Origin of the sequence: Vibrio mediterranei, assembly GCF_900088415.1 — a bacterium.
Taxonomy (GTDB): domain Bacteria; phylum Pseudomonadota; class Gammaproteobacteria; order Enterobacterales; family Vibrionaceae; genus Vibrio; species Vibrio mediterranei.
This window is the reverse complement of the sequence record NZ_FLLQ01000006.1, coordinates 288,357-346,027: the sequence shown is the minus strand read 5'-3', so window position 1 is coordinate 346,027 and position 57,671 is coordinate 288,357. Positions and strand designations below refer to the sequence as shown.

Below are 57,671 nucleotides of genomic sequence, written 5' to 3'. Positions count from 1 at the left end.
ATGTGCTGCATTGCAACAGGGTGCGCTTCTGCTGGGTTAGAACCAATGAACAGCATGGATTTACAGTTATGCATGTCATTGAAAGAGTTCGTCATCGCACCGTAACCCCAAGTGTTTGCAACACCTGATACGGTTGTAGAGTGACAAATACGGGCTTGGTGGTCGACGTTATTCGTACCCCAAAGCGATGCCATCTTTCTGAACATATAGGCTTGTTCATTGTTGTGCTTGGCACTGCCCAACCAATAAACCGAATCAGGGCCCGACTCTTTGCGGATTTCAAGAACCTTGTTACCAATCTGTTCAATAGCTTCGTCCCAAGAGAGCTTTTTCCACTTACCGCCTTCCAATACCATTGGGTATTTTAGACGACGTTCGCCATGTCCGTGCTCACGCAAAGCAGCGCCTTTCGCACAGTGACCGCCGGCGTTAAAAGGGTGATCAAAAGCAGGTTCTTGGCCGGTCCAAACGCCATTTTGAACTTCTGCGTATACACCGCAACCTACCGAGCAGTGAGAACAGATAGTACGTTTTACTTCTGTTTTCGCATCGATTGGCACTTCTTTCGCTTCGGCTTTTTTAATCATTCCTGGTGCAAACGTATAGGCACCTGCCGCTAAACCACCAGCGGCAATGGATGAATTACGCATGAAAGCTCGGCGGCTTAGACCTAACTTGTTTTCATTTTTGCTGACGCTCTCGGAGCGTTTGGTCAATTTCATGAGATGCTCCTAGAGTGTGTCGTAATAGTCTTTGACGTGTTGCGTTTCACGATAACCACTTTTGTCTTGGTCATCCTGCTTAACATCAACAAGTTCAGTATTTGTTGCTGCTTTCGCAGTGCCAGAAATTACGGCTCCGGCTACAGCCGCTGTCGTTAACCCCTTTAAGAGATTTCTGCGACCTTCATTAAGTTGTGGCTGTTCGCCGTTTTGTTTTGCTTTGCTCATATATTGCTCCCTGAGTGGATGCCTATCCGTGAGATGGCATCTCTAGTTCGCGGACATTACTTCGTGGTTATGTTCTTAACGTCTATCTTCATTTTCGTCTGCGTAGAGCTTATGCTTTCAGCATATTTCACCTGCTCCACATCGAAAAACGCTTCCATAAGTGTAGAAACAGCTCGGTAAAACTGCGCACTTTTCGCGCAATCAATCTGTCTACACAAATCTTGATACCAAGGAGAAAGGTGTTTATTGAAAAACGCCTTCGCTTGCTCTTCTTGGTTTTGACTGATCAAATACGCCATCACTTCACTGATTGCTGAGATATGATCTTCCGGCTCTTTGACGGATTCATCTCGCTCCAAACCCAGTTGATTTAGGTCGTGTCTAATTAGTGATAAAGGCTTCTCCATCAAAGAACCTGTCAGGTGCCAAGAAGCGAAAGGGACAACTTCACCTCTTCCTACTCCTATAAACAAATCTTGATATTCATCTTCTAAAGCACTGACTTCAGCTTTTTGAGCTGCTTTAGAAAGCAGTTCCCAAGCCGCCGTCATTTGATTGATCCCAACTTCGATCTCTAAGGACGATAGAAAATCGATCGTTTCACGTTCTGGTGCTCCACGACAAAGCGTTGAGATAAGCAAATAAATGTCACTTCTAAGCTCGTTGTATTCGTTATCCATTGACATTTCTTCCTAGTATTTCAGTTGCTCAGATGGGTTTTCTGCCATGCTTTCAAACACATCCACCACTCGACAGTCTTCACACATAGCGATACGTCTTAGTGACTCTTCATTATCAAAATGCGAGTGACCGCGTAACTTATCTTGTAGCATGGTTATCATGGATTGAGGAGCAAATGGTTTACCGCAGCGCAGGCATTCGGCCGCTTTTTCTTCATGAAGCGCCACGGCTGAGCGGCGGGATTCACTGTCCCAATTGATACGTTGGGTTAACGACAAAGCAGATTCAGGACAGGCTTTTTCACACATGCCACACTGAATACAATCTTGTTCTATAAAGTCTAAGGCTGGTCGATCACCATCGTTGTGTAATGCTTTGGTTGGGCACACGGCCACACAAGCCATACATAACGTACATTTGTCTGTGACACACTCTACTGTGCCGTATGGTGCGGTCGTTGGTAGTGGCAAGATGCTCTGTTCAACTTGGCGCTGTTCTACTAAGGCATCAAGAGCGTGGTACAAACGCGCCCTTTTATCACCTTGAATATCACCGAGTCTAAGACCAAGGTCTTCCTCAGTAAGAGTCGGAAGCCCTTCTCTTAAAGACTCAAGATAAAGAATGTCGATGGTTTCACGGGCCAAACCTAAACTATCAAGCAGTTGCTGAGCCATACCCACTTCGCGATTTAACACCGTTTGAATCGTTTCCGGCATATGCTTACTAGCAGCAAACAGCACTTGTGTTGCACCATTTACCAAGGCTACAAACCAAGTATCTATACCCACAGAAGGTAATTCTTCGACAACAACGGGAATTACATTGTCAGGAAGGACATTCAAGGCCATAACGTTGTAAGATTCGTGGCGAGAGCTGCAGATAAGGACAATCGCTTTCTCCCCACCTTGGTTATGGTAGTTAGCGAGTGTTCGTTCGATAAACTTCTGCGTCTCCTGAGGGGTTGGCAGCGCATAGTGAATGGCTTCGGTTGGACAAGCGGTTGCACAAGTTCCAACGCCTTGGCATAGGTAAGGGTTAATTTCGATCTTATGGCCGATCTTATCATTACCTTCACTACTTAATGCACCTGCTGGACATGCATCCACGCAACGCTCGCAGCCTTTAACGCCTCGAGAGCTATGCGCGCACAAATCCGTATTAAGTCGAAAGAACTTTGGCTTATCGAACGTACCCATTAGCCCTGGTATTTCCTCCAGAGCATCAGCAAGTTTAGGATACCCGCGCCCCACTGGATAATAACCCGGGACAGGCACTTCTTCCGACATACAGCCATTCAGAGATAAGTCCAGAACCACATCAAACACATCACGGCCAATGGAGACTTCAGCAAGATTAACCGCTGATTGATTATTTTGAATGTGGACACTGAAGGTTCCGAGAAACCCGGAAATTTCGATACTATCGGCGTAATAGAGATTACCGTTGTCCGATGGTTCTCCATCTGTCGATAACAAAGTGACTGAATGCATAGTAGACAGCTGCTCAGCGGTACTTGTTATGATGGCAGTAGGACCAACGATTAATGTATCACCGTGACTTTCATAACTCACAGTGGGTGGTATGAGATTCGACAATTCAACGGTATTTTCAAACGCGAAACTTCTGGCGCGCCCATTTTGAGTCGTCGATTGTTGTAATAGTTGTTTTATCATTGCTTGCTTCCAGTGCAGGAGTCTTGACGCTCCATAGCTATTGGTTTTATATGAACCATATATCACTGCCTGCAATATCTGTTCCAACTCATACAAAAGCCAAATTTACTGATTTATTAGTAAATTAGCTTAAATACCATTGGGAAAATTAGGGAGAAATGTCGCGTGAGACAAAATGTCTCATTTGGTGAGAAAATATTATGAGACAAAATGTACCTATATTTTGTGTGGTAAATTTTGTCTCATAATCAATTGATTACGAAGTCTTGTCATTTGGTTCGTGGTCATCAAAACCTTGGTTGTCGAAATAATCTGCATCCGCCTCAGACTTCTCTATATCATCCTGCCCTTCAGTTTCTGTGTGTAGAGTTTCGATGTCTTTGTGGTCTTGTTCAGGTTGAGCTGAAGCAACTGGTTCTTGAGGCTCTGTCTCATCCGCCACATTTTTTATCCAGCCACGCAATGTTTCAGCCACATCAGACGCCAACGGTTTTACCGCTGAATAATCATGGTCATAATCGTTGAGTCCATCTACAACATTATATTCAGGACTCATGAACATCTTACGCAGTGCTGCCTTTTTGACAGCTTTATCTACCTCTGGATTAGCCAGTAATTGAGAAACTGAAAGCTCTTCGGGTTTCTCAGGAACCTCAGAATCGAGCGACTTTTCACCTTCCGAACTGCACTCTTCATGTTCTGCTTGCTCTCGCTCAACTTCTGACTCTGCGTTACCCTCAGCGACCGCATCAGCTTTATTGCTTTCTGGCAATGCGTCGAGCTCTAATTCGTCTTTATTCTCGTCGAGCTTGCGCTGCGACCAACGTGATAGAAAACTACTGGCCACTTGAACGCCCCGCTCCTTTGCGCTTTTTACGTCTCACTTCCAATAACTCTCCATGACGACCAATGAAAGCTTCCATCCAAGCTTGAATGGGTAATGGTATTGGTTTTGACAACACAAGATAGTCACCGTCCATAAATGAGCCAGCAACTGCCTGTGAAGCCGTAACCATAATTGGCGTTAAACTGGTTTCCTCATGTGAATCCAAAACAACGAACAACATCGGATTTTGCGAGCTCAAGTTAAAGCGGTAGTCAGTGCGCTCGTCGCGATAAAGTTCCAAAGTGGCATGAGGCTTGCTGATATTTGTGACTTCTAATTGAAATCCATCGAGTTCTCGCTGTGTTGTCGTCCAGCGACCCACTTGTTTTTCAACGATGGAAAGTTCGATTTGTAGCGGCCATTGATGCTCGTTTTTCTCGACAATCAGACCGTCTACCAAAGAATCTTGGTTAGGAATGGATTCGGGTGATTCTGGATGCATTTCATGTCCCTAATTTTAGCGTTTGGTATTTGCTTACTTAATCAATCTTAGCAATAATCAAGCCAATAGCCTCATGCTAGCGACCAACAAAAAGGATAAACGCGTGGTTAAACCCAACATTATTAGAACAAGCGAAAATCCCCTACAGACCATTGAAGTCGATGTCTATGACGAATATGGAGAAAAGCTAACCAAACAGATTGCCTGTGAACGACCTCTCACAGTCATGTTGAACTGGAAAGAGATCGTCACGCTTATGACTCTTGGCTCAAGACCAGATTCATTAGTTCTGGGGTATCTGAAAAACCAAGGTTTCTTGTCTGACCCTGATGCCATTGAATCATTGATCATCGACTGGGAAACTCACTCTGCTGCCGTCATTACTAAAGAAAACACCGACTTCCTCGATGAAGCGTTGAAGAAAAAAACCGTCACTTCAGGTTGCGGTCAAGGCACCATGTACGGCAATGTGATGAAACAGCTCGAAGGTTATCAAGTTCCGCAAACGCCTCTAAAGCAGTCGCAAATCTACGCGACTCTTGAAGCACTTACACACTACAACGACACCTACAAAAAAGCGGGGGCCGTTCACGGGTGTGCTATCTGTCAACAAGATAAAGTACTGTCTTTCGTTGAAGATGTTGGTCGACACAATGCCGTAGACACACTCGCTGGTGAAATGTGGATTAATCAAGAAACTGGTGAGGATAAGATTTTCTACACCACAGGACGTTTGACCTCAGAGATGGTTATCAAAGTGGCACAGATGGGTATTCCAGTACTGTTATCTCGCTCTGGCGTAACTCAAATGGGCTTAGACCTTGCTAAACAATTTGGTATTACCACCATTGCTCGAGCTAAGGGATTACGCTTCCAAGTGTTTACTGGAGCGGAGAAGATTGAGTTTGATGTAAAAGGTGAGCAAGCATAATAGTTGCTTGAGGTATTAAAAAAGGAGTCCTAGGACTCCTTTTTGTTTGGTTCGAATGTCGCTATAAAAGGTTCCTGTTTTACTTAGGAATAGCGACTCTGAGGTCAGTACTCTAGATGATTAAACACCGCGAGCTTTCAAGAACTCTTCGTATGTGCCTTTGAAATCCGAGATCTTGTTGTCTTTGATTTCGAGAATACGTGTCGCGATTGACGATACAAACTGACGGTCATGTGATACGAAAAACAGCGTACCTTTATAGTTTTCTAATGCTAAGTTCAATGACTCGATAGACTCCATATCCATATGGTTAGTTGGTTCATCCATCAGAAGCATGTTTGGCTTATGCATCATAAGTTTACCGAGTAACATACGACCTTGCTCACCACCAGACAGCACTTTTACTGACTTTTTAATATCATCTTGGCCAAACAACATACGTCCTAAGAAACTACGTACCACTTGTTCATCATCGCCTTCTTGGCGCCACTGCCCCATCCAATCAGTCAGGTTCATGTCTTCTTCAAAATCATGAGCATGGTCTTGGGCGTAGTAACCGATATTGGCATTTTCTGACCATTTAAACTCACCCGTTTTCGGTTCAAGTTCACCGGCTAATGTATTAAGTAGCGTTGTTTTACCTACACCATTCTCACCGATGATTGCAACACGCTCGCCAACTTCAAAGATAGCGTTAAAGTCAGACCACAATACCTCTTCAAAACCATTAGATAGGTTTTCCACGTTCAAAGCATTTCTGAACAGCTCTTTCTCTTGGTCAAAGCGGATAAATGGGTTTTGACGGCTTGACGCTTTCACTTCTTCTAACTGAATCTTATCGATTTGCTTAGCACGAGAAGTTGCTTGCTTCGCTTTCGATGCGTTAGCTGAGAAACGAGAAACGAACGTTTGTAAATCAGCAATTTGTGCTTTCTTCTTAGCGTTATCAGCTAACAGACGTTCACGAGCTTGTGTAGCAGCAAACATGTATTCATCATAGTTACCCGGATAAACACGTAACTCACCGTAATCCAAATCAGCCATATGTGTACACACGCTGTTTAAGAAGTGACGGTCGTGCGAAATGATAATCATGGTGCAATTACGTTGGTTAAGTACCTGCTCTAGCCAACGAATCGTATCCATATCCAGGTTGTTGGTTGGTTCGTCAAGTAGCATGATGTGCGGGTCTGCAAACAGCACTTGCGCCAATAGAACACGCAGCTTCCAACCTGGAGCAACTTCACTCATTAATCCAAAGTGTTGTTCTTCAGGAATACCAACCGCAAGTAGCAGTTCTCCTGCTTTTGCTTCCGCCATATAACCATCAAGCTCAGCAAATTGAACTTCAAGGTCCGCAACTTTCATCCCATCTTCTTCGCTCATTTCAGCCAAAGAATAAATACGGTCACGTTCTTGCTTGATGGCCCAAAGTTCTTTGTGACCCATAATAACAGTGTCTACAACCGTGAACTCTTCATAGGCGAATTGGTCCTGGTTTAGTTTTGCTACTCGCTCGTTAGGGTCGTAAGAAACGTTACCGCTTGTTGGCTCCAACTCGCCGCTCAAGATTTTCATGAATGTAGACTTACCACAGCCATTCGCGCCGATCAGACCATAACGGTTACCTTCGCCAAACTTGATAGAAATGTTTTCAAACAGTGGTTTAGCACCAAACTGTTGAGTGATATTTGCGGTTGATAGCACAAGCGTTACCTTTGAGATTAAACAAAACTGCGCAACCCTACAGTCTCTTGCCTTCAGATGCAAGTGACAACTGCATTCCCGCCCTATTGATGCGTAGGATTCTGGTGACTAGACGTGCATCTTTTTAGCTGTGAAGCAATATTCTCTATCTTTTTATCGGCTGTCACGTGCAGAGTGTGGCGACGCTAACTACACTAAATTAAGAATTTAAATAGTTACAACTAGTTACGAACAGTGGTGTGCTAATAATGATCAATAAATCTCTCTGGATAGCAGTGTTAACGCTTTGCCTTAGCTTTCCAGCCTCTGCACGATGGGATTACCAAGATGACGATAATCCTGTCCCCTCTGAAGACGCCCAATCACTGGCTACTGAAATCGCTGCGTTACCTGCGAAGTTATTCTTAACGCCTCAAGACAACAATAAGGTAAGACGTCTACTCGCTTATACGTTAGATCAACAAGATCGTGAAATCTTGTCTTACGATGAAGCACTTGCGGTGTTTCGCGATGATGTAACTGACGAACATTGGTTTGACGTTGAAACACAGTACCTCACTCTTAACAGCTTGAGTCACAGTAAACAGAGGTTGCTAGAACTGGCCTCGGACAAGACATTTGATCAGCTTACTGGGTTTGGTCCAGATGGTGTGACTCAGTTTAAACAAGAACTACGTATATCCACGTTAAATGCTGAATACTTTATTTTCTTCCAATTAAGGAGCTTAAAAACCTTGGTGAAGGAGATATTTATCTCCCCAGTGCCGGTCATTTGGGTTGGAATAAAAGTCTTCTTTATATATTGCATCTTAATGTGGTGGTTGGCTAATCAACGGCGCTTATTTGATCAACTTAAATCACATGTTGCCTCCGCTGTTGGGAAACCACCTATATGGGTTCGGTTTATTTGGTATCTTGGTCGAGCGAGTGTTGCAATTGCTTGGCTGATTGCTATTACTGTCTCGCTACGCGTACTTAGTAGTATCGAGGCGTTATCTCAACTGTCGTATTTGGAGTTGTTTACGTGGTGGATACTTGGCGGCTCTATTGCGATTTCATTCATTTTGGAATTCGTTCACCGTAATAGTTTCGCAACCAGCAAGGCCATAGCGGCACATAGACTCTCAACTGTAAGGCGTTACGTTTGGAGCTTTATCGTTGCAGGTCTTGTTCTTCAGATAGCAGCACAGACCCTTGGCAAGGGTACGATTTATTACTGGATATCAAGCTTCTTCTCATTCTGGTTTGCGCTAATCACCCTAACCGTAATAGTCATGTGGAAAGATACGGTTTTTCACTCACTAGAAAAGATTCCCGAGAAGCCGTTATGGGTAACTTGGGCAACAACCAAGAAAGACGTATTCGTCATTGGTTTGGTTGCAACGTCTATCGCGACCTTATGGATTGCCCTACACCACCTAAAAAACCGTCTTATTGGACTGTTGTCCCAATATACCGTCTTTAATCAAGGCCTTACTTATCTGTTCAAAATTGAAGTGGCGAAACAAACCGGTAGCAGTGCAGACAATAATTTAGTGCGAGTAAAAGGCGACGCTGCTTTTGACTATGTACTACCGGGCGATGACTTCAGTCCTTTAGTGGAGTATGCCAAAGATGATTTCCAACAGCTATCAAAATACCTGCTAACCAATAGTCCAGCGATCTGTGTTATCACTGGTGAACGTGGGATCGGTGCAACAAGACTATTGAAACAGATGCTACACAAAGTGAAAACTGCTGAACCCGTTTACGTCAATTGCCCACTCGCTGGATATAACCAACTGCTGGTGCACTTTGCAGTCAGTATTGGCCTAGAGGAAGATGCAAGTGAAATGAAAATCCTCAGTCATTTGCGTAAGAGCAACACCAACTACCTAATTGCGATTGATAACTGCCAAAGGCTAGTTAAACCTAAAGTCGGTGGACTAAACGACCTAATTCGATTTACTAACCTACTACGCCGTTCAAAGCAAAGCCACAGAGCGGTGTTTTCTATAGAAAAAGCCAGCTGGCGATTTGTTGATAGAGCTCGCGGTGAACGCCTATTATTTGACTGGGTGGCTTTCCTTCCTAAATGGACCGAAGAACAAATAGGCGCGCTACTGGATAGCCGGATCAACCAAGGCAACGACAATAAAGTTGGTTTTGAAGGATTGGTTGTGCCTAAACAGTGGGACAACGACAGTGAGTCTGAAGAGGATCGTGCAAGACAAGGCTTCTACCGTATCCTGTGGCACTATTCTGATGGCAATCCCACCGTTGCACTGCGCTTCTTTAGGTTTTCACTGCGACGTAATAAAGATACCGATGCAGTTGTTGTCCGTCTGTTTCATGCACCAGAGTCTGAAGAACTCGATAAAATGCCAAAACCTATGTTGGCAATTCTTCGTTCAATCGTTCAACTGGAAGCAGCCTCTCCCGAAGATGTCTCAGATTGCACGCAACTTACGATCTCTGAAGTCATTGGGACATTACGCTATTTTCAAAGCCGAGGTTATATTGAATGGAAAGAAGATAAGGCACGTATTTCAGATCACTGGTTTAGGCATATTACTAATGTGTTGGATCGCCAACACTTGCTGGTTAAGTAGGAGGTAACATGAAACAGCTTATCTACATCATTGTTTTGTTATTACTGCCTTCTGTCAGCTTTGCCAATGAAGAAGTAGCTTCTGTGGACAGTATTACTCAATTTGCCACCTTGATTCGTTGGTCCGGTGTCGTTCTCAGTGTCATCATCATAATGGCAACTTGGTTGCTGATTAAGTTTATGAACTCCTTGGTGGACAGCATTGGTAGTCAGTTCGTGCAATATCGAATGCTATTGCAAAAGCTACAGTCCTTCTTGCAATTCTTCATCTACATGACCGCTGGTATCGTAGTTTTCATGTTGAGCTTTAGAATTAACGACCACATTCTTGCCCTTATAGGTGGCACGCTTGCCGTTTCGGTAGGTTTCGCGATGAAAGACCTTGCAGCCTCCTTTATTGCAGGCCTAACTGTGATGATTGACCGCCCTTTCCAAGTAGGTGACCGCGTCACATTCGAAGGTAACTATGGCGACATTTTGACTATAGGGCTGCGTTCTGTGCGTATGAGAACCTTAAATGATGACATCATTACCATTCCAAACAACAAGTTCCTTAATGAGGTGACGGTTAGCGGAAACTACGGTGCACTCGATATGCAAGTTGTGATTCCGTTCTATATTGGAATGAATGAAGATATCGTCTTGGCGAGAAACTTGATTCAAGAAGCTGCCTCCTCTAGTCGTTACATTCACCTGCCTAAACCTGTTACCGTTCTGGTGAAACAGACCATCACTGACAATTATCTAGCGATTCAGTTGACTTGTAAGGCGTATGTTGTTGATACCGCCTACGAGAAACTATTTGAAACTGATATTACTCTGAGAGTTATGGAAGAATTTAAAAAGCATGGTATTAACCCACCACAAATCGCTGTCAGATCAAGCTAACAACGTCCGCACGATCATACTAAGCAAATGAAATTTGTCGTTTAGATAAAAACTGCAAGTTGATGTGCCACAACGACCTATCTACTATTCCGGGCAGTTACGGTAGTAGGCGTGATAACGCTTACTACCTATCTGAAACCTTTGGAGTAATTGTCGTGAACAAATTTCAGAATCTGAATTACGATAAAATGGGTAAAGAACGCATCAAGCGTGAACATGATTTATTAAAGCTGAACTGTGTTAGTGACAGTGAGTTTGAATCAAGAATGGCAGTATGGGACCGCATGGCACTTTCTTCTGCACCACTGGGAGAAGCAAAGAATTTTATTGAAGCGACGTTTAACAAATTGCAAAACGACGTTGTAAACGCAAGCCGTGACTTTCAAGTTAGCTTTAGTGATTTCGAAGCAATGGCAAAAGACGAAATTAACTACATTCGAATCAATGTAGCGGATCAGAAAACACAATTTGTGTGGTACGCCATTATCACTTTAATGGTTGCTGGAACTGTCGCTATCTGTATGTAGCTTCAAGCCACATTAACATCGACCGTTTGCAAAGATATCTCGATATACGTCGAGATATCTATTGTGAATAGTTACAAGCATCTCTCATATTACAGAGCGTCAAACTCACGCTTCTTTTCTTCATACCACGCTTTCATTTCCTCAGGATTTTGCATCATTACTTGAATCTTATTCATTGCATCAAGGTGTGCTGGCTCTTGTTTCTGATACATTTCCATCCCGTGCTGCTTACTTAACTCAGCAATTTGTTCGAATGTTTCTGCTTCAAACACCACATCGCATGCCCCACCAAGTTGTCTACAAGTCATTGATTTCATTTTGTTCCCTCTTCATATAGACAAAGTGCTCATCCTCTCTAATGGTAGTGAAAGAATGACGTTTATACAGATGATGAACTTTACTTCCTTGTAAGTGGTATAGCGTAAACAGCTTAAATTACTCCCTTGTGATGCAAGAACGTCTAATCTGGGAACCAATCCCTTAGCTTTGGAACTTAAGCAATCGTTAGGAACGTCCTTGGTGGTAATACGCTTTATATACTCCACTCATATTTATTACGTTAAGCGCTAACCAGTAAATGATGATCTGCTTTTTGCGGCAAATAGAGTGTAAACTGGCTACCCTCACCAAGTTTCGACTTAACACGGATCTCACCTCCCGTTTGACTCAGAATACTCTGAGATACAGAAAGACCTAATCCGGTACCATCTCGCTTAGTGGTGAAAAATGGATCGAAAATTCGTTTGATATTGGCATCAGAAATGCCGCAACCTTCGTCGATAACGTGAATAAGCGAACCGATGCTTTGCCCTGCTTCTACCCAATCTTCTGTTAAGACGGTTAAACGCCCCTTACCTTGCATAGCATGAATGGCATTCATTTGTAGGTTGACTAGTATTTGCAGGAGTTGATGTCTATTCACTTCAACTGGCGTTTTCGCATTAAGGTCGACGATGAATTCCACGTCGCGTTTCTTCGCTCCAGTTCTTACCAAAGTGACGCTTTCATCCACAATTGGATTCACGTGCTGCCATGTTACTTCATCTTGCACACCACCTTGGCGACTGTATTGCAGTAGACTTCGAGTAATGTTTCGAATACGGTCGATTTGAGCCAATATGACATCAATTTCTTCTTCAACGCGAGATACATCGGATCCCAATTCGAAGCGCATAAGCTCAACATTACCCAGAATAACTGCCGTTGGGTTGTTAATCTCATGGGCAATGCCCGCAGTTAGCTCCCCCAAAGCGGCCAGCTTTTCATTGGTAACCAGTTTATTTCGAGTTTGGTTTAACAGCTTGATATGTAACTCAAGTTGCTCCGTTTTCTCTTTTAGGCTAGCGGTACGAGAATGCACTTTACCTTCAAGTTCATGGGCCGCTTCTTGAATCTGCTCATTACGGAACTGTAGTTGATTAAGCATGTTGTCAAACTGCTTAGCGAGTTGACTTAGTTCGTGTTTATCATCCAGCCCCAACTCACCAATGCGTTCTTCATCTTTGCCTAACTGAACCATTTTCACCACACGGTGGATCTGTTCTATGGGTCTAAATAGATCGCGAGCACCACGATAAACAATAAAGCCCGAAATCAATAGCAAGCCAATGATGATGACGCTTACCTCACCAATATTAGTGATATAAGTTTTAATCAATGGCCAAACTAGATATCCAGTGTAAGCAATTCCCACAATGTTATTATCGATATCACGAATAGGCTTATAACCAGCGATGTACCACGTGTCGTAAACGTACGCTTTATCTATCCAACTCTCTCCCTTTATTAACACTGCATTGCTAACCTCTTGGGACACTAAGGTACCAAGTGCTCGTCTACCCGTGTATGACTCATCCATCGGTACATTAGTCGCGATTCGTAAGTCGTCCAAGAACAAGGTCACCGTCCCTTGTATATGACGTTCAAGATTGCTCACTGGATAAATAGTGTCACGAATTCGATCCACCAACGCCAAGTTGTTGTTCATCAGCACGCCACCATCCAAATAGCCTAACAGGTGACTGTTGTCGTCAAACACAGCGATGATAGAACGGCTCACCAAAGAGCGCTCCTCAAGCACGTGATTTTCTTGCTGCCAAACTTCTGAGTGTTCCGCCAGTGACGGTTCCATTTCAAAAGCAGCAGATCTCGACAACACATCAAAGAAAGAGCGTTGCTGTGCCATTTTTCGGTATTCTGACTGACTAATTTTGTTGGCCGGCATCCAACGCAAGAAGTCCAGTTGATAACGCTCGCGTTGGGAACTCACCCATACATCAAATTCGTTATTGGTTTGAATATGATTCAAGCGAGTCCGAAATTCATACGATTCAGAGAAGGCTTGGATGTGGTCGAATTGTTCATCTTGCAAGCTATCGATTTTGTCGCCAACGATGCTCAGGCGCTCAGATACGTCGATCAGCGCACTCTGCCATGTATAGTGAATAGACCAGTATGCCGTTATTCCAAATAGTGCGATTAGAGTGAGGAAAATAGGCGCTGACGTTAAAAACAATAGGCGGTATCGAACCATTGATTTGGTTCTGTAGCGCCATTTGCTCCATAGGCGCATCAATTTATTCATCTACGCAGCCTTCGTCCCACTCTTTGTACTTACGCTCCAACGTCTTTCGTGCTACACCTAGATCTCGCGATGCTGCCGATTTATTGCCGGAATGTGCTTCTACTACTTGTTGAATATGAGATTTTTCGACATCTTTTAGAGACCATGAATTAGGATAGCCAAACTGACCATCTTGAATCATCGAATTCGCGGGCATCGTGGTCAAATCGTTGACAGACATGGTGATAGAAGTGTTAACCGGTGCCCCTTTTAACTCATTAAAGTAGTGAGCTGGCGGTTTATTGAGAAGAATGCAGCGCTCTAACAAGTTCTTAAGTTCACGCACATTACCCGGCCAATCGTAATCTTGCATAGAGTGCATATCTTCATGAGCCCATTTGGGTTCTGGAACACCTAACTCCTTGGCAAGTGACCGAGTAAAGAAAGGTACCAAATCTGATAAGTCAGCAAGGCGTTCTCTTAACGCTGGCACTTCTATTTTTAAAACATTTAAACGGTAGTAAAGATCTTGTCTAAACTTCCCTTGATCGACCTCTTCTTGTAGGTTGCGATTAGTTGCGGCAACGACTCGAACATCAATACTGATCTCTTTTTCTGTGCCCACAGGTCTAACCGTTCTTTGCTCTAATACACGCAGCAACGATGCTTGCATAGCCAGAGGCATTTCACCTATTTCATCTAGGAATAATGTTCCCCCGCTGGCTACTCGGAAAAGCCCTTCTCGATTCTTTTTAGCACCTGTAAAAGCACCTGCAGCGTGACCAAACAATTCACTTTCTAATAGCTCTGGAGCTAATGCACCACAATTTATGGCAACAAATGGCCCCTGGCGTTTACTGGCTGTATGAATACCTCTCGCAACTAACTCCTTACCCGTACCCGACTCACCTTCTATCAACACTGACGCTCTAGATGGCGCAAATTGACCAATGAGCTGTTTTAAGTTCTTCGTCTTTTCAGAAAGGCCGATAATTTCTTTACTAACACGTCGGCTTATATCATGACTCAAAGCGACATTGATTCTTTCAGCCAGTCGCTTATCCATACAGCGTTTAACGGCTTGCAGCATTTGATCCAGGTTGAAGGGCTTTAGGATGAAATCAGACGCTCCTAATTTTAACGCACTGATCGCGACCTCCAAGTCGGCATAACCAGTCATAAATATCACGTCGGCTTTACGATCTAAGTCGTTAAACGCTTCTTCCCACTCAATCCCAGACCTACCAGGTAAGTTGATATCCAAAATGATAAGGTCATAGTGATGGTTGATCCTAAGCTGTTCGGCTTCTTCAACACTTCCTGCAGTGTCGACTTGTCCAAACCCTTTACTCAATGCTTTTTTAAGAATGGCTTGCATGCCGACTTCATCATCAACGACAAGTACAGAGAAGGCGAGATATGGTGACGTCAATTGGTTGGTAATTTCAGAGGTTTGAAAAAAAGTCATAAATATATGTATTCGTTCCTATTTGAGACAGAGTGTACCAATCTGCTACAAAACATCATGGGTTAAGTTGCGACATTTTGTCCCAGCTCAAACTAATTGTAGTTTAACTGCGAGAAATATTAGCAAAATGTCGCACGTTGCCGCTTTTTTTCTAAGGAAATTATGGCATTGTCTTTGCTTAAGGGTACCACGCGTATAGAAACAGGTACCATAAGCATGACGAAGGTACCTAGTGTATGAATCGTGCTGGTGGCGTTGTTCTTCACCAAGCTGTCATGCGTTTACGTAGATTAATGATAAAAATAACCAAAATGGACAATACTATGACATTCTCAAGATTAATGGTTTCTGCTGTGTCTCTAGCGGCACTGTCTGCAACGGCTTATGCAGATGGTACAGATACCGACCAATCTCGCATCCGTCTCGCAACGACAACCAGTACCTACCATTCAGGTCTTCTCGACTACCTACTCCCAGAATTTACTACTGATACTGGCTATCAAGTTGATATTATTGCAGCTGGTACGGGTAAATCTCTGAAGATGGGAGAAAATGGTGATGTTGATGTCGTGATGACACACGCTCCTAAAGCGGAACAGAACTTTGTCGATGCCGGCTATGGCATAGAACCGCGTAGCGTAATGTATAACGACTTCGTAATCGTAGGACCAGAGAAAGACAGCGCTGACGTACACGATCAGAAAACCATAGAAGAAGTGTTCTCGCATATAGCTAAAACTAACGCCATTTTTATCTCTCGAGGTGATGACTCTGGTACTCATAAAAAAGAACTGCAAATCTGGAAACAAACCAAGATTGAACCTAACTTCGGCGGCTATCGTTCTGTAGGTCAAGGTATGGGGCCAACACTTAATATGGCCTCAGAAATGCAAGGCTATACAATGACAGACAGAGGGACTTGGCTTGCCTATCAAGCTAAGCTAGACCTTGAAATCTTGTTCCAAGGTGACAAGCAACTCTTCAACCCGTACCAAGTCATTATTGTAAACCCAGAACGTTACCCTACTCTTAATACCAAAGGCGCTCGCGTACTGAGTGATTGGTTGGTATCAGATAAGGGACAATCTATGATCAATAGCTACCGTAAAATGGGCGAACAATTGTTCGTAGCTGACGCGAAGAAAACGAACAGTTAATGAGCATCACTGAAACTACTATGGAGGCGTTAAGCCTCCTATTTAGCCTTGATAAAGATCTATGGCGGATCGTAGCCGTTTCGTTTAGCGTCTCTATATCAGCTGTGTCACTGGTTGTTTTGCCCGCTATTATTGCCTCATATCTTCTGGCCTACAGCAATTTCCCCGGCAAGTGGTTTCTACTTTCATTAGTAAACACCATGCAAGCGATTCCCACCGTTGTGATTGGCTTGCTTTTGTATATGCTGCTATCACGCTCTGGACCTTTAGGTGACTGGGAAATGCTGTTTACTCAACGAGCCATGATTGTGGGTCAAATACTGATCTGTTTTCCAGTTTTGGTGTCAATGATGCATGGCGCGTTACAAAGCACCGACCGAAGAGCAATGGAAACCTCTGTAACACTAGGTGTCTCTCGGTTTAGAACACTTATGACACTCATTTGGGAATCGCGTTTTCCGTTAATGGCTGCTGTGATTGCAGGCTTTTCTCGAATCGTAACTGAAGTGGGCTGCTCAATGATGGTTGGTGGCAATATCATGGGCCTTACCAGAAATATCCCTACCGCCATTGCTATGGAAAGTCACAAAGGAGCTTTCGCACAAGGTGTCGCCTTAGGAATCGTCTTGTTGGTGTTGGCATTAGTGCTCAACTTTATGCTGTCATCAATGCGAGGTAAAGGCGTTCTAAGAACTTAACTTGCTCAACGTTTTTTGTTTCAAACACTATAATTAATTCAAGACTCTGCTTGAGGGACAATAATGACAATACAGCTTAAGGCAAAGCAGGTTTCCATGCGGTTCAAAGACCGTGTCTTATTCCATATACCATCGTTAACGATCGGACCAAACGAAGCCGTCTACTTAAAAGGCGATAATGGCGTCGGTAAGACTACACTACTGAAGATATTGGCTGGCTTATTAAAACCTACGTCAGGTGAGGTGTTTCCTAGTTGCCAAAGTATAATGTCGCGCTTGTTTGGTGGTTCTGGTCGCAAAGACGTTATCTATCTTCACCAATCCCCTTACCTTTTCGACGGCTCGGTCTATCAAAATGTCGCGTATGGCATTAAGCATAAGAGACTTGAAGCCCATGATAAGCGCGCAGAAGTAATTGCGGCGTTGCGATTAGTCGGGCTTGAAACGCTCGCTGACGAGCATGTATCAGTGTTATCTGGTGGTGAAAAACAGCGAGTCGCTATGGCTCGCGCTTGGGTTCTGAAACCTTCTATTTTGTTAATGGACGAACCAAGCGCTTCACTTGACCAAGAGTCAATAGAACGTTTGGTTTTCATGGCTGAGGATCTTTTAAAGCACGGTTCTAGTATTGTAGTTACGAGCCATCAATCCAATGCGTTAACTAAATTGTGTCGAAAACAATGGTGGATAAAAGATTGCACCTTGATAGAATCTCCACTGCTACAAATTATTGATAAAAAACAAACCGATCAAGAGAGTGATTATGTTGCATCCAACTCAGACTAGTTGGGTTATCCTCGCCGGAGGCCAAGCGTCTCGTATGGGCGGAAATGACAAGGGCTTAGTAGATTTTAATGGTAAGCCCTTAATCGAGTATGTTTTACAACGGCTCACCACACAAACTTCATCCATTACCATTAACGCCAACCGCAATGTAGACCAATATGGTCAATATGCTCCCGTTATTAGCGATACGTATAAAGATTATCCGGGACCTCTTGGTGGAATGCACGCTGGCTTAGCCGCTTCGTCAACTGACTGGGTTGGCTTTGTCCCATGTGATAGTCCGTTTATTGATGAACGTATTGTTGAACGTTTTTGTCATGCTGTCGAAGACTCGACCGATATTTTAGTGGCACATGATGGCGATTTTCATCAGCCTGTTTTCACCATGTTTCACAAGCGCGTTCTACCCAAATTGGAAGCATTTTTAGAGCGTGGCGATAGAAAAATCATTTTGTTATACAAAGAGTGCAATACCAAGTATGTTGATTTTTCAGATAATCCCGATTGTTTTGTTAATCTAAATACACCAGAAGAACTGTCGAAACTATCAGCAACCATTGAGCATTCACAGAAGAGCCATCTATGACCATCAAATCCATTAATAATGTCCCGCTTCTGGGTTTCGCTGCTTATAGCGGTACCGGTAAAACAACGTTATTGGAAGCCCTACTTCCAAAATTAACCGCTACCGGACTAAGAATTGGAGTGTTAAAGCATGCGCATCATAACTTCGATGTAGATAAACCTGGGAAAGATAGCTATCGCCTACGTAAAGCCGGCGCTAGCCAAATGTTGATTTCTTCTCGTTACAGACATGCGTTGATGACGGAAACTCCAGAGGCCGAATCAAACTTTGAATACTTGTTGACGCGCTTTGATCATCAAGCGCTGGATTTGATTTTAGTTGAAGGTTGCAAGAACATCGCTTTCCCTAAGATTGAGTTAAACCGTAAAGAAGTCGGTAAACTTTGGCTACACCCAAGTGATGACAATATTATTGCTATTGCTAGCGATAGTGAGTTGGATGTGTCACTACCGACAATGAGCATCAATGATTTGGACGCGATCACAAGGTTCATCTTAAATTATGTTAGCCCAGAGGCCTCTAACCCTAAGAAAGAGGCAGCGTGCTGCGATACGCTATCACCCGCTTTCTTATCTGTGAAACAAGGCCAAGAGCAAATTCTTAACGCCGTAAATGCTTTGTCTGCATCTGAAACTATCCCACTCATCAATGCTTATGGCCGCACGCTAGCAGAAAATATTTCATCCCCTATTAATGTGCCAGCGTTTACCAACTCAGCAATGGACGGCTATGCCATCATTGGTGCAGATGCTGGACTAAAACAATTCAATGTCGTCGCGAGTGTGATGGCAGGTTATGGCTACGACCAAGAACTTCGCTCCGGTGAGTCAGTACAAATCATGACTGGAGCACCAATGCCAGCCGGTGCTGATACCGTTATAATGCGTGAACAGGCTAACGTTGATGGCGATAGAGTGAGTTTTGGTGATGCCGGTATTAAAACCGGACAGAATGTTCGTCAAGCTGGAGAAGATCTTGCGATCAACCAATCGGTATTTGATACCGGCACATTGTTGCAGGCACCAGAGATGGGCATGATCGCCTCACTTGGACTAGATAGCGTAAAAGTGAATCGTAGCCTAAAAGTCGCGGTATTTTCTACAGGTGATGAAGTTCAAGCCCCTGGAACGCCTCTGCGTGCTCACTCTATTTATGATTCTAATCGTTTTACCATCATGGCGATGTTGCAGAAATTAGGTTGTGAAATTATAGATCTTGGCATTCTTGAAGATGATGAGTCCATTATGGAGAATGCGATCACTGAAGCGAGTCGCAGCGCGGATTTGGTTATTACCTCAGGTGGTGTCTCTGTCGGTGATGCTGACTTTATTAAGAACGTTCTTGAAAAGCACGGTAACGTTGATTTTTGGCGTATTAATATGCGCCCGGGACGCCCTCTCGCTTTTGGTGACATTAATGGAACACCCTTCTTTGGACTTCCTGGAAATCCAGTCGCCGTAATGGTGTCGTTTATTAACTTTGTTGAACCCGCGATTAAGAAGATGCAAGGTGTTGGACAGTTTGTACCACACAAAGGCGTCGCCATTGCCTCTGAGCCACTGCGCTCTCGTCAGGGAAGAACAGAGTTTAGCCGAGGATTCTGCGAGCTTGATGAAGAATCAGGACAATTAATGGTTCGCACGACGGGGAAACAAGGCTCGGGTATTCTACGTTCGATGAGTGAAGCAAACTGCCTAATAGAGATTGCACCACATATCGATACAGTAAAAGCAGGCGAAAGCGTGACAATTATCCCGCTACAAGGCAGAATCTAGCGCTAAATTATCAGCAGGTAGAAAATCATGGCTCGTACCATCATTTACGAATACAAGAATGAAGAGAAAACACTGACGTTTTCTTACCAACAGCATCGCAATATTCATGAGGCTGTCGCTGAAGCAGAGGGCATCGACCTTTCTGATTTCTTAAGAATGGAACAGCAAATCGAAGCCGTTTCGGATACCAAGGCTGTTCGCAATTATCGCGATAATCATTTTAAGAAATTGGGCTTTGGAAAAATAACTCTCATGCCTAAAGAGAACTTCGGAGTCGGCAAAAAGCCGATATAGTTACTGAATTCGATAACCAGGACACCGAGTCGATTGACTCGGTGTTTTTTATTCACCCGACCAGAAACCAAACGTTTACCATATAAAAATTTTATTGTTGAGTGGAACTAATGGCATGAAATGGTAACTAACTCTATCAGCAGACTCGTAATATTCATTACAACAAAAACAGCGATAGAGCGAATATGATTAAGGTAATTTCTTTAGTAGCAACTTTGATGATTTTAGGTGGGTGCGCCTCGTACAACGAGTTTGCGAGCGAAACTCAACTATACAACCACAATCTAGAAGCTCGTAATTACTGCAAGCAAATAAGTGACTCCAAAGCATACTATCAGTGTTTCGATAAATTTCTATTGAAGTCCCCTACCGTCACACTAAATCAATTCTATACCGCGCAACGTTCATTGGAAAAAGCTAAGAACTCATCGGCGGCTCTTCAACCAACAGTTTAATACCGAGAATGATCAGTACTGCACCGGTCGTACCTTCCATCCAACGAACAAAATTTCCATTGTTAAGAAGTGATTTAGCGGAATTAAGCATGCCCGATAGTCCACATTGCCACACCATAGCGATAACAAAGTGAATCGCGGCCATTAACAATGATTGCAAAAATGGCGAGTATTCTGGGTTAATAAACTGAGGTAAAAACGCTAAGTAGAAAACAGCAGTTTTAGGGTTCAACACATTAGACAAGAATCCTTCTCTTAGAGAACGCGAAGCTGCTATGGTATTCACCTTATCTTGCTCTAGCTTTATGGTCCGATTTGATTTTAATGCTCGTAAACTTGAGATACCCAACCAAATTAGATAGGCAGCGCCCAACGTCTTTATAAACGCAAACAATTCCGCTGACTGCGTAAGTATCACCGATATACCCAGAGCTGAGAATGTTGCGTGAACAAATAGCCCCAAGCAAATGCCAAAACTGGTCATTGCACCATCATTGAACCCACCTCTAGAAGTGTTACGAATTACCAACGCCGTATCGAGTCCCGGTGTTAGCGTAAGAATAGTAATAGCAATAAGGAAGGCTTCAAGATTAAGAATATGCATAACGTCCACTGTCATCTTTCTAAAACATCAGAGTTCGAATTCTGAGGTAACTCCGATTAAAAATCCATGGTTAATTTGGATTTCCTCTCCAGATTTTATCGGCTACTTTCCGTAACTCCTTGTTAGTGTTAAGTTAGGACAATCGTTCACGCAAAAGGTCATAAGACATGGAAAACTACAACAAACTGGTTGAACACTATAAAACAATTTCTAATTTCAGCCATTTATCCGCTATATGTGGTTGGGATGCAGCGGCAATGATGCCATCTGGAGGCAACCAAGCTCGCTCAGAAGCTATGGCTCAACTGTCACTTCATATCCATCAACTATCGACCGCGCCGCAGCTGGCAGAATGGTTCGAACAAGCTCAGAGTGATGAACTCGACCCTTCACAACGAGCCAGCTTAGGGGAAATGAAAAGACAATGGCAGCTTACCACTGTCGTTCCAGAAGAATTAGTGAAAGCAAAGTCTCTTGCTGGATCCAAGTGCGAACACGCTTGGCGTACACAGCGTGGTGACAATGATTGGGATGGCTTTTGTAAAAACTTCGAAGAGGTAGTGAAACTATCGCAAGAAGAGGCCCAAATTAGAGCGGAACAATCAGGGTTAACTCCTTATGATGCGATGCTGGATATCTATGAACCGGGGGTAAACTCACAGCAACTCGATTCAATCTTTGGTGACTTGGTATCTTGGTTGCCAGAATTAACTCAACAGGTCATTGAAAAGCAAAAAACAGAGTCGGTTTATACCACTGAAGAGTCATACAGTACCAAAGATCAAAATGCGCTTGGATTGGAAGTGATGAAACTTCTTCAGTTCGACTTTGCCCATGGTCGTCTGGATATCAGTTCGCATCCTTTCTGTGGTGGTGTGCCTCAAGATGTCAGGATCACAACACGCTACGATGAATCTGACTTTGTTCAATCTTTAATGGGAATTGTCCACGAAACCGGTCATGCTCGTTATGAGCAAGGCTTACCAAAACAGTGGGCAGGACTACCAGTTGGCCAAGCACGTTCAATGGGTATTCATGAATCTCAATCTTTGTTCTTCGAAATGCAATTAGGCAGAAGCCAACCTTTTATCGCCAACTTAGCGCCACTGGCTCAAAAACACTTCTCAACTAATGACGCGAAAGTATTCGAAGCAAACAATCTACAGAAAATCTATACCCGAGTGCAACCAGGGTATATTCGCGTTGATGCGGATGAGCTTACTTACCCTGCCCATGTCATTCTTCGTTATGAGATCGAACGAGATTTGATGAATGGTAAGATCTCCTATAAGGATATTCCTGAACTGTGGAATCTGAAGATGCAGCAGTACCTCGGTCTTTCCACACAAGGTAACTTTAAAGACGGTTGCATGCAGGACATTCACTGGACAGATGGTGCCTTTGGTTATTTCCCTTCTTACACTTTAGGGGCAATGTATGCAGCGCAGTTTATGGCGGCGATGAGAAAAGAGGTGGATGTGGACAACGCAATCTCTTCATTAGAATTGGCTCCGATCTTTGATTGGTTAAGTGACAATATTTGGAGTCAGGCAAGTACGCTTGCTACTGGAGAGTTGGTTAAACAAGCGACTGGCTCAGAACTTAACGCTCAATTCTTTAGAACACATTTAGAAAAACGTTACTTATAGTTTCGGTCATGACTCGCGAAGTTAGACGACTTGGCGAGTCAACACTTTCCAGTCTGTGGCGCAAAGTGATAAGTAATTCAACGGTAACCGTTTTAACATTGCCTATTAATAGTTAGTCAATAAAGGCAATAGAAATGAAACTGTCCACACTATCGGTATTATTAATTCCGAGCTTGTTCATCGCTACAAGTGTGCAAGCGAACTCCTCAGAAGGTCCTAAGCTAATTTACTCCGCACACATTGATAAAACGTGTGGTGTACAAGTTGACAGCGAGGCGACCGGCACCTTAGGTTTTGGAAACCAAGTTCCTGAAGATGGTGCAACGTTTAAAGTTATTTCTAATCATAATGAAAATCATATGAACCCAAAGCTCCAAGTCACTCACTTCGAGGCTGACGATGACAAAATTACAGCACAAAATACTACATTGGAAATTGATGGGACTGCACACAAAGTAGAAGACTTACAGAACGCTCCTGTCGAAGTTCAAGTCGGTGAGAACACAGCTCACGGTTACACAAGTGTTGGAGAATTTGAGTTTGAGGAAAATGGAGATAAAACGGCAACGGTAACCTATACCATTACCTGTACGCATGACATTGTGAAGGTTCAAGGTTAAATCTCGACACAACATATAATGATTCGGGGGAGACCTATTCTATCCCCCGCCATTACTTCTGCTGATAATTATCTCTTTGAGTCGTATTCAATCACTGAAATAACCGCGCCACATGGATCCTCTATCACCGCTATCTTACCGACACGCTCAATAGTCGTCACTGGAACCAATACTAAACCACCGACTAATTCTGTTTTGTTCACAATAGCTTCAACTTCGTCAACGGTTACGTAAGTGCGCCAATGTGCTCGAATATCCTTATCATCGACAGTAAGTATGCCAGCAAAAGGTTCCGTAGCGTTATCACTTGTAACCAGTGCGTAGCGACTACCATTTCGACCCGGTACCTCTTTTAACTTCCAACCAAGCATTGATTCATAGAACCGGCATGCTTGTTCAAAATCCGGAGTTATCAACTCTGACCAACTAAATAATCCATGGTCTTCAAACGGTTTATCCACTTACATACCTTCCACTTTTGACAGCCATTTTTCTCTCTTTATTAGGCAAATATCCATGATTAAACGAGCAATTTCCTCTGAACTTTGGTCTGGGTTTTGCTCATGCAGTGCTCTCCAAGCGACGTCGATAGCGCAGTTAATAACATCGCACGCTTCACCTACAACACCATCACTTCCACCTTTTTCAGCAGGAGTGATGCCATCTTTAATCTGTAGTTCTAATGATAGCTCGCCGACTTCTTCTACAAGTTTTTGTAAAAAGAACGGATAGGTTCTGTGTGGTTTTTCGGTGCCAAGTTCCTCGGATACCTTAACGAGTTGCTCAAACATTCAATTTTCCCCTATTCAATCGCCTTAGCACCTTAAAGATGGGAGTATTCTTAGTCGTTTTTAACATCATTAAAAAAGCGACCAATAGAGTCGCTTTTATCAGAACCATGATGGTAGTTTTATCGGATTTATTGATTATTAATTGCGGGCTGCACGCTTTGTGTAATATCTTCAAATTCAAACTTTCCATCATCTAACGCTTTCTTAATCTCGCTTTTTGCAGAAAAATCTAACGCAGCAAGATCCACTTTCTTAATTCGGCTGTCGTTCATCGTTTTGTAGTAGAGAACGCCATTGGTTTGGTCAACCACTGAAGTCCACTGAGTCGCGCTTGGTAGATCTGGGATATGCTCTCGATATTGCGGGCCAAACTCAGAGCCAATTGGAATATCGAAGTTATTCAATATATGAAAGGCTTGAGAAACTGCCTGTGCCGAGGTTTTGAGTTCAGGTGCAGTGGTGACATAAAATGCCGCTCGTACGAACCTAGAAGGCGGCGTAATGTCTCCAGGTAAGCCTAAGAACCCTGAACCGATACCGAATGATTTTGCCTCGACCTTTCCAAACTGCCGAGGAGCACTGGTTCCAGGTTGTAAGTGCAGGTAGTTGTTTAAGTTGGTCACCTGCCAAGGAAACGTTGGAGAGTTAGTCAGAACGCCTACTTCATTTTCGTAAATATGCACCTCTCCTTGGTTCATAATTTCAATCACAACACTTCGACCTGTTTTGTCCGTTACACGCCAATGCCCTGTTGGTGAAGGCTGTCCTTTAGCATCTAGATATACTGGCACGATATCTATAGATTTCATCGCGGTTATTACTTCATCGACAGTTTTAAATTGCGACAACATCCAACGTACAAAATCCATATCGGTAATGCTTTTCTGTCTTGCTTCCTCATTGTACGGTTTTAGCGAACCGTACCCTTTGAAATAGAATAGTCCGGCACTCAACCCAGCCTCATTAACCCCTTCCCCAATAAACCGGTCATCACTTACTGATATACCAACAAAACCTAGACGACTACCCCAACTGAATCCTTGTTTATGATCGGGCATAATCGACGTGAACTGGTGCTTTCTCGGAGAGATGATCAGTTTACTATTTAGATTACTCTCACCCCATTCAATAGTGCGAGCTTGTATGAAGTCGTTTCCGACCGTAGAAAGAGAAATGCCAGTACAAGCACTAGCAGGTACGATAACGCTAGCTGAAAGCACTATCGCAATTAACGTTTTTCTGAACATTTCAAACAACCTAAAAGTAAGACTACACATTGTAGTGCTATGAGTGTAGACCTAGTTCTCTTAGTTGAAAATGGAAATTGCAATACGATGAAAAGAATTATCTTTTCAGTTACTTAATTGATATTTTAATCCACCAAAAGACTCTCTATTCGTACAATTTTAGATCACCAGGTACGAAAAAGGCGACCCAAGGTCGCCTTTTTACACACTTACACAGTTTTAGAAGATGTGAAGTGTAGCATTGATGGTAAAGCTATCTAGATCTTTGTCATCAAATTTGGTTTTAACGCCGTTAAAACGTTGCCAGCTCGCACCAACAGAAAGCATATCAGTCACGAAGTATTCTGCACCTACACCGTACATAAAGTCTGTACCGCTGTCGCTTCCGCTTAGACCATCTTTATAATCAGCGTTGTAGTAGTGTAAACCACCTTTAGCATAAAGCTGTACTGGACCAATATCGATACTTGGTTTAAGTGCTGCGTACCAAGAACCTAGTTCTGCGTAACCTTTCTTGCCTTCGCTAGTGCCATCGAAGTTACCGTGTTTCCAGTAACCACCTTCAATACCGATGATAGGCAGAATACCAGTACCAACGTGGAAGCCCATTGGAGTATCGCTGTTACCATTGTAGTCTGCACGACCAGCAGAAACACCACCATACAACCACGCATCAGCGAATGCTGACGTCGACGCACCAACAAGCGCAAGCGCTAAAAGTGTCTTTTTCATTTGTAACCTTCTTGTTTAATAAAATGCGGCGAGTCCAATGAAAGCCACCGCGGAGCTTTATATATCACACACTATATCGTAGGAGAATCCTTCAAGTTTTAATTTACGGTAAAACTTTCTGAATTCTCATACGCTTAGAAGTTATATCTATCACAGTTTTGCATAGAATCTATTTAGTTGGACGCTTAGCACGCATCTATCGCATTCAATACGCGCTTATCGGAGACTGGGTATGGCGTCCCAAGCTGTTGAGCAAAATAACTCACGCGAAGCTCTTCAAGCATCCAGCGAATCTCTTTAACGTTTTCTGGTATTTTCATACCTTTTGGAATCTTGTTAAGTAACTCTTTGTAGTCTTGAGTGACGGATTCCACTTTTAGCATGTGCATGCGATCTCGATTTGGGTCAATCGGTAACTTCTCCATGCGTTTCTCAATTGCTTTCAAGTAACGCAGAATATCAGGCAATCGTTTCCAGCCACATTCGGTTGCGAAGCCTTTGAATATCAATCCTTCGATTTGCGCTTTTATATCCGATAACGCGAATGCCATAGTCAAGTCTACGCGACCTTTAAGCTTTTTATTAATGTTGAACGCAGTCGTCAGGATTGTTTCCACTTGCTGTGCAATGTCTACAACTGTATCGCCCAACTCTCCACGCACATACTCTTTAAGTTGCTCAAATTTGTCTGCATCCCAAACTAAGCCACCTTGACCTTCGACAAGCTTATCGATACCGCATGCTATACAGTCATCAATTAAGTCTAACACTTTGCCATAAGGGTTGAAATAGAGACCCAGCTTAGATTTGTTCGGAAGATTGGTGTGCAGATATTTAATTGGAGACGGCACATTCAGTAGCAGCAAACGACGTTGCCCCTCTTTCATGACCTGCTCTTGTTCGACTTCCGTTTCAAACAACTTAATTTCAACGCTGTCTTTATTGTCCACTAGAGCAGGATAAGCTTTCACATCAAATCCACCGCGCTTTTGCGAATAGACTTTTGGCAGTTCACCAAAGCTCCAGGTATGTAAACCTTGCTGCTCAATGTCATCATCAGCAACTTTAGACAAAGTTTGTTGTACTTTGTCTTTCAGGCTTTCTTTCAACTCATAGAGATTGCGATTCTCTTTAAGCTTTCTATTGCGATGATCCACAGCACGGAAAGTAATTTTCAGGTGATCAGGAAGTTGTTCTAGATTCCAGTCGTCCCTTAATACTTCCACACCGGTCATGCGGCGAAGTTCTTTTTCCAATGCATCTAAAAGCGGTGCTTCCATCGGTGTGACACGAGCCAAGAATGCGTCTGCGTAGTTTGGCGCTGGAACAAAGTTCTTACGTAGTGTCTTTGGCAATGCTTTGATTAAGCTCACCACCAGTTCATGTCGCAACCCTGGAATTTGCCAATCGAACCCTTCACTATCAATCTGGTTAAGGATAGGTAATGGGATATGCACTGTTACACCGTCACTATCTTCTCCAGGTTCAAACTGATAACTTAGCTTGAGTTTAAATCCACCTTGATGCCAGAAGTTAGGATAATCAAGATCGGTGACATGACTAGCGTCGCCCTTAAACAGCATCTCTTTTTCAAAATTAAGAAGCTCTTTGTTCTTCTGGCTTGCTTTCTTCCACCACGTATCAAAATGGCGCCCAGAAACAACTTCCGTACCTACACGTTGATCGTAGAAATCAAACAGCTCATCGTCGTCAACAAGGATATCCCGACGACGCGACTTGTGCTCAAGCTCTTCTACTTCTTGTAGTAGCTTTCTGTTTTGTTTGAAAAATGCGTGCTTGGTTTCCCAATCCCCTTCAACTAAGGCACTGCGCACAAACAGTTCGCGACTTAAAACTGGGTCAATCGCACCATAGTTAACCAATCGCTTCGGAACAATTGGTACTCCGTACAACATCACTTTTTCGTGTGCCATTACGGCTGCGCGTTTCTTAGACCAATGGGGTTCACTGTAGCTACGTTTGATTAGGTGTTTTGCTAGAGGCTCAATCCACTCTGGTTGAATCTTGGCGATAATACGTCCCCAGAGCTTAGAGGTTTCCACCAGCTCTGCCGACATAATCCACTTAGGTTGCTTCTTAAACAGACCTGAAGCCGGGAAGATATGGAATCGTGCGTTTCGAGCCCCTTGGTACTCATTTTTCTCTTGGTCTTTCACACCAATATGAGACAACAAGCCAACCAGTAAGGCAGTATGGACCGATTGGTAACTGCCTGGTTCTTGGTTGAGTTTTTCATCCATCTCACGCATGGCTTGATGTATTTGGAAGTAGACATCTTGCCACTCACGTACACGTAAGTAGTTTAAATAGTCTTGCTTGCATTGCTTGCGGAATTGGTTTCCAGACAACGCTTTTTGTTGTTTTTGAATGTAATCCCATAGGTTTACAAACGTCAGGAAATCAGACTCTTTATCGAAAAAGCGCTTGTGTTTGTCGTCAGACGATTGCTGCTTGTCACTAGGACGTTCTCTTGGGTCTTGAATAGACAATGCAGAAGCGATAACCATGACTTCTTTTAAACATCCAAGTCTTGGTGCTTCTATCACCATTCGAGCCAAACGAGGGTCGATTGGCAGGCGAGCCAACTTACGACCAATTGGAGTTAAACGTTTCTTAGGATCTTTTGCTTTATCATTGATAGCACCTAACTCTTCAAGCAGACGTACACCGTCTTGGATATTGCGTTTATCAGGCGCTTCAACAAATGGGAAAGCTTCGATATCGCCCAACCCCAAAGCCGTCATTTGCAGAATGACTGACGCTAGGTTGGTTCTAAGAATTTCTGGATCAGTGAATTCTGGGCGTGATTCGAAATCTTCTTCCGAATACAGACGAATACAGATCCCCTCTTCTACACGGCCGCATCGACCTTTACGCTGGTTTGCACTTGCCTGAGAAACTGGCTCAATAGGAAGACGCTGAACCTTTGTGCGATAACTGTATCGACTAATGCGAGCAGTACCTGGGTCAATGACGTACTTAATTCCCGGAACAGTCAGAGATGTTTCAGCAACGTTAGTGGCGAGTACAATTCGTCGACCTGCATGTGGTTGGAAAATCTTATTCTGTTCGCCCGCGGATAAGCGGGCGTACAATGGAACAATCTCAGTATCACGAAGGTTACGTTTTGTTAATGCATCCGCCGTATCACGAATCTCACGCTCACCGTTCATGAAAATCAGAATGTCACCAAGACCTTCATCACACAGTTCATCTACCGCTTCGAAAATGCCTTCTAGCTGATCTCTATCGCCATCATCGTCCCCAGACAGAGGGCGATAACGAGTTTCAACTGGGTATGTTCGCCCCGAGACTTCTATAATTGGCGCGTCATTGAAATGTTTTGAGAAACGCTCTGGATCGATGGTCGCTGACGTGATGATGATTTTTAAATCAGGGCGTTTCGGGAGTAACTCACGTAAGTAACCCAGAATAAAGTCGATATTCAAACTGCGCTCATGCGCTTCATCAATAATGATGGTGTCATATTGATTAAGAAAACGATCATGTTGAATTTCAGCCAGTAAGATACCGTCTGTCATCAACTTCACTTGAGTATTCTCAGAAATCTGATCGTTAAATCGGACTTTATAACCAACGAACTCGCCCAGTGACGTTTCCATCTCTTCGGCAATACGGTTTGCCACTGAACGCGCAGCAAGTCGTCTAGGTTGTGTATGGCCAATTAAGCCAAATTGTCCTCGACCTAATTCTGAACAAATTTTCGGTAGCTGAGTCGTCTTACCTGAACCTGTTTCACCCGCCACAATAACCACTTGGTTATTCTCAATAGCTTTGGCAATTTCATCTTTCTTCTGACTAACTGGCAGCTGCTCTGGGTAATTGATGGTGGGTTTTGCAGCTGCGCGCTGCTGAGCAACCATCATCGATCGCGCAATATCGATAGCAATTTCGTCGAATACTGCAGATTGAGCTTCTGGTTTTTTAATTCTTGTTGCGCCTGCAATACGCTTACTCAAACGAAAGCGGTCACGAATCATACAGTCTTTTAATGCTTTTTTAAGTGACTGTGGATTGTTCGCTTGCACTTGCGACTGTTGATTGGAATTTTGAGAGGAAGTCAAAACGTTCCCTACTTAACTTTTTACTATTAAAAACTGGCCGGATTGTAGCACAGGTAGGAAATTAGCGTTAAGCGAGAAGGATACAAAAAAGCTCCGCAATGCGGAGCTTTTTGATTAGAAGTGGTACTGAAGATAGAAGGTGCTGTAGTTACTACCACCTTTGATTCGACCGAATTGGGACGAAGCTTCGAATATCGCACTGCGGTGATGCAGAGCATAACCCAGCCATAACTCATCAAGTGCTGGTTTACCGATAATAGAACCTATGCTGATGTCATAAGAAATATCAATGTAGTTCATAAGGTGACTTGCACGCTTCTCTTTTTTATCCATCTCTTGTTGTTCGATATAGGTAATATTGTCGATATATGACAGGCCGTTACCCACACCTAAACGCATCTTCACTGGCCAGTTGAACGTGTAGTATGCTTTGATCAATGTGATAAATTCCGTACCAGAATCTTGAACCTCAGAACTCCAGTGGTGAGCAATGCCTGGACTCAAGTAGATATCCAACGGCATCCCAAACAATTCATCCGTTAATGGATGACCATAAAATACCGACGTTACTTGGTTATTATACGGATCTCGCTTACCGTTAAAGGTCAGAATGTCACCCATGTCTGATGGTGACGCATAACCATGAGCTACACGCACATACGGTTTAGCACCGATATCACGACGTACTTGCTTCGCTTTTGAAGTGGATTTTTTCTTCTCGTTGAAGAAACCAACACCGAAATACACTTCGCCTTCAAAACGTTCTTTAATCACTGATGAATGATACGCTTGGTTATCAAGCATGCGAATATTGGTCGCACCTACAAGGTATAAGTTTGATGCTACGTGGTATTTAGCATCAACGCCCATCGCATAGTCCATACCACCACTCAGGCTATCTGTAGTGCCTCGGTATGTACCATAGTATTCAGTGTTAAAGTCAGCATCCTTATAACGCAGTGTGACGTTAGGACGCAATTCAAGGTCGCCATAATCAAGCATGCCTTGAAGTCTGAAGTTCGCATGATAACGGTTATGTCCGTCTGTCATTAGCTCTGTGTCGAAATGCCAAGCATCATCAAAGTTGTAACGCATTTGCAGACCATAGTCCGCAGTGTCTCCCCCAACCGCATTTTGCTCGTCTGCTGGTATGTCGATAAAACGCATACGCGCAATAGCGTTAAGCTCTAATTCTTTATCATCCGTTTTATAGAGGTGGGCACCTGCCATGGTACCGTCTAGAAAGACATAGTCATTCTTAAAGAACATCATCGGAATAAAGGTGCTAACGGTGGCATCACTTCCTTTGGTATCAAATGGAATGTTCGCTGTACGCCACACCGCTGCAATGCCCCAATCCGCTTCTTGCGCTGACTCTTCTGCCAATACCACTGGTGTTGCACAAAGTGATGCTGCGGTCGCGAGCGCGAGATTTCTCTTTATCATGTCTTGCAGTTTCTCCAACTGGAATTCGTTTACAATTAATAAGCTAAGGAGCACGTAATCACTATTTTGACCGTTAGCCAAAATTCACACGCTATTTACCAAATAACCTAACAACAGCTACCTCAGTGAAGTAGAGTTGTATATTATGGGGTTAACGCATATTTTTATGTCACCACACTGTTATTTGCCTTATGGCTCAATAAATAACCAACAGTGATGGGTGTCATAGTTTCCACTATTTAGACGAATCGTGAAAGTAGAAAAGTTAAAAAAAATTCTCCAATCTTTGCCAAGCGATCAACATATTGATGTCGTAACGGGTGAGACATGGCTTCCAGAAAGACTTTTGAGTGCTAAAGTCGATAATGACTTGTTATTCTTAGAGTTCGACAACGCTCCTGACGAAGCGGAAGATACCTTTGAAGGTCGAGGATTTGTTGAGCATGAAATAGAGCTAGTTCGTGAGCGACTCGCTCAGATGATCGACCAAAGCAACAATAAAGAGCATCTTTTGGATGCTTTGACTGCTTTTTTCCTAATCGGTCATGAAACGAGTAGCGCAGAGTTTGTCGAACTGCTTGAGCAAATGAATGAAGCTACGACACCATCAGAGCACCCAGCACTGGAACATTCCTAAAAAGTAAGTAGAAAGAACGCCTCATGAAAAAGCTCAATCCTGTGTTGGCAGGACCAATATTACGTCGCACTAACCCTCAGCATATCACCCTATGGTTGGCGACCTCATTGTGTCCTTCAAACCTTCAACTTGCGATCAATAACGATGATGTGATCTCCTACAGTGATTTTGATACTGAGCAGGTCTACAAAATAAGCAACAAGCTATGGATCATTCAGTTCCACACTAATCTTTTAACACCTAAGACTGGCCATCTAGGTTATAACGTAGTTTGGCGAGAATCCAAGAGCAGCGCTCTTAATGACAACATGTTCTATTCAACGTCATCTTGGATAGACATCATATTGTCAGATAAGTCTGACCATATTCTTCACGGCTCATGTAGAAACCCACATCATAATAGTGACGACAGCCTGCTTCAAGTCGATGCGTTGCTCGATCAGTTAGCGACTTCTACAAAAGACAATGATCGACCAGACCTTCTGTTACTCACTGGCGACCAAATATACGCTGATCATGTTGCCGGCCCCATGTTGGTGGCTATCCATAAAGTCATCAAATTACTTGAGTTACCTAGTGAGTCATTTATTGGTGCGCCTGTTGGAGATGCAGATGAACTCTATCGTTGTACCAACGCTCTCTATTCTAGAGACAAAATACTCCCCCAATACCAAGATGAGACTCATCGTCTAAAGCGTCTGATTAATAAAGGTGACACACCTATTTTCAGCTCTAGAGAGTGCGAAAATCATCTGATTAGCTTCTCAGAATTTCTGGCGATGTACATACTTAATTGGTCTCCTGAACTCTGGGATGCCATTCAGTTTGACCAACTGCGTCCCAACGATAATTCTGAGAACCAACCTTTACTAGAAAAAGACCAACCTCTTTGGAGCAAGGAAAAAGCAGAGCTCGATAAATTTGTCGCTGGATTACCTGAGGTCAGGCGAGTCATGGCACATGTCCCAAGTTATATGATTTTTGACGATCACGACGTAACTGACGATTGGAACCTAACTGTTGGCTGGGAAAAAGCAGCTTACGAGAACGCGTTTTCTAAGCGAATAATAGGTAACGCTCTATTGTCCTATCTACTGTGCCAAGCTTGGGGTAATACGCCAGTTCAGATGAAGAGTGACTGGCGAAACAGTTTGGTTGGGCTGTTCTCTTATGCCAACGCAAACAAAATCATCGCGCAAGACCAACACGATGACTTAATTACGCAATTGCTGCGATACGAGAAGTGGCACTTTAGTCTTGATTCATCACCTAAAGTAGTGGTTCTTGATACTCGCACACGACGCTGGCGTTCCGAATCCAATCTAAATAAGCCATCTGGTCTAATGGACTGGGAAGCGATGGTTGAATTTCAACAAGAGCTCATCGGTCTAGACTCTGTTGTTGTTGTATCTCCCGCACCTATGTTTGGTGTGAAATTTATAGAAACACTACAAAGTATGGCGACAAAAATGGGTAATCCACTAATTATTGATGCTGAAAACTGGATGGCTCATCCTGGAAGCGCCAATACTTTACTGTCTATTTTTACCCATACTAAGACACCTAAGAACTTTGTCATTTTGTCGGGTGACGTACACTACTCCTTCGTCTACGACGTCAAACTTCGTTATAAGCAGACGGACTCGCACATTTACCAAATAACCTGTAGTGGAATAAAGAATGAGTTTCCGGAACCACTGCTTACGATTTGTGACACTCTCGATAAATGGCTTTACTCTCCACGTTCACCGCTCAACTTATTTACTAAGCGTAAGCGTTTGAAGATCTTCAAACGTAAGCCCGAACCAAGTCATCATAATCGCCTGGTCAATAAAAGTGGTATCGGAAAGGTACGATTGGATAATGAAGGCAAACCTATCGAGATATCGGTCCTTCATGGAGATGGCACAAAAACCACATTCCCTGAAACTAATTCCGAAAGCTAAACTCTAATTACTTGTGATCTGGCTCAACAATCACTATGTATTATAAATAAGCAATAAAATCAGGTAACGCCATGTTTAATTCCATTACTTCCATGTTTAAACAACTTATTGAAGGCGATGACTTATCTAACAATAAGTCAATTAGCCCTAACCTTGCTATGGCTGCACTGCTTTGCGAAGTGTCTAATGCCGATCATCAAGTGGAAGAGCAAGAAGAAAAAGCCAAGCTATCTTTAATTGAACGACTGTTAGGACTTGACGAATCAGAGTCGAAAACGCTATTGGTTCAAGCGCAAGAACAGACAAAGAACTCAGCATCTTTGTACGACTTTACCTCTAGCTTAAGAGAGTTAAGTCAGGAGAAGCGCTTTGATTTAATCAAAGCCATGTGGGAAGTCGCTAACGCAGACGGAGTTATCGACCCACTAGAAGATGCAGTGATTCGCAAAGTAGCAGAGCTCCTCTATGTTGATCACAGTGAGTTTATTCGAGCTAAGATTCAAGTTACTGATCAGTAATCCCACACGCTATGAGCACAAAAAAGCCGAGCAGAAAAACTCTGCTCGGCTTTTATCATTCTTAGTCAGCAAGTTACAGCATGGTCAATGCCAATTTAGCGAGGTTGTATGCATCAACATAACCCGAGTGCTGTCTGCCTTCCCACTCTATTCCTTGGCTTTCTTGTGCCGCTTTGTGACCAATACGTTTATCTTTAAGTCGATGCTGCATGCGATATAACGTCGCTAAATTAACAAACTCTTTGAACGGCATTTCGATGCCTTTTGATTGACATTCTTCGAGTAAGATCATGTCGTCTCGGCCCCATGAGGCATAAATTTTGTTAGGGCCACCAAAATTTTTAACCATAGACTGTATCACTGAAGCCAGTGGACGCCCCTGCTTTTCTACTTTACGTGGCGTTATACCGGTAAGCTCTGTACAAAACAGCGACACCTTGTCAGTTTCTGGCTTAACGTAATATTGCGCTCGCTTCACTACTTCTTGCTTAACTAAATCTATTTCAGCTAACCCTACTTCAATTATCTCGCCAGTTGTGCCAACACCGTCGACATTCCAACAACACATTTCAAGATCAAAACAAACGACACGATTATAATTCATAGGGATTTTAAGATTAGTTAAACGAACCGTCGGATTGTAACGTATCAAGCGTCAAACCTCGACAGTTCTCCATTCAATAGCTAAAAAATCAAGCAACCATTGCTCTATTTCTGCCTTTGTCTTTACTTCTATACAATAAATCATCGGCACGGTTCATGAGTTTCTCCAAGGACTCTCCTCTAAATACGGAGGCACCTATACTCAATGTACAAACAAAGTTAGGATCGATGGTATCCCATTTCATAAAAGCAATATCTTCACATACTTCGTTTAAATAAACGCTGAGTAATTGTTCGTCAACACAACGACTTATCACAGCAAACTCATCGCCGCCAAGCCTGAACAGCATATCATCGGGATACAGTTGTTCTTTTATGTACGCAGCAACTTGCATCAAGATCTCATCACCAGAAACATGACCATATTTATCATTAATTTGCTTAAACTTATCAATATCAATAATGACTAAAGAAAATGGCTTATTGCATGAAATATGGTAATCCGCTAAGCGATTGAATGCCCGTCGATTGTACACTTCCGTTAAAGGGTCTCGCTCTACTAAGTACTGCAAGTCACGTGTTCTGCGACTGACTAACTTGGTCAATCTTCGTTGTTCACGAAGCATCAACTGAACCACGTAAGCCAATAGAATCGAAATAATAAAACCGCCTGAAGCGACACACAGGAGAATAAAGCTGTCATTCTGAGAAATTTCTGAATCGTGTTTAAACTGAATGTTCCACTGTCGATCATAAAGATCCACAATGATGCTCTTTATATCCCCAGACAACGTTTGCCACGCTTCATTCTCGTACATAATGGGGTCATCCTCGGCGTCAAACCCTAAATCGACAACTTGAATACCCACTTCTTTGCCTATGGAGGTTCGAGAAACAATCTGCTCGAAATATGCGGTTGTCCGAACGACTCCAATTACTACTCCACGTAATGAATTATCACCGACCTCGAATACTGGATGGTAAACAAGCATCCCTTGTTTTGGTAACGAACGATCAAACCCGTCCTGCAACAGACGAATCTTATCTGACAAACTCGGTTCTCCGGTTTCCAGTGTGCTACGAATCACTCGTCTAACACGCTCTCGGGAAGAGTAATATCCTAGCGCACGTAGGTTGGCTTCATTAACAGGATAGACATCACTCGCCACATAAATAGGTTCATCATTTTCAAGGATGTAACCATCTTGGCGAGGTTCGTCTTTAGGCACCGTATATATTTGGTAACTTGGAAAGTGTTGCTTGACTCGCTTTACGTGTGACTCTATCTGCTCGGGATAAACTTTCTTCATCCATTGCATAGCTATCAAACTTTTCGAATCTGCCAACAATGGTGCGACAAAAGTGGAGAAATTATCCCACGTTGGTGGTTGAGTTGCATGATAAAAACTTGCCCCTGCACCAATAAAGGCAACATCTAACATAACAAGTTCTTTTATATTCTCGGCTTGGTTTTGAGCTAAGAACTCAAAATTAGAATCGGAAAGCTGTTTTTGCCCTTTATATACAAGATGTGTAATGAAAATCGTCAATACTAATCCGAGAATTAGCACTAACACTGAGTACCGTTTGACTCCGCGGTCCTCTTTGCTTAAGCCTGTAACCATATATATTGTCCTAACTGGTTATAGTTTTATTAGTGTTACCAGTTTTTATATTTGTGATAAATATTATTAGCCATGTGATATAAGTATCGAAAATACAATACCTTACCTTTTACTGTTAAATCTTACACAGCTCTGACATGGACAAAAGTTACAGTGTTAAAAAAAACAGCGAAGATCACCTAAATTTGTAAAATCGTCATTATCTGCTGAATTCTTCGCCAAAAAACTCACTTTGTAATGACATTATTGCGAAACCATCGCGCTATGAGCCTTGATTATGCTAGACTTCGCCCCAAAATTAACAACTAATGACTGACACATAGAGAAACTCCTATGAACATCGATCTAAATGTTATCCCAACTACTTTCGACATGTTGCACGCAGGCCTAGCGGCTTCTAGCGTTTTGTTGCTTGCCATCGCGGTATCACGCAAAAGCAAAGTCGTTGAAAAAGTGGTCGAAAAACCAGTAGAGAAGATCGTCGAGGTTGAAAAGCCAGTAGAAAAAATCGTTGAAGTTGAGAAAGTCGTTGAAGTCGAAAAAGTCGTAGAAAAAGTTGTAGAAGTAGAATCTAAACTTGCGACTGCTTCTACCGATTCTGCAATGCAACTTCTGTCTTTGATGCAGCAAGAAGCTCGCATGGTCGATTTCCTGCAAGAAGACCTAACTTCATTCTCCGATGAAGAGGTAGGTGCAGCGGCTCGTGTTGTCCATTCTGGCGGGAAAAAAGTGATCAGCGAGTACTTTACTTTGTCTCCTATTCGCGTTGAAGACGAAGAAACTCGCGTAACAATCGAAGAAGGCTTTGATCCGCAATCTGTTCGCCTCACTGGCAACGTAACGGGTAATGCACCATTCTCAGGCACACTGATTCACAAAGGTTGGAAAGCCGACAAAGTGACTCTGCCTAAGTTGTCTGAAAACTACAACGCATCTGTCATCGCACCAGCAGAGGTAGAGCTATAATGGAGCTATCAACGCACGAACAGAATCAGCCATCGGCTCGTTACAGTATTGGTATCGACTTAGGTACAACGCACTGTGTTATGTCGTTTCTTGATACGACAGATGAGTCCGCGCAAGTAGAAGTAGCTGCTATTCCACAGCTTACAGCGCCAGGTACTGTAGAATCTTTCAAACAACTAGGTTCATTTCTATATCAACCTCATGAGCACGAGATGGGACAAGGCTCCCGCACTCTGCCATGGACAAGTGAGCCAAAGGCTCTGGTTGGTGCCGTTGCTCGAAACCTTGGTTCAAAAACACCTATTCGTCTCGTAGCGAGTGCTAAATCTTGGCTGTGTCACGGCGGTGTGAACCGACGTGAGAGCTTTCTTCCACAAGGCAGTCCAGAAGAAGTCACCAAAGTGTCTCCTCTTCGTGCGACTGAGCTGTATCTAGAGCACTTGAAGGATACATGGAATCACAAACACCCTGAGCATAAGCTCGAGGACCAAGACGTAACCATAACCGTCCCTGCTTCTTTTGATCCTGCAGCGCGCGATCTTACTGCAGAAGCAGCACGTAACGTTGGATTGTCACACCTAACCCTTCTTGAAGAGCCTCAAGCAGCCTTATATAGCTGGATTGACAACAGCGAGGATAAATGGCGTGATGAAGTCAATGTTGGCGATGTAGTGTTAGTAGTCGATGTCGGTGGTGGTACCACAGACTTATCTTTAGTCGCAGTAACAGAACAAGATGGTAACCTGAATCTTGAACGTGTTGCTGTTGGTGAGCATATTCTGCTTGGTGGCGACAATATGGACCTTGCTTTAGCTTATCGCCTAAAGATGAAGCTAGCGCAAGATGGTAAAGAATTGCAACCGTGGCAAGTTCAAGCAATGACTCATGCTTGCCGCGACGCTAAAGAAGCCTTACTAAATGATTCTGAGCTTCAAGCAGTGCCTATTGTTGTCCCTAGTCGTGGCTCTAAGTTACTAGGCGCAACACTGAAAACGGAATTGACCCAACAGGAAGTTCAACAAACTCTTGTAGACGGCTTCTTCCCACAAGTGAGCATTCAAGACCATCCGGTTCAACGTGCTCGCGGTGCATTAACGCAAATGGGCCTTCCTTACGCACAAGATGCGGCGATTACTCGCCATATTGCTGCGTTCTTGAGCCGCCAAAGCAATGCAACAGATAACGCCTTTGCAGGTATTCCTGGCATGCAACCAGCACCTGAGTTCGTAAAGCCTACAGCCCTGCTCTTTAACGGCGGTGTCCTTAAATCGAAACTACTCTCTGATCGTTTGTTCAACACCATTAACGCGTGGCTTGAGACTGCGGGCTCAGACAAGGCAAAAATGCTTTCTGGCCTAGACTTAGATCTTGCCGTTGCAAGTGGTGCAGCTTATTACGGTAGCGTTCGACGTGGTCAAGGTGTTCGAATTCGCGGCGGTATTGCCTCGAGTTATTACATCGGCATTGAAAGTGCAATGCCTGCGATTCCGGGAATGGCTCCTCCAATGGAAGCCCTTTGTGTTGCACCGTTCGGTATGGAAGAAGGCAGTAGTGTTCAAGTCCCAAGTCAAGAATTTGGACTTGTCATTGGTCAACCTGTTCATTTCCAATTCTTCGGTTCAACAACCCGCCGTGATGATGAGGCAGGAGTTCATCTTGACTTTTGGCAACCAGAAGAGCTTGAAGAACTGCCAGAAATTCAAGTTACCTTGCCAGTATCAGAAGGCCGCAGCGTTGGCGAAGTGGTTCCTGTGACACTATCATCGCGCGTTACTGAACTTGGCACACTATATCTGGAAGCCATCGCTTCGGATAATGGTCAAAAATGGCACGTTGAATTTGACGTCCGCGAAGACGCATAACAATAATTAAATGACAAAACGGCACATTAGGTGCCGTTTTTTATCGCTAATCCCAGTCTTTATTAAGACCTAACTGGAGCATGTCATGGCATCCTCACAATATCTGGTCGGTATCGATTTAGGTACAACCAATACGGTTGTCGCATTCTGTGAAATTCAAGACGACCTCTCTAACTCTCCGGTCGAATTGTTTGAAATCGACCAACTCGTTGGCCCGGGCGAAGTAGTGCGTAAACCGTTACTACCCTCTTTCCGTTATCATCCAGCAGCTCAGCAAGTGTCCGAAGCGGACCTCACTCTCCCATGGGAAAATCAATCGGTCGATGGTGACCTGAAAAATATCATCATTGGTGAATGGGCGAGAGAGTTGGGTGCAAAAGTTGAAGGCCGGCAGGTCTCAAGTGCTAAGAGTTGGCTATCGCACACTGCAGTTGATCGTGAAGACGACATTCTACCGTGGGCCGGCGCACAAGATGTCGAAAAAGTGTCGCCAGTCATTGCCAGCGCAAGCTATCTCAACCATATTCGTCAGGCATGGAACCACCGCCATCACTACAACAAACTTGAAGATCAAGATGTAGTCATTACGGTTCCAGCTTCTTTTGATGAAACCGCAAGGAAGCTCACCCTACAAGCCGCAAAATTGGCAGGACTACCAAAAGTCCACCTGTTAGAAGAGCCACAAGCCGTTTGTTATGACTGGTATGCGAGACACAAAGATACCGCAGCACAAGAGTTGGCCCAAGTACCGCTTATTCTGGTATGTGATGTTGGCGGTGGTACTACTGACTTAAGTTTGATTGAAGCTAAACACGACAATGACGAACTAACACTGAATCGAATCGGTGTCGGCGAACACCTTATGCTAGGTGGTGATAACCTTGATCTGGCTCTTGCACATATGGCTGAGCAGCGCTTTAACGAGGCTAAAAAGCTTAACGCGGCTAGTCTTACCAAGCTGATTCAACAAACTCGCAAGGCGAAAGAGGCGTTGCTGTCTGAAAATGCTCCAAATGAAATGAAAATCACCATGTTGGGTAGTGGTTCTCGTTTAATCGGTGGCACCAAAAGCATCGCTCTTACCAAACAAGAAGTGCATCAAATAGCTTTAGAGGGCTTCTTTCCGACCACGACGTTTGGTGAGCTACCTGACAAGAAACGAAGTGCTGTCGTTGAATTCGGACTGCCTTACGTTTCCGACCCAGCAGTAAGTAAACATGTCTCCGAGTTCTTGCATTTACATCAAGAGGTTGCGAAAGACGCCTTGGGTGATCAGAGTGACCCAGCGATTCCAGTTGGTCTGCTACTCAATGGTGGTGTTTTCAACAGCGACTTGGTCACACGTCGCGTGGTCGATATCGTTGAGAATTGGAAAGGTTCTGCCGTTTCTTTACTTTCTAACCCTCATCCAGATTGGTCTGTTGCACTTGGTGCTGTCGCTTTTGCAAAAGCACGTCGTGGTGCACAACTTAAAATTGGTGGCGGTAGTGCCCGTTCCTACTTCCTACACTTACAAGAAAAGAACAAACTTGGCCAAGCCTTATGTTTGTTGTCCAAAGGGACAGATGAAGGGCAAGAAATTCGTTTAACTGGTCGTCGATTTGCGCTGACTCTGGGTGAGCCTGTTCGATTTAACCTTCTTACTTCAACTCATGATTACTTTGGCGATCATCAAAAAGTACAGAATGGTTTAATGGTTCAAATTGACCCCGATCAGTTCGCACCATTGCCTCCATACATCAATACGTTACAGGGTAGCGAATCGCTGCTTGCTGCCAATCAAAAAGAACGGGTTGAAGTTCAGCTCGCTTGCCAGTTGACTGAGGTCGGTACGCTTAAGATTGAATGTGTAAGCACTGAGGATGATGCTCAGCGATGGGCGCTTGAATTTGAAGTTCGAAATCAGCAGGCCCAAGAAGAAACAGTCACCGCTCATCCTGGGCTAGAGCCAAGCAAAGATTTGATTTCTCGTTTGTATAGTGGCAACAAAAACAGCGCTGACAGCAAAGAAATCAAGCTGCTCGCCAAAACACTTGAGAAAAACCTTGGTAAGAAAGATGACTGGGATTTCTATACCTTACGTTCTCTAGTTGACAGTTTTTCACTAGGTCGCAAACGTCGTCGTCGTTCTGAACAACACGAAAAGAATTGGCTTCGATTAACAGGCTTTTGTATGCGCCCTGGTTTTGGTGATGCGACTGACTCATGGCGTATGGAGCAAATCTGGGGGTTGTACCAACAAGGTATTCAGTTCCAGAATGCACAAGGTTGGAGTGATTGGTGGACTTTTTGGCGTCGTGTTTCAGGTGGTCTAAATGAAGAACAACAGGAAGTAATATTAGGTGGAATCGCTAAATACTTACACCCTGGTGCGATGAAAAATGCAAAAACATTCCAAGGAGCAAAGGACAAAGGCTATGAGGCCATGGTTCGTTTATCGGCAAGCTTAGAGAACTTGTACGTTGATGACAAAGTTCTGTTAGCTACTTGGTATCTCAGCAAAGCCCTCAACCAGTCTCAGTTCGAACAAGCACACTGGTGGGCATTAGGCAGACTTGCTTCTCGTACACCACTCTACGGCAGCCAACATAACGTGATATCGCGGGAACAGATTGAACAATGGCTACCAAAACTTCTTGATCAAGACTGGCTAAAAGAACCAATGATAGGCTTTGCCTGTGTCCTGATGTGCCGTAAAACCGGCGACCGCTCTCTAGATATTTCTGATGACTATCGGACACAGGTGCTAGATAAGCTGAAAATGTCGAAAGCACCTTCTAGTTGGCATGAGTTGGTTTCCGAGGTCAAAACACTGTCGGAATCTGATTCTAAAAAGTTATTTGGTGATGCCCTACCGGTTGGCCTGCGACTTATCAATCAATAAAGCAGCGACACAGTTTGCTATGGTTTGGAACACTTTGGCACAAATAGGTAAGTAATATCGGCTATTCCAAGCTAATTTTCGTTAAGGCGTATACATTGCGCCTTAACGATGATTATCACTCCTCATAATAGCGGAAACCTAGTAATGAAAAATCGAGTCATTGAGTATCAGCCATTGGGCATCGGTGCTTGGGTAAGAATTGAAGTCACAGTCGAAGTCGCCGATGTTCTTGCTAAAGAATATACAGGTTACGGATGGCCAGTCAGAGTGTATAGCTACATCTACGATGGAAATTAAAAAAAGAGCTCATATGAGCTCTTTTTTTAGATAGCGACTCGTAACCTTAGGCCGATAATCCAAGTACTATCTTTATCAGAAAACGCAGGGTTCTTTATATACTGTAAGTCTGGTGTGACTTGAATATAGTCATTCACAGCCCAGTTATAATATAGCTCTGAGGTAATTTGATTGTCTAAACCACTCCCAAACGCTTCATTGACTTCACTCCAGTTTACGGCGAAACCCAAATTACTCGTTGCATTACCCAAACCAAAGTAGCCGATACCTGCGCTGATAGAAGTATCATACAAGGCTACATCTCCGCTTGAGAACCCTCCTCGAATAAATGGCATCAACTGCGCTGTCGCAAAATAGCTCGCTGAAAAGTTGATACCACGACCGTTTTGATCGCTATAGGTTGTACTACCATCTGGCAAGGTAATAGTTGACAAGTTATGCCTTGTACCACCATCAATATTCCATGCTGTGACATGTACGTTATCAGTATAAATTTGCTCTTGAGAAGCGGTCCAACCAAACTCTAACGTTGTAAAAAGTTTACTGTCGTCAAAGAAAGAATTAAATGGATCACTTGAGTCACCGTTAGCATCGGCTACCCCACCAATCAGATAAAAATTGTCATTCAACATATGACCTACAGCTAATCCAAGCACACCATCATCTGGCAAGCCAATTGCACCTCCTCCTGTGCTAAAGGCCAGATTGGTGAATCCCGTCCAAGGGCTCGCAAGCGCATAAGTATCGACATAGTCGGTGGTATCTAAATACCCGAGCATGAGTGACGTTCTACCCTGGTTTAACTTTTGTTTCCAATACAAGTTAGTGAGACGACTGCCTTGGTCAGAATACGCAGGCCCTATCATACCGACATAGCCGACACCATCAGGTAGACTGGGAGTAACATTGCCGATAAACGAAAACTCTTTAGGTGAAAGGTCGGTGTACTTATGTCTGTGCTCTACTTTCCATACCAGTCCACCAACATTACCTGAATCTAGGCCAACTAAGTTCCAACTCCCGTAGAAACGAAACACACCAGCGGCGGCGTTATTTTCGCCTCCTGTCACAGTGTCCGAAGCACGAAGCCCCAATGATTGATAATCTAAGCCAAATGTAAGATTTTGATTTTGCTCTAACGATTCTCTCCAGTTCAATTTTGGGTTTGGCTTTGTCTTGAGAGTGTTATCGACTGAGTCCGGGCTCCCAAAATCGGCACCAATGGCTATTTTGGGGACGACCGACGCAAAGATCGCAGCTAAAGCAACACTTGATAGAAGGGTTTTAGTCATCATGCGTCTCACTATAACGTTTCTGATTGGTAATAATCTTCAATGTTAGTGGCTTCCATACTGTAGCCCATTGTCACTGAGGTATTACCATCAACAAGAAAAACATCCTCTGTCTGTTTATCACTGGTGAAAATACCCTCAACCCACACTGGATATTGAACATTTTTAATTTCAAATCCTTCTGGGTAGCGTATTCGCACTATTTGATTTGCTGGCGGCGGTGGCAAATGGATACATGCACCCGCAACTGGCACCAACAGAAAGTCAGTACTTTTCTCTCCTGTCATTTCTAGCGGCACGATAAAGCCAGCCATTCGAATATTTCGTTTATCAAAGCGATCCGTCGTGGTCTCCGATAGAGCTTGCATCTGAGCCATATAAGTCGCTCTTTTCTCGAGTAAATCACGAGCATCGACACCTTCACTACCCAACTCAACAATGAGTTGATTAGCAAGTTTTTGATTCGCTTTGTTGGGCACAGAGTCTAATAACAAAATCGTTTGTAAAGATTCTCTCTGAGCTTCGGTTATATCCGGTAAGACTACAATTTCTTCTTTCATTTGAGGTTTCAAATCCGTCCAATCTAAGACCGAGATTTGACTCGCAGACACGGAAAACGAAAATAGAACAACAATCAGGCTAGAACACCAATTCAACATGTACATTACTCTTGTTAAGAGGGCTCAGTTTCTGAGCCCCATTGAATGGCTATAGTGTGTTCTTGTAAACAACACCGTCTTTCATGATCACTTTAATTGTGTCTAAGTCTGCCTCTCGGGGCTCAGCATCAAACCATTTCTCGTTGGCACCGATTACTGATAAGTCCTCGAGTGGATTACCATCTACTAAGATAAGATCGGCGTATGCACCTTCTTCAACCACGCCTAACTTACCTTCAGGATAAGGGTCCATGACCCCAGATAGTTTGACAATTTCGCCATTCACTGACGTCAAGCCTTTGAGTGTGAAGAAGTTACCCAGCTCTTTACCAGCAAGGAATATGGTATGGTCGGTTTGCTTAATGCAAGCGGTTACATCACCAACACAGTCCGTGTGAAAACCCCATTTAGGTTGATACTTGTTGACATTTTCAATGTACTTGGAGAATGCCTTCGTCGCTGATTCTGCTTTTCGTTTCGAAGCCGGATTAGAGTTGATCGCTTCGATTTGAGTCAAATAGGGAGAAAAAGCCGTCATATTGGTTGTGATATACGCTCCCTTCTCTTTCATCTTTTTAGCAATATCACCGTCAAACATAAAACCGTGTTCAATGGTTTTTACGCCCGCATCAAGGTTGCGTAAAATTGCTTTTTTACTGTATGCGTGAGACATAACGTAAGAGCCATAAGCCTCGGCAATTTCTACCGCTGCCGAAATTTCTTCTGGCGACATCGCATTTAGCTGCCAAGGGTCAAAAGATGAAGCGACACCGCCGGAAGACATGATCTTAATTTGCGTGTTGCCTTGTTTGAAATTCTGACGTGCAGCGGCCTTTATGTCGGTAATACCATCGGCATTAAAGCTGACGCTGTTTCTCGCCATACTCGTCGTAGAACCGAAAAAATGTTGATTGGCTGTTGTGAGATTACTAAAGTCTGCGTGAGAACCTGTAGGACCAATGAAAGCACCAGAGGTATAAAGTCTAGGTCCCTCCAGCATCCCTGAGTCTATCGTTTTTCGTAAGCCGGTATTCAACCCGCCAGCATCACGCCAAGTGGTGAAGCCTGAACGAAATGCGGCTCGAGCGTTAACCGTAGAACGCGCGGCTAATTCTTCTATCGTGCGATTATTCTCGTGGTCACTCAAGTTACCGCCGTTTAATAGCAGATGGCCATGCCCTTCAATCAGACCCGGCATTAATGTCATACCACTCCCATCAATGACTTGCGCATCGGAGACTTCAACTACATCTTTCGATACCGCTTTGATTAAGTTGTCTTCCACTAATACGTAGTGGTTTTCATACAGTTTGTTGTCTGTGCCATTAAAAACATTAACGTTCTTAAACAAAATTGTGTCTGCTTGTGCTGAGAGCGCACAGGCACAAGAAGCTGCGAGAAGAGACAGTTTGCCGCCGATCGATTTCATTATTTCACCTTTAGTCCGTGCCAAGTGGAATCCACTTCGCGTAACATTCCGAATCATTGATATGAATTTGCTGCTACGAGGCTAATTGTTTTTATGTAACACGCTGAGTTCACAAACAATTAACATCTAAACCTTAGGTGATAATTTATACATTTGCGAACCTAACGTATTGCCATTTGGCGACAAAACTTAAAGGTTGCTTTTACGTAGGGAGATTTGACCTATATTGCGAGGGAGTGATACCAACGTATCGCTTAAATGCTCGCGTGAAATGCGCGGAATCAGAGTAACCAAATTGTTGAGCAACTGTCGCAATAGTAGATGAAGACATAAGCTCAGTTTTAATGAGTTCAAACAAGATCTGTTCACTAAATTCCTTGTAATTGGTTTCCTCCTCTTTAAGTCGGCGTTGAATCGTTCTTGAGTGGATATTAATAACCTCAGAAGCTACATCTAGAGGTAACTTTCCAGCGGTAAAGTAGGGTTTAAGCGCGAGTTTTAAACTCTGAGTAAACCGTCCCAACTTTGGTAACGGTTCGCTGGGTACAGATTTTTGAACGTTAAACTTGGTCATCTGCATCATTACGCTGTCAGGTATTTTAATTGCAGTCACAGGGCGTTCGTTATAGAGCACCACATTCTGAAGTTGCGGCAATAATTTAAACGCCTCAACGGAAGACGACCGAACACCGATTTCTTTCGGACAATACTGTCTTGCCGTTAGCTGATAGACTAACTGTGTCATAAACGTCACTGAAAACAGCTCTGCATATTGAAACCAAACTTCATCCGCACCCGTTTTCTCCCTCACAAACCACCACGCTCCACCAGCCTTTTTTATATATACTTGGGTATTGGACGACTCCATTTCTAATAGTTGACCAAAAGCTTTAAGCGCCTCTTGAACCGTCGTGTTAGTGGGTAATTTACTCAGATAATACGGGACATATTCAAGTGAGACCATTTCCCAAACCCTAATCCCAAATTGCTCGCTAGATAATCGCTTTCCGAGATGACATAACAGGTTTTTCAACGTTGATTCTGGTAAATAAGAATAGTTAGGTTGTTGAACAATTGTATTGGGAATACGTGCTTCTCTTAATAAGGGAAGTAAATCAACATCCATCCCTTTGAAGAGATCGATAAAAAACATGACGTGTTCTGTTCGAATTATGTGGACTTGCTCTTCTTTTCTAGGTCTGGCCATCATCTAGTACACAAGTTATTAGGTGGTATAGGACTAATATAGTCTATCCTAGATGGTAACCATCTGAATAAATTAGTATTTAAAGGAATATATATGAAGTCGGTTAGTTTAGCTGCCTTAGCTAGCATGACGGTGCTTTCCCCTTGCCTCGCTCAATCAAATCAGTCTGAGGAATGGGAATACTTGTTGGTATTCCCAATGATATGGACGCCGAGCATCACTGGTACCTCAGGAAGTTCAGATGGCATCGTGAATATCGACATTCCTTTTGACAATATCGTTAGTAACTTGAATTTCGGTCTCATGGGCGATTTCTATGCTCAGAAAGGCAAATGGCTGTTGGGCGTTCGCGCTAACTATCTGCATATCAAAAGCTCCAATTCATCAACTTACAAACCGAAACTGCCGTTTCTTCCGGATATCACAACCACTATCGATCTAGATGCCACTATGTCTTTAAATGACCTCTTCGCTGGTTATGAAGTCACCCATGGCTTAGTGATGCTTACGGGGGTTAGACATACTTACAGTAAGTTCAATATTGATATAGGTGTTAACGAATACGACGCCCCATCGATCAATTCATCAGGGCACCAATTCGACTGGTTGGTGGGGTTAAAATATGCCCACTGGTTTAATCAGGACTGGGGATTGAGTCTTACTGTAGATACTAGTATTGCCGGTGACAATGATGTGAATAGAGGGCTCAATCTCGCTGGAATGTATCGATTAAGTAATCTAAACAACATTTGGTTCGGTTATCGCTACTTAAATATTCAAAATGACTCGGGCACTACACAGATAGATGTCACCCAGCAGGGCCCGATGATAGGTTGGGCGTTCAGTTTTTAGAATTGAGCAGTCTACAACCTATTTAACATTCTTAGCCTTGTTTGAAGATGAGCAGCCAAATCGATGTGCAGCCACAACTCTTCAATATCTTGAACTCTAAAATGTACGATCATTAACGACTCCTATAGTTTGATTGACAATCAAACATACCGCACGAAAATGATCGACATTTGCCAGATTACGCCATCAATAGCGAATAACTCCCTGCCTAGAATTGATACTTGAGCCCCGTAGATTCGAGAATGCTATATATTTCTCGCTGGCTTTCAGATGTTTTGCCTTTCATACCCCCAACTGCCCTAAGCTGCTTCCGCATCTCTAACCACTCCTCACTACCCCAAAGCAATGAGTCTTGCTTAAGTAGTTCAAATTGTTGGTTGAGATCACTGATTATTTGCTCTCCCGATAAGAAAAACCCCACTTCATTGTTGTAAAGCAACGAACGAAAATCGAGATTGGTCGTGCCTACAAACGCTGTTTCATCAATAATCAGAAATTTCGCATGAAGTTTGCCATAGTATTGTGTTCCACCGAGTAATACCGAGTCGGGTTTACCTAATTGGTAGAACTTGATTCTTGGATGGTTAACCGCCTTCTTCCAAGCCGATGATTGAAGGAACTTTTGGTTGAGCTCGTTATTATCAAGGTCATCGTCTAACCAAGTTTGCTTGAGGGTTTCATCTTGCATAATGAGTGAGGGTACCGTGTGCATGTCGATCACGGCTTGAGTGAAGAAGTTATCACTAGTAAGTACTGAGTTAGTAATAACCTCAATACTTCGCTCTGGATCTTGTTCCAACCAACTCAACGCGATGTTTAGCTCTCTATCGATTACGCCTTCATCTTTTAGTAAATCCGACTGAAGAAACAGGTATGGCGACACCACTCTTATTTTTTTAAGCTCAGTATTGGTATAGGCAGTTTTCGCCAAAATACCGCTGATTGAATTGGCATTAGCACTTTTGTTATGGCTATAACGCGTCACAACATCGTCCGCATTTAGATTGTCCAATTCGTGCGCAAATTTGGTATCTGCAGTACGATAATCTATATCTAGATACTGAGCTATACCAATGTATGCTTGATTAAACTCTGGGTTTGCTTTCAACTTCTGATAAGACTTTAACAATAAAGACTTGTCTCGATTGTAACTTGACCATGTATCAAGCTTTTTGTTGCCAGGTTTAGTAAACAGGACCGTAAAATAATACTCACTTAGTCGAGATGGCGACTGCTCAGGTTTCGATTCAAGTAAAGGACGGATTATGACTTCAATATCACGAAACGCTGAGTAGTCCTTGCTTCCATTACTATCGATCCCGTAATAATGAAGCGACATATTCCGCCCACCCGTAATCACATAAGCATTTTGATTATAGAAACCGTCCACAATAAATAGCTTGTCGTGAGAGCGATGGTTCCATCTGGAATCACCATCTGTTAGTGCATTGAAGACAACCGCCTGTACGCGTGCTTTCTGAGTTGTAATCTGTCCTTCTCTATCACGAATATAGCCCGCGTTTTTTTCACACTGCATAAGGCCTTTTAAGTTCCCATTGTTAAGACTGTACGAACCCAAGCTATCTACCATAATGCGGATATCAACACCGCGTTGCACGGCCTCACACAAAGCTCCTAATGTGGCTTTACCTGCTAAATCGTCAGAGAAAATATAGTATGTAAGATCAATGGTGTGTTTCGCGTTTTCAATCAAGTAGATCTTCGCGGCTAGACTCTTTATCGCGTCCGCCTGCTGTGAGCCAATCACTTTAACAAGAGCTGGTTGAACTGGTAGTCGATTCTCAGACGAGAGTTTAAGATAATCTTTCTCTAAATCTTCAGCGTCGCGCCAACGACGCTGCTCCATTAGCTGTGATGTCCACTCATCGTCAGAAGAACTCGGAGAGTGAGCATTAGAAGCACACCCGCCCAAAACTAACGATAAAACGAAGATAGAAATCCCTTTCCACATTGAGCCAATTCTCCTTGTATTAATCTTTGGCTTTTTCTGGCTCTTCTAGCCAAGATACGAACAGTTGATAACTCAAACTTAATACAACGGCACCAACAAACAGGCCGACTATTCCTGACATAGCCATTCCACCTAACGCACCCAATAGTAAAACCAACATGGGAATATCTGATCCTCGACTTAGTAACATAGGTTTAAGAACCGCGTCGCTACCGCTGACGATGACACACCATACTAAAAACAGTACTGCTGCTGTGGTCGACTGGGTACCGAACACATAAGCAATCACCGGAATAAGCGCCAGTATTGGCGGTAACTGGATAATAGCCATTAACAAGACCGCTAGTGCCCAAAGCCCTATCGCAGGCACATCAACGAACGCCATACCGACTGCGGCCATGATCGATTGAATAACCGCAACACCCAACACGCCTTGTACGACGCTACGAACTGTTGATTTGGATAGATTGACTAGCTCCGCACCTTTGCCGTTAGTGAGTCGATTAGCCACTTTGTTGAACGCTTTTTGGCAGTTCTCAGCATTCGCCATAAACACGCCAGCAATGATGGTCGAAACGATAAATTGTAGTAGCCCACCCGCAAAGGACCCCACAGCACCAGCTAATGTTGTTGCTAGCGATTTTATCTGCTCACTATATTTAGCCATCGCTCCTTCTAAGTTAGTCGAAGCATGATACATAGCGGCATATATCTTTTCACCAACTACAGGCAATTCTTTGACGGCTTGAGTCGGCCTTGGTACTTGAAGTGTTCCGTCCTGTAGCTGCGAATACACTTCTGTGCCTCCCGTATATAAACCACTAGATAACCAAACGAGTGGAATAAGTAGTAGCAGAACGCCAAGCAACGAAAGCAACCCACTTGCTTTACCTTTGGAAATACGGCATTTAGCGTGTAACCATAACGCCACTGGATAGAGTGCGACGGCGATAATACCGCCCCAAACGACGAGCATCATGAAAGGTCTAAGAATGGAAAAACACCAATAGACCAAAATGGAAATGGTCGCGATTTTGATAAAAGTATCGATCGCATTTTTATTGAAGGAACTGTCAAAATTCATAACGTTTACCTAAATAGATTTCATCATCTGTCCATTGAACTGCAGGACCTTCCATTGCCTCGTTTCAATAAAGAAAGCAGCAATCATCATGTATAAAGCTACCAAACCAAGAAGTCCGAGCCTTATCCACATTTTTTCGTCAATCACACCAGAGCTCATTAACGTCGTGCCTATCAACACCAAAGCGGTATTGAATGCCGTCGCGTACACCGGTGCCTTTGTAGGCTCTGAGTACATTTTGCTACCGATAACAATTGCTAGAAGACTGATAAAGACAGTGTAAAAAACAATATTAGGGACTAGAGCTAATACACCAAACACTAGAACGGCAATCACACCACCAATACCATTGCTAATTAGCAAAAACAGACTTAACTTGATGGACTTTTCACCTGTTATCATTAACGATAACAAAGCAATAAATATCATCGAAAGTAGCGCTTCAGAGATCTGGAAAATGAAGAAGAAACAGACAACAGGGAAAGCGACAATCATCGCTTTCAACGCGGAATGCCAGCGGAATTCCGAAGTAAATGGAACCGTTTGATAGCCCTGATGCGTTTCTTCTCTCTCCGGCATATAGATGTGCATTATTGCGAATATTGCGACTGCAATAGCACCAGATAAACTTAAACCCAACGCCAAAAATATAGCAATTGGTGGACTATCAATTGCCATAAAAGGCAACATCAATGTCGACATTAACAATATGGTTGCGAACAAATTCCATTTCGGGTCGAGAAACAGGTAGTACCCCAACATCATCAACATTCCTACCCCTATTAATAGAGGAACCGGATATTGAGCAAGACCTAAGCTTAAGCTAACACCAATTACAACGATTACGATCATCGCAAGAAGAAGTTCATAGACGATGTCTTTGTGTAATACCTTCTTTTCAAACAGAAACTTAGCGGTGAAAATCGGTGTTACAAACGCCAATGGCCAATCTATCCAAGCAGCAAGAAACGTAGCAATACCGACACCAAGCGTAAATCTGAGTACGCGATTTTGTGTGTTATCGGACATAAGACATCCAGCTAACGATTCGAATCCAAGCCTTGCCTAACATGTTGAAGATGGTGTTGTTATCGGTGTATACCACGACATCCGCTTGACCACCTATTCGCAGCAACCCTGTCGTATCAGCCGTATCGAATTCAATCGTAACCGGAAGCATTTGAGTTTGTCTTAACCAGCCAGTTTGATTATTGGCTTGAGCCAGTTTGCCAGCTTGGTTGGACTGCCCCCAATCCACGCCCCAATCAACACTTGATATTTTGCCTGTGATGACCTTTCCTGGAGCAAAGTCGAGTGCTATTTCAACCTCATTACCTGGTTGAATATTACCTAAACTGTTCTCTCTAAAGTAAGCCTCAATCCAAATGCTATCTGTTGACACAAACGTCATTATGGGTTGGCCAGCGCTCGCATAAAATCCTTCGGACAAACTGAAGTTTGAGACGCCACCGTTGGTTGGAGCTCTAACTACGGTACGTTCTAAGTCCAGTTGAGCCTTCTCTAGTGCAAGTAAAGCTGCTTTAATCTGGCTATTTTCTTCACCTTCTGCGCCAAGCTGTTTATTGGCTTTGTCCAAATCTGCCTGTGCATTTTGAACATTGGCGCGTGCCCTCGCCAAATTCGCTCTTGCTTTATCAGCCTCAGAAGCGGAAATCACCCCTTTTTCTGCCATAGTAAGTACACGACGAGTTTGCAGTTCAACGTTATCTCGTTCGACAATACTGCTGGTCAAACGAGCCTGTGCAAAGGCGATCGTCGCCGTTTGAGCTCCAACATTTTGTCCAGCAATTTCCAAATCCTGTTCTGCTTTTTGAACAGCTATCTCATAGTCCACCGGATTAAGAGCAATCAATGTATCGCCCTCTGACACTAACTGATTAGGCTTTACCTGAATATCGATCACTTGCCCAGAAACCTGAGGTTTGATCGGCACGACATAGCCTTTGACGCGCGCATTGTCTGTAGAAGGAATGATTCGATCTGAAATAATACTGATAGCGAGACTAGCTACAATAAAGACAACAAGAGCATTGGTAGCTTTCTTAACTTTGTTCTGTTTCGCTTGCTCTGCGTTTTGTTCAGCTTGTTCAATTTGAGAATCTTTGTTCTGTTTCTCTACTGGCTGACTTTTTGATTCTGGTTTATCGCTCATTACTCATCCCTTGTTAACAACTTAATAACCAATCCTACCTAGGTATAGACTATTACCGGAACAAATTAAATTTAATTACTTTAAAAATTAGTATATTAGAGAACCAACACGTGTTTGCTTTGCTGATTATCACTGAGCGAAAATTGTAGTTGATGTGTTCTTTCAGATTTGCCATTTTGCGCCAAAGGTCTAACCTAAACATTATCAATATCTCAAAAATACCGTCTTAACGCCTATGACCACTAGCAAAGACCCAATTACACCACTAATCAAATCTGGTTACGCCCGCGTATTGGTAGAACTCTTTCGCGAATACAACCACGACCCTCACCAAGCGATAAAAGAATCTGGATTACCACCAGACTTATTCGATTTGGATCAAGAGTTCTTACCCCAAGAGCCAGTGAAAAAACTAATCTATTTATTGGGAAATCAATTAGGAATTACTCAATTCGGCGATCTATTACGAACGGCGATTAGGCAAAAAGTTATACCACGCCTACTAGGTGAGTTATCTGAATGCAATACGGTAGAGGAAGCTTTAGTCCATACAAAACAAGTGTTTCAGTACGATGCTGTTGGCGTCAATGTTGGACTAGAACAGAGTCATGGAAGGACTTGGTATTGGTGCAAACGCCAATTTGATGACAGCCCGTTATTCCTTTGGTCGGAGATTTGGGCAGTGCTTTACGCTATCGAATTGGTCCGAGCCATGACTAAGTCCACATGGACTCCTAAACAAATTAAAATCCAATCGAAGGAAGTTGATGTATTTAAAGCTATCATAGGGACGTCACCACAATATTTCGTTGAAAATGAACGTATAGAATGGTTAATCGATAAGGAGATTTTGCAGCACGCTCCAAATATCACCAGTAAAGATTGTGCACCACAAAAACCATTAGTGACTTGGCACGCTAACTTTACCGACCGCGTGTTTACGGCATTGTTACCCTATGTTCGAGAACACAACCTTACCCTAGAGCAAGCAGCCAAACTGTTAAAGCTGACACCACGTACGCTGCAGCGAAGGCTCAATGAAGAGCGAACAAGTTTCCGCCATATCAAAGATAATCTAGTATTTACTGTCGCAGTAGAACTAATGGGCGAAGAACGATCACTGACTCACATTGCTAGTCAACTTGGCTTTTCCGATATTTCTCACTTTTCGCGTTCGTTTAAGCGCATCAGCGGCCTAACACCTAAAATGTATCAAAGAACGATATTAAGTTTGAACGAAACACAGCGCAGTCCATAACCAAACAACACGGCTCATTCTTACAACAAGATACCAAAAAGAACTGGTTAAGGATGTACACATGGCAAGGTTACTGATAGGTTCTGTCGGTTAATGGTCAATTATCGGTGTTTAAAGCATGCGTTCGTTAGTTATTTTATTCAGTCTTTCTTTGCTATTTATGGTGAAAGCACATGCAAATGACTGGCAGTGGCAAGATCTCTCGCCGACCATTGATGCGCCAACTTACCAAAACAAGTTTGCGAGTTTTACACCCACACAGCGCTATGATTTAATGACGATCGTAGACTATCAAAATAAACACAAACCTGAACGTGCTGCACTAGAGACAAATTATCGTGAAGCATTGATACGCTTTGCAAAGAATGGCATCAATATCCTTGATTTAATTGAAGAACAAAAGCAAATAGATGCCGATCATTCAGATTGGAATATGAATATCAATCCCACGCTCATTGGCAAGAAGGGGCGACTTCCTGGGTTCATCGTACCTCTTGAATTTGATGAGTTGATTGTTACTGAGTTTATACTTGTTCCTACTGCCGGCGCCTGTATTCACACTCCACCACCGCCAGGAAATCAAATGGTCGTAGTGAGTTACCCTAAAGGAATTGAGTTTCGAGGTTTATACTCACCGGTGTGGGTCGAAGGAACTTTGTTGGAGCAATCTACCGCTTCCAATATTGAGCTCTCCGACGGCAATACTGAAGTAATGAGCGCATACACAATGACCGCGGATAATGTCACAGTGTACGAGCGGTAGTATCTATTGTTGCTTTACAGGTTTTGATATTCAGAAACTTAAGATTCTGTATGCTAGCTCCGACCAAGACGATAAACCCTCTTTGCACGAGTTCCAAAGAACCAAACATCTGTTGTTAAAGTAGCAAAGGCCACCGTTTTACGCGTCCCTTCTCAGAAGTACTCAATAAATCGAGTGTATGGATTATTAAAAGTAGTCCAAAGCCAATCGTAGGTTCATCATTTAATTTTCTTCTTCGATACATCGATACAAAAACAATCTCAAAGTTAGAGCAGTAATTACGCAACCTTCCTTCGATGGTTAGCGTTTCAACGCCAAAACAGAGTTGTTTCACTTTTCTAACTTGCTGGCGCGAAATGGTAATCGTATTACGCGCAACTGCATTACTATCCCCTTCTTTGTTAGATCTTGAGGTGATGTATGCGACTACTTAAATACTTTGTCTGCTTAACTGCGTTGGCTGCATCATTCACAGCCAGTGCCAATGTTCATAAGTGGAAAAACACTCAATTCGAAACCTATTCAGATAAAACGCAAGTGCAATTTACCCTGGTAAATCGTTCCAATGTCTCTGCAAATTACTATCTGAGGATCAACGAGAAAGTGTTTAACAATAAAATTGAGCTAGCGGCCAATCAGGAAATTGATTTAGACATTAGTGTTAAAACCCCTCCTAGTAAAACATCCGAAAAATTAGTGTGTACTAAGATGGTTACAGACTCCCCGAACACCTATGAAGTATGCACAAAGCTCACATTTAAGAGGTTTTAATCATGAGTTTTAGAATCACTTTGGGGTCGGCAGCTATGATGATTTCGATGAATGTACTGGCAAACCCTATCCCCTCAGTATCAAACCCATCAGGTACTGATAGAATTCGGACATCTAATGGGTCTACCTGTGAACAAGCAGTATCAACGGGTAAAACTGTTCAATTTGGAACTTATGGTTCCCAAGGCGCAGATGATACATACAGTAACCAGTACGACCCTTATCACAATTACTACAACGAAGATGACCGCGGTATCTATGCTGCAGTCACAATTCAGTTTGGCGGTGAAGACCGTGTTGATTGCACAAAACTGTACGCGTTCGAAATGCGTCAGCGTAAACGAGAAGAAGAACTTGCTCAAGCTGAACACGAACTTAAGCTTCTGCAAATCGAAACAGAGAAGCAGCGTCTAATTAAAATGAAACAAACTAATACAACATTCGCGGAGTAATTATGCGCACATCTACCGCTCTACTAGTCGCAGGTATGCTTGTTATTACTAATCATGCAGTGTATGCAAATAACAACTTTTCGCTAATGGATAACGATGCAGAAATAGAGTTTAAAGCATCCATTGAAGCACAGTGTGGTTTGGAAGTGCTCAAAGATAAAGGTGATTT

51 protein-coding genes (2 of these 51 cut by a window edge) are annotated in these 57,671 nt (G+C 43.2%); 24 read left to right on the top strand and 27 right to left on the bottom strand.

Annotated features, from left to right (window positions below; all coding sequences use genetic code 11):
- From VME0621_RS18515 to VME0621_RS18490, 6 genes are all read right to left on the bottom strand, one after another.
- A protein-coding gene (locus VME0621_RS18515; RefSeq protein WP_006075146.1) for a formate dehydrogenase subunit alpha crosses the window boundary here: on the bottom strand, nucleotides 1-722 show its start. Its footprint begins 2,134 nt before the window's first position; only the first 722 of its 2,856 coding nucleotides appear in the window; the start codon lies at nucleotides 720-722; its stop codon lies beyond the left edge, outside the window.
- Nucleotides 723-731: 9 nt separating this feature from the next.
- Entirely contained in the window at nucleotides 732-950 is a 219-nt protein-coding gene (locus VME0621_RS18510) for a transcriptional initiation protein Tat (protein ID WP_006075145.1), read from the bottom strand.
- Nucleotides 951-1,006: 56 nt separating this feature from the next.
- Nucleotides 1,007-1,630, bottom strand: coding sequence for a TorD/DmsD family molecular chaperone (locus VME0621_RS18505; RefSeq protein ID WP_062460451.1), 624 nt, complete (start codon nucleotides 1,628-1,630; stop codon nucleotides 1,007-1,009).
- 12 nt (nucleotides 1,631-1,642) lie between these two features.
- Nucleotides 1,643-3,304, bottom strand: a complete 1,662-nt coding sequence (locus VME0621_RS18500) for a 4Fe-4S dicluster domain-containing protein (RefSeq protein ID WP_062460453.1) — start codon at nucleotides 3,302-3,304, stop codon at nucleotides 1,643-1,645.
- Between the two features lie 256 nt (nucleotides 3,305-3,560).
- Complete coding sequence (locus VME0621_RS18495; RefSeq protein WP_062460455.1) at nucleotides 3,561-4,151, bottom strand: DUF3306 domain-containing protein; 591 nt, start codon at nucleotides 4,149-4,151, stop codon at nucleotides 3,561-3,563.
- Complete coding sequence (locus VME0621_RS18490; RefSeq protein WP_062460457.1) at nucleotides 4,141-4,632, bottom strand: DUF3305 domain-containing protein; 492 nt, start codon at nucleotides 4,630-4,632, stop codon at nucleotides 4,141-4,143. Before VME0621_RS18490 ends, VME0621_RS18495 begins: the two co-directional genes overlap by 11 nt.
- Nucleotides 4,633-4,735: 103 nt before the next feature.
- Between VME0621_RS18490 and VME0621_RS18485 the strand changes: the two genes are divergently transcribed.
- A complete protein-coding gene (locus VME0621_RS18485; protein ID WP_038223221.1) occupies nucleotides 4,736-5,563 on the top strand; it encodes a formate dehydrogenase accessory sulfurtransferase FdhD in 828 nt (275 codons plus the stop codon).
- Between the two features lie 120 nt (nucleotides 5,564-5,683).
- Here the strand turns inward: VME0621_RS18485 and VME0621_RS18480 are convergent, their stop codons facing one another.
- Entirely contained in the window at nucleotides 5,684-7,270 is a 1,587-nt protein-coding gene (locus VME0621_RS18480; protein WP_038230565.1) for an ABC-F family ATPase, read from the bottom strand.
- A gap of 248 nt (nucleotides 7,271-7,518) precedes the next feature.
- On the opposite strand from VME0621_RS18480, the gene VME0621_RS18475 reads away from it, so the two are divergent.
- The 3 genes from VME0621_RS18475 to VME0621_RS18465 all read left to right on the top strand — a co-directional run bounded on the left by VME0621_RS18475 (nucleotide 7,519) and on the right by VME0621_RS18465 (nucleotide 11,275).
- Nucleotides 7,519-9,861 carry an ATP-binding protein gene (locus tag VME0621_RS18475; protein WP_062460459.1) on the top strand — a complete coding sequence of 781 codons (2,343 nt, stop codon included), beginning with the start codon at nucleotides 7,519-7,521 and terminating at the stop codon, nucleotides 9,859-9,861.
- Nucleotides 9,862-9,869: 8 nt separating this feature from the next.
- Nucleotides 9,870-10,748, top strand: coding sequence for a mechanosensitive ion channel family protein (locus tag VME0621_RS18470; RefSeq protein WP_062460461.1), 879 nt, complete (start codon nucleotides 9,870-9,872; stop codon nucleotides 10,746-10,748).
- Nucleotides 10,749-10,810: 62 nt separating this feature from the next.
- On the top strand, nucleotides 10,811-11,275 hold the full coding sequence (locus VME0621_RS18465; protein WP_231892968.1) for a thiamine-phosphate diphosphorylase: 465 nt from the start codon (nucleotides 10,811-10,813) through the stop codon (nucleotides 11,273-11,275).
- 89 nt (nucleotides 11,276-11,364) lie between these two features.
- Here VME0621_RS18465 and VME0621_RS18460 read toward each other — a convergent pair whose 3' ends face one another.
- The 3 genes from VME0621_RS18460 to VME0621_RS18450 all read right to left on the bottom strand — a co-directional run bounded on the left by VME0621_RS18460 (nucleotide 11,365) and on the right by VME0621_RS18450 (nucleotide 15,306).
- Nucleotides 11,365-11,592, bottom strand: coding sequence for a hypothetical protein (locus VME0621_RS18460; RefSeq protein WP_062460464.1), 228 nt, complete (start codon nucleotides 11,590-11,592; stop codon nucleotides 11,365-11,367).
- Nucleotides 11,593-11,834: 242 nt separating this feature from the next.
- Nucleotides 11,835-13,859 (bottom strand): sensor histidine kinase, encoded by a 2,025-nt coding sequence (locus VME0621_RS18455; RefSeq protein ID WP_062460467.1) that lies wholly within the window; start codon nucleotides 13,857-13,859, stop codon nucleotides 11,835-11,837.
- Entirely contained in the window at nucleotides 13,852-15,306 is a 1,455-nt protein-coding gene (locus VME0621_RS18450; RefSeq protein ID WP_062460470.1) for a sigma-54-dependent transcriptional regulator, read from the bottom strand. Before VME0621_RS18450 ends, VME0621_RS18455 begins: the two co-directional genes overlap by 8 nt.
- Before the next feature lie 323 nt (nucleotides 15,307-15,629).
- Between VME0621_RS18450 and VME0621_RS18445 the strand changes: the two genes are divergently transcribed.
- From VME0621_RS18445 to VME0621_RS18420, 6 genes are all read left to right on the top strand, one after another.
- Complete coding sequence (locus VME0621_RS18445) at nucleotides 15,630-16,463, top strand: ABC transporter substrate-binding protein (RefSeq protein ID WP_253251069.1); 834 nt, start codon at nucleotides 15,630-15,632, stop codon at nucleotides 16,461-16,463.
- Nucleotides 16,463-17,161, top strand: a complete 699-nt coding sequence (locus VME0621_RS18440) for an ABC transporter permease (RefSeq protein WP_006071480.1) — start codon at nucleotides 16,463-16,465, stop codon at nucleotides 17,159-17,161. Before VME0621_RS18445 ends, VME0621_RS18440 begins: the two co-directional genes overlap by 1 nt.
- 63 nt (nucleotides 17,162-17,224) lie before the next feature.
- A complete protein-coding gene (locus tag VME0621_RS18435; RefSeq protein WP_031494333.1) occupies nucleotides 17,225-17,947 on the top strand; it encodes an energy-coupling factor ABC transporter ATP-binding protein in 723 nt (240 codons plus the stop codon).
- On the top strand, nucleotides 17,925-18,533 hold the full coding sequence (gene mobA, locus VME0621_RS18430; protein ID WP_062460473.1) for a molybdenum cofactor guanylyltransferase MobA: 609 nt from the start codon (nucleotides 17,925-17,927) through the stop codon (nucleotides 18,531-18,533). Before VME0621_RS18435 ends, mobA begins: the two co-directional genes overlap by 23 nt.
- A gap of 2 nt (nucleotides 18,534-18,535) precedes the next feature.
- On the top strand, nucleotides 18,536-20,308 hold the full coding sequence (locus tag VME0621_RS18425; protein ID WP_172427901.1) for a bifunctional molybdopterin-guanine dinucleotide biosynthesis adaptor protein MobB/molybdopterin molybdotransferase MoeA: 1,773 nt from the start codon (nucleotides 18,536-18,538) through the stop codon (nucleotides 20,306-20,308).
- A 27-nt stretch (nucleotides 20,309-20,335) separates the two neighbouring features.
- A complete protein-coding gene (locus tag VME0621_RS18420; RefSeq protein WP_038230574.1) occupies nucleotides 20,336-20,602 on the top strand; it encodes a DUF2960 domain-containing protein in 267 nt (88 codons plus the stop codon).
- A 417-nt stretch (nucleotides 20,603-21,019) separates the two neighbouring features.
- On the opposite strand, the gene VME0621_RS18415 is transcribed toward VME0621_RS18420, so the two are convergent.
- Entirely contained in the window at nucleotides 21,020-21,661 is a 642-nt protein-coding gene (locus tag VME0621_RS18415; protein ID WP_062460481.1) for a LysE family translocator, read from the bottom strand.
- A 167-nt stretch (nucleotides 21,662-21,828) separates the two neighbouring features.
- Here VME0621_RS18415 and VME0621_RS18410 point away from each other — a divergent pair, with 167 nt between their 5' ends.
- Both VME0621_RS18410 and VME0621_RS18405 read left to right on the top strand, forming a co-directional pair.
- A complete protein-coding gene (locus VME0621_RS18410; RefSeq protein ID WP_062460484.1) occupies nucleotides 21,829-23,310 on the top strand; it encodes a carboxypeptidase M32 in 1,482 nt (493 codons plus the stop codon).
- A gap of 134 nt (nucleotides 23,311-23,444) precedes the next feature.
- Complete coding sequence (locus VME0621_RS18405; protein ID WP_038230580.1) at nucleotides 23,445-23,930, top strand: hypothetical protein; 486 nt, start codon at nucleotides 23,445-23,447, stop codon at nucleotides 23,928-23,930.
- Nucleotides 23,931-23,998: 68 nt separating this feature from the next.
- On the opposite strand, the gene VME0621_RS18400 is transcribed toward VME0621_RS18405, so the two are convergent.
- From VME0621_RS18400 to VME0621_RS18375, 6 genes are all read right to left on the bottom strand, one after another.
- Nucleotides 23,999-24,391: a VOC family protein gene (locus VME0621_RS18400; RefSeq protein WP_031497077.1), complete on the bottom strand. Its 393-nt coding sequence runs from the start codon at nucleotides 24,389-24,391 to the stop codon at nucleotides 23,999-24,001.
- The gene (locus tag VME0621_RS18395) at nucleotides 24,392-24,721 is read right to left on the bottom strand and encodes a nucleoside triphosphate pyrophosphohydrolase family protein (RefSeq protein ID WP_062460487.1); all 330 of its coding nucleotides are present in this window, start codon (nucleotides 24,719-24,721) and stop codon (nucleotides 24,392-24,394) included.
- A gap of 128 nt (nucleotides 24,722-24,849) precedes the next feature.
- A complete protein-coding gene (locus VME0621_RS18390; RefSeq protein WP_062460490.1) occupies nucleotides 24,850-25,968 on the bottom strand; it encodes a linear amide C-N hydrolase in 1,119 nt (372 codons plus the stop codon).
- 219 nt (nucleotides 25,969-26,187) lie between these two features.
- Nucleotides 26,188-26,700, bottom strand: coding sequence for a porin family protein (locus tag VME0621_RS18385; protein ID WP_006071435.1), 513 nt, complete (start codon nucleotides 26,698-26,700; stop codon nucleotides 26,188-26,190).
- A 185-nt stretch (nucleotides 26,701-26,885) separates the two neighbouring features.
- Nucleotides 26,886-30,806 carry an ATP-dependent RNA helicase HrpA gene (gene hrpA / locus VME0621_RS18380; RefSeq protein WP_062460493.1) on the bottom strand — a complete coding sequence of 1,307 codons (3,921 nt, stop codon included), beginning with the start codon at nucleotides 30,804-30,806 and terminating at the stop codon, nucleotides 26,886-26,888.
- Between the two features lie 114 nt (nucleotides 30,807-30,920).
- Nucleotides 30,921-32,252, bottom strand: coding sequence for a MipA/OmpV family protein (locus VME0621_RS18375; RefSeq protein ID WP_062460496.1), 1,332 nt, complete (start codon nucleotides 32,250-32,252; stop codon nucleotides 30,921-30,923).
- A gap of 250 nt (nucleotides 32,253-32,502) precedes the next feature.
- Between VME0621_RS18375 and VME0621_RS18370 the strand changes: the two genes are divergently transcribed.
- The 3 genes from VME0621_RS18370 (at nucleotide 32,503) to VME0621_RS18360 (ending at nucleotide 35,353) form a co-directional block, all read left to right on the top strand.
- The gene (locus VME0621_RS18370; RefSeq protein ID WP_062460499.1) at nucleotides 32,503-32,889 is read left to right on the top strand and encodes a VC1380 family protein; all 387 of its coding nucleotides are present in this window, start codon (nucleotides 32,503-32,505) and stop codon (nucleotides 32,887-32,889) included.
- A gap of 23 nt (nucleotides 32,890-32,912) precedes the next feature.
- Nucleotides 32,913-34,835 (top strand): alkaline phosphatase D family protein, encoded by a 1,923-nt coding sequence (locus tag VME0621_RS18365; RefSeq protein ID WP_062460502.1) that lies wholly within the window; start codon nucleotides 32,913-32,915, stop codon nucleotides 34,833-34,835.
- A gap of 71 nt (nucleotides 34,836-34,906) precedes the next feature.
- The gene (locus VME0621_RS18360) at nucleotides 34,907-35,353 is read left to right on the top strand and encodes a tellurite resistance TerB family protein (protein WP_062460505.1); all 447 of its coding nucleotides are present in this window, start codon (nucleotides 34,907-34,909) and stop codon (nucleotides 35,351-35,353) included.
- Nucleotides 35,354-35,426: 73 nt separating this feature from the next.
- Here VME0621_RS18360 and VME0621_RS18355 read toward each other — a convergent pair whose 3' ends face one another.
- Together VME0621_RS18355 and VME0621_RS18350 are read right to left on the bottom strand one after the other, a co-directional pair.
- The gene (locus VME0621_RS18355; RefSeq protein WP_038230596.1) at nucleotides 35,427-35,957 is read right to left on the bottom strand and encodes a 3'-5' exonuclease; all 531 of its coding nucleotides are present in this window, start codon (nucleotides 35,955-35,957) and stop codon (nucleotides 35,427-35,429) included.
- Between the two features lie 88 nt (nucleotides 35,958-36,045).
- Nucleotides 36,046-37,581, bottom strand: a complete 1,536-nt coding sequence (locus tag VME0621_RS18350; RefSeq protein ID WP_062460508.1) for a sensor domain-containing diguanylate cyclase — start codon at nucleotides 37,579-37,581, stop codon at nucleotides 36,046-36,048.
- Nucleotides 37,582-37,914: 333 nt separating this feature from the next.
- Here VME0621_RS18350 and VME0621_RS18345 point away from each other — a divergent pair, with 333 nt between their 5' ends.
- From VME0621_RS18345 to VME0621_RS26845, 4 genes are all read left to right on the top strand, one after another.
- A complete protein-coding gene (locus VME0621_RS18345) occupies nucleotides 37,915-38,547 on the top strand; it encodes a DUF2760 domain-containing protein (RefSeq protein ID WP_038230598.1) in 633 nt (210 codons plus the stop codon).
- Nucleotides 38,547-40,409, top strand: coding sequence for an Hsp70 family protein (locus VME0621_RS18340; RefSeq protein ID WP_062460511.1), 1,863 nt, complete (start codon nucleotides 38,547-38,549; stop codon nucleotides 40,407-40,409). The genes VME0621_RS18345 and VME0621_RS18340 overlap by 1 nt, the downstream gene beginning before the upstream one ends.
- An 85-nt stretch (nucleotides 40,410-40,494) precedes the next feature.
- A complete protein-coding gene (locus VME0621_RS18335; protein WP_062460514.1) occupies nucleotides 40,495-43,293 on the top strand; it encodes an Hsp70 family protein in 2,799 nt (932 codons plus the stop codon).
- A 144-nt stretch (nucleotides 43,294-43,437) separates the two neighbouring features.
- A complete protein-coding gene (locus VME0621_RS26845; protein ID WP_006071423.1) occupies nucleotides 43,438-43,590 on the top strand; it encodes a hypothetical protein in 153 nt (50 codons plus the stop codon).
- Between the two features lie 26 nt (nucleotides 43,591-43,616).
- Here VME0621_RS26845 and VME0621_RS18325 read toward each other — a convergent pair whose 3' ends face one another.
- The 4 genes from VME0621_RS18325 to VME0621_RS18310 all read right to left on the bottom strand — a co-directional run bounded on the left by VME0621_RS18325 (nucleotide 43,617) and on the right by VME0621_RS18310 (nucleotide 48,123).
- The gene (locus VME0621_RS18325; protein WP_082795538.1) at nucleotides 43,617-44,882 is read right to left on the bottom strand and encodes a carbohydrate porin; all 1,266 of its coding nucleotides are present in this window, start codon (nucleotides 44,880-44,882) and stop codon (nucleotides 43,617-43,619) included.
- Nucleotides 44,883-44,893: 11 nt separating this feature from the next.
- Nucleotides 44,894-45,541: a DUF3299 domain-containing protein gene (locus VME0621_RS18320; protein ID WP_062460523.1), complete on the bottom strand. Its 648-nt coding sequence runs from the start codon at nucleotides 45,539-45,541 to the stop codon at nucleotides 44,894-44,896.
- Nucleotides 45,542-45,590: 49 nt separating this feature from the next.
- Nucleotides 45,591-46,970: a metal-dependent hydrolase family protein gene (locus VME0621_RS18315; protein ID WP_006071420.1), complete on the bottom strand. Its 1,380-nt coding sequence runs from the start codon at nucleotides 46,968-46,970 to the stop codon at nucleotides 45,591-45,593.
- A gap of 202 nt (nucleotides 46,971-47,172) precedes the next feature.
- Nucleotides 47,173-48,123 (bottom strand): helix-turn-helix domain-containing protein, encoded by a 951-nt coding sequence (locus VME0621_RS18310; protein WP_157769581.1) that lies wholly within the window; start codon nucleotides 48,121-48,123, stop codon nucleotides 47,173-47,175.
- A gap of 147 nt (nucleotides 48,124-48,270) precedes the next feature.
- Here VME0621_RS18310 and VME0621_RS18305 point away from each other — a divergent pair, with 147 nt between their 5' ends.
- Nucleotides 48,271-49,029, top strand: a complete 759-nt coding sequence (locus VME0621_RS18305; RefSeq protein ID WP_062460529.1) for a hypothetical protein — start codon at nucleotides 48,271-48,273, stop codon at nucleotides 49,027-49,029.
- Between the two features lie 208 nt (nucleotides 49,030-49,237).
- On the opposite strand, the gene VME0621_RS18300 is transcribed toward VME0621_RS18305, so the two are convergent.
- From VME0621_RS18300 to VME0621_RS18285, 4 genes are read right to left on the bottom strand one after another with little or no spacing between them, the layout of a single operon-like run.
- Nucleotides 49,238-51,001, bottom strand: coding sequence for a phospholipase D family protein (locus VME0621_RS18300; protein WP_062460533.1), 1,764 nt, complete (start codon nucleotides 50,999-51,001; stop codon nucleotides 49,238-49,240).
- A 19-nt stretch (nucleotides 51,002-51,020) separates the two neighbouring features.
- A complete protein-coding gene (locus tag VME0621_RS18295) occupies nucleotides 51,021-52,085 on the bottom strand; it encodes an AI-2E family transporter (RefSeq protein WP_062460536.1) in 1,065 nt (354 codons plus the stop codon).
- Nucleotides 52,086-52,094: 9 nt separating this feature from the next.
- The gene (locus tag VME0621_RS18290) at nucleotides 52,095-53,114 is read right to left on the bottom strand and encodes a DUF2955 domain-containing protein (RefSeq protein ID WP_062460539.1); all 1,020 of its coding nucleotides are present in this window, start codon (nucleotides 53,112-53,114) and stop codon (nucleotides 52,095-52,097) included.
- Complete coding sequence (locus tag VME0621_RS18285) at nucleotides 53,104-54,258, bottom strand: HlyD family secretion protein (protein WP_062460543.1); 1,155 nt, start codon at nucleotides 54,256-54,258, stop codon at nucleotides 53,104-53,106. The genes VME0621_RS18290 and VME0621_RS18285 overlap by 11 nt, the downstream gene beginning before the upstream one ends.
- A gap of 235 nt (nucleotides 54,259-54,493) precedes the next feature.
- Here VME0621_RS18285 and VME0621_RS18280 point away from each other — a divergent pair, with 235 nt between their 5' ends.
- From VME0621_RS18280 to VME0621_RS18260, 4 genes are all read left to right on the top strand, one after another.
- Nucleotides 54,494-55,516: a helix-turn-helix domain-containing protein gene (locus VME0621_RS18280; protein ID WP_062460546.1), complete on the top strand. Its 1,023-nt coding sequence runs from the start codon at nucleotides 54,494-54,496 to the stop codon at nucleotides 55,514-55,516.
- Nucleotides 55,517-55,634: 118 nt separating this feature from the next.
- Nucleotides 55,635-56,279, top strand: a complete 645-nt coding sequence (locus VME0621_RS18275; protein ID WP_062460549.1) for a DUF3299 domain-containing protein — start codon at nucleotides 55,635-55,637, stop codon at nucleotides 56,277-56,279.
- A gap of 773 nt (nucleotides 56,280-57,052) precedes the next feature.
- Nucleotides 57,053-57,502, top strand: coding sequence for a hypothetical protein (locus VME0621_RS18265; protein ID WP_031496528.1), 450 nt, complete (start codon nucleotides 57,053-57,055; stop codon nucleotides 57,500-57,502).
- 2 nt (nucleotides 57,503-57,504) lie between these two features.
- Nucleotides 57,505-57,671 carry the start of a hypothetical protein gene (locus VME0621_RS18260; protein WP_062460554.1) on the top strand. It continues 337 nt past the right edge of the window, so 167 of the gene's 504 nt are visible here — the first part of the coding sequence; the start codon lies at nucleotides 57,505-57,507; its stop codon lies off the right edge, out of view.

What these genes read in the sequence shown, in the direction of transcription:
- VME0621_RS18315 (WP_006071420.1), bottom strand. Translation starts at nt 46,970, where the DNA reads ATGAAATCGATCGGCGGCAAACTGTCTCTTCTCGCAGCTTCTTGTGCC.
- VME0621_RS18405 (WP_038230580.1), top strand. Translation starts at nt 23,445, where the DNA reads ATGAAACTGTCCACACTATCGGTATTATTAATTCCGAGCTTGTTCATC.
- VME0621_RS18280 (WP_062460546.1), top strand. Translation starts at nt 54,494, where the DNA reads ATGACCACTAGCAAAGACCCAATTACACCACTAATCAAATCTGGTTAC.
- VME0621_RS18390 (WP_062460490.1), bottom strand. Translation starts at nt 25,968, where the DNA reads ATGTTCAGAAAAACGTTAATTGCGATAGTGCTTTCAGCTAGCGTTATC.
- VME0621_RS18350 (WP_062460508.1), bottom strand. Translation starts at nt 37,581, where the DNA reads ATGGTTACAGGCTTAAGCAAAGAGGACCGCGGAGTCAAACGGTACTCA.
- VME0621_RS18355 (WP_038230596.1), bottom strand. Translation starts at nt 35,957, where the DNA reads ATGAATTATAATCGTGTCGTTTGTTTTGATCTTGAAATGTGTTGTTGG.
- VME0621_RS18435 (WP_031494333.1), top strand. Translation starts at nt 17,225, where the DNA reads ATGACAATACAGCTTAAGGCAAAGCAGGTTTCCATGCGGTTCAAAGAC.
- VME0621_RS18475 (WP_062460459.1), top strand. Translation starts at nt 7,519, where the DNA reads ATGATCAATAAATCTCTCTGGATAGCAGTGTTAACGCTTTGCCTTAGC.
- VME0621_RS18450 (WP_062460470.1), bottom strand. Translation starts at nt 15,306, where the DNA reads ATGACTTTTTTTCAAACCTCTGAAATTACCAACCAATTGACGTCACCA.
- VME0621_RS18375 (WP_062460496.1), bottom strand. Translation starts at nt 32,252, where the DNA reads ATGATAAAGAGAAATCTCGCGCTCGCGACCGCAGCATCACTTTGTGCA.
- VME0621_RS18305 (WP_062460529.1), top strand. Translation starts at nt 48,271, where the DNA reads ATGAAGTCGGTTAGTTTAGCTGCCTTAGCTAGCATGACGGTGCTTTCC.
- VME0621_RS18320 (WP_062460523.1), bottom strand. Translation starts at nt 45,541, where the DNA reads ATGTTGAATTGGTGTTCTAGCCTGATTGTTGTTCTATTTTCGTTTTCC.
- VME0621_RS18265 (WP_031496528.1), top strand. Translation starts at nt 57,053, where the DNA reads ATGAGTTTTAGAATCACTTTGGGGTCGGCAGCTATGATGATTTCGATG.
- VME0621_RS26845 (WP_006071423.1), top strand. Translation starts at nt 43,438, where the DNA reads ATGAAAAATCGAGTCATTGAGTATCAGCCATTGGGCATCGGTGCTTGG.
- VME0621_RS18340 (WP_062460511.1), top strand. Translation starts at nt 38,547, where the DNA reads ATGGAGCTATCAACGCACGAACAGAATCAGCCATCGGCTCGTTACAGT.
- VME0621_RS18385 (WP_006071435.1), bottom strand. Translation starts at nt 26,700, where the DNA reads ATGAAAAAGACACTTTTAGCGCTTGCGCTTGTTGGTGCGTCGACGTCA.
- VME0621_RS18510 (WP_006075145.1), bottom strand. Translation starts at nt 950, where the DNA reads ATGAGCAAAGCAAAACAAAACGGCGAACAGCCACAACTTAATGAAGGT.
- VME0621_RS18300 (WP_062460533.1), bottom strand. Translation starts at nt 51,001, where the DNA reads ATGTGGAAAGGGATTTCTATCTTCGTTTTATCGTTAGTTTTGGGCGGG.
- VME0621_RS18420 (WP_038230574.1), top strand. Translation starts at nt 20,336, where the DNA reads ATGGCTCGTACCATCATTTACGAATACAAGAATGAAGAGAAAACACTG.
- VME0621_RS18415 (WP_062460481.1), bottom strand. Translation starts at nt 21,661, where the DNA reads ATGCATATTCTTAATCTTGAAGCCTTCCTTATTGCTATTACTATTCTT.
- VME0621_RS18325 (WP_082795538.1), bottom strand. Translation starts at nt 44,882, where the DNA reads ATGACTAAAACCCTTCTATCAAGTGTTGCTTTAGCTGCGATCTTTGCG.
- VME0621_RS18290 (WP_062460539.1), bottom strand. Translation starts at nt 53,114, where the DNA reads ATGTCCGATAACACACAAAATCGCGTACTCAGATTTACGCTTGGTGTC.
- VME0621_RS18345 (WP_038230598.1), top strand. Translation starts at nt 37,915, where the DNA reads ATGAACATCGATCTAAATGTTATCCCAACTACTTTCGACATGTTGCAC.
- VME0621_RS18465 (WP_231892968.1), top strand. Translation starts at nt 10,811, where the DNA reads ATGTGCCACAACGACCTATCTACTATTCCGGGCAGTTACGGTAGTAGG.
- VME0621_RS18275 (WP_062460549.1), top strand. Translation starts at nt 55,635, where the DNA reads ATGCGTTCGTTAGTTATTTTATTCAGTCTTTCTTTGCTATTTATGGTG.
- mobA (WP_062460473.1), top strand. Translation starts at nt 17,925, where the DNA reads ATGTTGCATCCAACTCAGACTAGTTGGGTTATCCTCGCCGGAGGCCAA.
- VME0621_RS18455 (WP_062460467.1), bottom strand. Translation starts at nt 13,859, where the DNA reads ATGAATAAATTGATGCGCCTATGGAGCAAATGGCGCTACAGAACCAAA.
- VME0621_RS18445 (WP_253251069.1), top strand. Translation starts at nt 15,630, where the DNA reads ATGACATTCTCAAGATTAATGGTTTCTGCTGTGTCTCTAGCGGCACTG.
- VME0621_RS18440 (WP_006071480.1), top strand. Translation starts at nt 16,463, where the DNA reads ATGAGCATCACTGAAACTACTATGGAGGCGTTAAGCCTCCTATTTAGC.
- VME0621_RS18460 (WP_062460464.1), bottom strand. Translation starts at nt 11,592, where the DNA reads ATGAAATCAATGACTTGTAGACAACTTGGTGGGGCATGCGATGTGGTG.
- VME0621_RS18335 (WP_062460514.1), top strand. Translation starts at nt 40,495, where the DNA reads ATGGCATCCTCACAATATCTGGTCGGTATCGATTTAGGTACAACCAAT.
- VME0621_RS18500 (WP_062460453.1), bottom strand. Translation starts at nt 3,304, where the DNA reads ATGATAAAACAACTATTACAACAATCGACGACTCAAAATGGGCGCGCC.
- VME0621_RS18410 (WP_062460484.1), top strand. Translation starts at nt 21,829, where the DNA reads ATGGAAAACTACAACAAACTGGTTGAACACTATAAAACAATTTCTAAT.
- VME0621_RS18365 (WP_062460502.1), top strand. Translation starts at nt 32,913, where the DNA reads ATGAAAAAGCTCAATCCTGTGTTGGCAGGACCAATATTACGTCGCACT.
- VME0621_RS18285 (WP_062460543.1), bottom strand. Translation starts at nt 54,258, where the DNA reads ATGAGCGATAAACCAGAATCAAAAAGTCAGCCAGTAGAGAAACAGAAC.
- VME0621_RS18470 (WP_062460461.1), top strand. Translation starts at nt 9,870, where the DNA reads ATGAAACAGCTTATCTACATCATTGTTTTGTTATTACTGCCTTCTGTC.
- VME0621_RS18295 (WP_062460536.1), bottom strand. Translation starts at nt 52,085, where the DNA reads ATGAATTTTGACAGTTCCTTCAATAAAAATGCGATCGATACTTTTATC.
- VME0621_RS18360 (WP_062460505.1), top strand. Translation starts at nt 34,907, where the DNA reads ATGTTTAATTCCATTACTTCCATGTTTAAACAACTTATTGAAGGCGAT.
- VME0621_RS18310 (WP_157769581.1), bottom strand. Translation starts at nt 48,123, where the DNA reads ATGTTTTTTATCGATCTCTTCAAAGGGATGGATGTTGATTTACTTCCC.
- VME0621_RS18490 (WP_062460457.1), bottom strand. Translation starts at nt 4,632, where the DNA reads ATGCATCCAGAATCACCCGAATCCATTCCTAACCAAGATTCTTTGGTA.
- VME0621_RS18395 (WP_062460487.1), bottom strand. Translation starts at nt 24,721, where the DNA reads ATGTTTGAGCAACTCGTTAAGGTATCCGAGGAACTTGGCACCGAAAAA.
- VME0621_RS18505 (WP_062460451.1), bottom strand. Translation starts at nt 1,630, where the DNA reads ATGGATAACGAATACAACGAGCTTAGAAGTGACATTTATTTGCTTATC.